Genomic DNA, 57,671 nt, shown 5'->3' with positions numbered 1-57,671 from the left:
CCTGGTGGCGCAGCAGGCGGCGAAGCGCATGGTCCCCAACCAGCATGGCGCGATCCTGTTCACCGGTGCCTCGGCCAGCGTCAAGGGCTATGCGCAGTCCGCCCCGTTCGCGATGGGCAAGTTCGCGCTGCGCGGGCTGGCGCAAAGCATGGCGCGCGAATTGTCACCGCAAGGCATCCACGTCGCGCATTTCGTCATCGACGGTGGCATCCGCAGCGCTTCGCGGACGGAAGCGCCCGACAAGCCGGATTCGATGCTCGATCCCGACGCGATCGCAGAGAGCTATTGGAACGTGCTTCAACAGCCGCGCAGCGCCTGGAGCTGGGAGCTCGAGCTGCGGCCCTGGGTGGAGAAGTTTTGAGCCAGTAGTTTGAGGCAATAACGTCACAACAACCGTCATTGCGAGCGAAGCGAAGCAATCCAGGAATCTTTCGGCAGAACCAGTCTGGATTGCTTCGTCGCTTCGCTCCTCGCAATGACGAAGGAGAGGGAGACCGCATGACCACCGAAACCATCATCGATACCGGCACCAACGAGCTCCTCTGCGTCATCCGCGACCGCGTCGCTGTCATCACGCTGAACCGGCCGGAGGCGCGCAATTCACTGTCGGACGCGCTGACGCCGGCGCTGCGCACGATGATCCGCAGCTGCGGCGAGAGTCCCGATGTCGGCGCACTCCTGATCACCGGCGCCGGCGAAGCGTTCTGCGCCGGCGGCAACGTCAAGGGCATGGGCGCGCATCGCGACCCCAAGAAGCTGGAGATGTCGCTGGAGGACCGCATCGCCGATCTGCAGGAGCGGCAGCGGCTGCTCACCGGCGCGCTGGTCTCGGTACGCAAGCCGACCATCGCGGCGCTCCCAGGACCTGCGGTCGGCGCCGGGCTCGCCATCGCGATGGCTTGCGACGTCCGCATCGCCGCGCAATCGGCCTTCGTCGCCACCGGTTATGCCCGCATCGCACTGTCGGGCGATTACGGCATCGCTTGGCTGCTGACACGCCTGGTCGGCACCGCACGCGCCCGCGAACTGATGTTCACCGGCGATCGCGTCGATGCCGCGCGCGCGGAAGCCATTGGACTCGTCAATCGCGTCGTTCCCGACGACAAATTGCAGACCGAGGCCTTCGCGCTCGCCAGGTCTCTCGCCAAAGGCCCGCGGCTGGCGCTGCGCTACATGAAGGACAATCTCGACGAGGCCCTGCTGTTCGATTTCGAGACCGCCAGGGATCACGAAGCCGAGCGGCTGGTGCGCCTCACCACGACCGCCGACCACAAGGAGGCCGTGCAGGCCTTCATCGAGAAGCGCAAGGCGGTGTTCACGGGGAAGTAGCCGGTCATCCGTAGCCCGGATGGAGCGCAGCGTAATCCGGGACCGCCGGCGCTTGCCGTGCGAATCCCGGATTACGCTGCGCTCCATCCGGGCTACGGCGCATAAAAAAATGCCCGGCTGCAAGCCGGGCATCGAGTCATGTCAGGCCGAGGCTGAGGGGCTATCGGCCTGACGGGAAAGGGCGGCGAGACGCCAGCTCGCGCAGGGAATGTCCTTTGGCGCGACGTGGATCTCCTTGTCGAAACGCACCAGCTTCCAATCATCGGGATGATTGACGAAGCCGAACCCGGATTTGCGCGCGAGCGAGATCATGGTTTGGTTGGAGCGCAGCGTGTCGCCGAATATGTGCTCGGCGCCGAGCGCCGCGGCGCGGCATTCGAGGTTCTTCATCAGTGCGGTGGCGATGCCTTGGCCCTGCCAGCGGTCATCAACCGACAGGCCGAATTCGAGCGTCGACGTCTCGGCATGCAGGGCATAGCGCGCCTCGGCGACGATGGTCTCGAAGCCGTCGACCATCCTGGTGACCACCACGGTGAAACGATCGCGCTCGCCCACCTGAAGAAAATCGTTCAGCAGACCCTTGGGCAATTCACTGATCGCACCGAAGAAGCGGTTGTAGCGCGAGCGGGTCGAGAGCGAACGGAAATAGTGTTGAAGCTCCTCGGTGTCGCGAGGCTCGACGAAGCGAACGTTGATCGCCTCTCCGTCGCGGGTGCGCAACGTATCGGAATATTGCTTCAGGTCTTCCAGACGATAAGTGCTCATGATCCGTGCCCAGGAGACGAGGGACCGCCGGCGCCCCTGTGCTCAGGCGGCGCCGGCCTGGCGGCCAATCAGGCCCGCCAGAAGGGTTTGTCAGCCTCGTAGGCAACGTCGGACCAGGACAGGCCGACGTCATGCAGATCGCGGGCGGTCCAGTTGGTCAGTTCGCGCCTGTTGCGATAGCGCTCATGCCAGAGATGGAGCGTCTCACTGACCTGCTGGATCAGGCCTGCTGCATGATGATTTGTCATCGAATTATCGGTCAACGTAGACATTTTCAGCTCCTTGAGCTAACTTGACCGCCAATATCTGCCTGTGAGTGCGCTGCGACAAACGACAATTTGTACTCCTTCGCATGAATTAAGCTCATGCATCATGCTGCCAAATGACTGCCAGATTGCCTTCCCTGAACGGATTGCGGGCCTTTGAGGCCGCCGCGCGCCATCTCAGCTTCACGTTGGCCGCAAGCGAGCTGAACGTGACCCAGACCGCGATCAGCCATCAGATTCGGCGCCTCGAGGAGGAGCTCGGCATCCGCCTGTTCATCCGGCAGAATCGCGCGCTGGCGCTGACCCCCGAAGCGCGTGACTATCTCCCCGGTGTCCGCGCCGCCTTCAACGACCTCCGCCTTGCCACCGACCGGCTGCTGCGCAAGGACGACGACAGGGTGCTGACGGTCTCGACGATCGCTTCACTGGCCGCGAAATGGCTGCTGCCGCGTCTGACCGATTTCCAGGAGACCCATCCCGGCATCGACGTCCGCATCACCACCTCGACCAGCCTCGTCGACTTCCAGCGCGACAATGTCGATGCCGCGATCCGCTACGGCCGCGGCCAGTGGCCGGGCGTTCGCGCCGAGTGGCTGATGGCGGACGAGCTGTTTCCGGTGTGCAGTCCCTCCCTCCTTCGCAGCGACAAATCGCTGCGCACGCCGGAGGACCTGAAGGATCATGTGCTGCTGCATACCAACAACAGCGATGACTGGCGGCTCTGGCTGACGGCGGCAGGCCTGCCCGCCGGCATTTCACGGCAGCCCGGCATCACCTTCGACATGACCTTCATGACGGTGCAGGCGGCGATCGACGGCATGGGCGTGGCGATGGGCCGGACCTCCTACGTTCAGGATGACATCGCCAAGGGCCGGCTGGTGGTGCCCTTCAAGATCGCGCTGCCGGCGGACGCCGGCTTCTATCTGGTCTCGCCGGAGGGCCGCCGCGAGGCGCCGAAGCTCGCCGCCTTTCGCCAATGGATGGTCGCCGCAACCCAGAATAAAGCCTGAAAAATCATCAGCTTCTGCCGCGAAATGGGTTGACTCGCAACGTCCCGCGCGAGAGGGGTAGCCAGATTGCCGCAGCAGCAATTTGTCGCCTTGCCGTGAAATGAGTTCCGGTCCGGCCACGTCTCGAAAGGGAGTAAACGCTCATGGCTGGACCAGCCACCAATCCGCCTGCAATCAAGTCGCGCATCGGCGCGATCCTGCGCGCCACATCGGGCAATTTTCTCGAACAGTTCGATTTCTTCCTGTTCGGCTTCTACGCGCAGGATATCGCGAAGGCGTTCTTCCCGGCCGCAGACGACACCGCGGCCCTGCTCAATGCGTATGGCGTGTTCTGGCTCGGCGCGCTGATGCGCCCGGTGGGCGCGATCGTGCTTGGTGCCTATATCGACCGTATCGGCCGGCGCCAGGGGCTGATCTTCACACTCGCGCTCATGGCGCTCGGCACCGTAGTGATCGCGTTCTGCCCGTCTTATGCAGCGATCGGTGTTGCCGCCCCGGTCATCGTGCTGATCGGCCGCTTGATCCAGGGCTTCTCGGCCGGCGTGGAGCTCGGCGGCGTTTCCGTCTATCTCTCCGAGATCGCCACGCCCGGCAATCGCGGCTTCTACACCTCGTTCCAATCATCCAGTCAGCAGGTCGCCATCTTCGTCGCAGCGATCATCGGCTTCATCCTGAGGGAGCTCATTCCCGGCGACACCTTCCTGGATGTGATCGGGGGCGTTGCAAAGTGGCGTATCCCGTTCTTCGTCGGCTGCATCATCATCCCGGTCATTTTCTTCCTGCGGCGCTCGCTCGAGGAAACGCCGGCCTTCCTGGCCATGAAGAAGCACCCGACCGCGCGCGAAGTTTTCGCATCGGCGATCGCGAACTGGCGCATCGTCATTCTCGGCATGATGATCGCCGTGCTGACCACCACGACCTTCTACTTCATCACGGTGTACGCCCCGGGCTTCGGCAAGCAGCTCAATTTGTCGCCGACCGGAACGCTGCTGGTGACGCTTCTCGTTGCTGTCACCAACTTCATCTGGAATCCGGTCGGCGGCGCGCTATCCGACCGCATCGGCCGCAAGCCCGTGCTGGTGACGATCGCGGCCCTGTCATTCCTGACGGCCTACCCCGCCCTGTCCTGGCTCGCGGCAGCTCCCACACTCGGGAAGCTGCTGGCTGTTCAGATGATGTTCTCGTTCTACTTCGGCGTCTACAGCGGCACGATGCTGGGATGCCTGGTCGAGATCGTGCCGGCTCATGTCCGTACCACCTGCTTCTCGATCGCGTTCGCCTTGGCCGCGGGCATCTTCGGCACGTCGACGCCCGCCGTGGCGACCAAGCTGATCAGCATGACCAACGGCGACAAGGCCTCGCCGGCGTACTGGCTCATGTTCGGCGCGGCGCTCGGCATCATCGCCGCACTCGCCGTTTATCGCGGGGGCAAGCAGGCGGTGCCGAGCTATGACACGGCTACCGAGCCGGCGACGGGGCGTTGATCGTCATTCCGGGGCGCGACAAAGTCGCGAGCCCGGAATCCATTTTTCCCAGCATTGCTGACGCACGATGGATTCCGGGCTCGATGCTGCGCATCGCCCCGGAATGACGGAAGGGACTTACAGCTCCACCACCACGTAATCGCTCTCGACCGTCACTGGGATCGTCTCGGCCACATACGGGCTCTTCACCACACTGGCGCCAGGCTCGACATGGGCCGGATAGGCCTTCACGCGGAAGCGCCGGGGATCGCAGTAGGACTGGCCCGTGCGGATGTCGAACTCCCAGCCATGCCAGGGACAGCGGATGATCTCGCCGAGTTTTGTATATTCGATCTCGCCGGGATCGCTGGACTGCGCAAGTCCGATCAGCGGGCCTTCGCACAAGGCCGCCCCCTGGTGCGGACAGCGGTTCATCAGGCCGAAATACTCGCCCTTGATGTTGAAGACGGCGATCGGCCGTCCGTCGATCTCCAGAAACTTTCGCGTCCCCGGCGGAAGCTCATTGACCGGCGCAATCACATGACGCGCCATCAAGCTATTCCGTAGAGCTTCTTGGCATTGCCGAGATAGAACGCCTCGCGATTGGCTTCGCTGACGCCCGCCGGCAGCACGCGGGACGGCTCGTCATAATCCCAATGCGGATAGTCGGTCGCAAACAGCAGCCGATCCCAGCCGATCCAGCTGATGACGTCGAACAGGTCTTCGCGCTTTTCCGGGTCTTCCATCGGCTGGGTGGTCCACCACACCTGCTCGCGGATATATTCGGACGGCGGCCGCTTGACGTGCGGCACCTCGCTGCGCAGTCGCTGCCAGACCTTGTCGAGGCGCCAGGCCAGCGACGGCGCCCAGCCGAAGCCGGCCTCGATCATCACCATCTTCAGTTTGGGGAAACGCTCGAACACGCCTTCCAGCACGAGACTGGCCAGCGCCGATTGCTGGCACTGCGAATGGCCCACCATCTCCTCGATGTAATAGGACGGCCAGCCCGACGGCGTGATCGGATTGCCGCCGAAGCCGAAGGCGTGCACGCCGACCGGAAGACCCGCCTCTTCGGCAGCCTGGTAAATAGGCCAATAGCGGCGCTGGCCGAGCGGCTCGACATTGCGGCTCAGCAGCAGCACCTGCACGAAGTTCTTGTCGCCGGCGCGCTCGCGGATCTCGGCGGCCGCCGACAAGCCATCCTCATTGCCGACGACAATGGACGCCTTGAGCCGCTTGTCCTTGCTGGTCCATTTGTCGATCTGCCAGTCGTTGATCGCCGAGCACAGCGCCGCCGAGAGCTCGTGGTTGCGAATGCCCTGCCCGGTACCCAGCGGATTGAGCACGCCGAGCTGCACATTGTTGCGGTCGAGCAGCTGCTTCTGCATGAAGGAGAGCGACGAGCCCTGCGGCCCGCCTTCCGGCGGATAGGCATCGCGGCGCGAGGCGTTGGGTTGGGCCTTCGGATAGGGCGGGCCTTCCATCATGCCCTGATAGGCATGGACACCATAGACTTCGAGGTGATGTTGCCAGCGCTTGGCGAGGTAGGGATAAAGCTCGGTTCGGGTGGCACGTGCCGGATGGATGTCGCAGTCCGCAATCGCGGTCTTTGATGTCAGAGGGGAAACAGTTTCTTGGCTCTCGCGGAACTGGATATTCATCGCCTTGCCTCCTTTGGCAGCGGGCTCATTTCAGGCGGGGATAGGTCGCATGTGGATTGTCGATCATGATCTTGCGCACGAGATCGGGGGCGAGCCCCTCGGGCAGCGCATCCTGGCCGTCGAACTGCCAGTGCGGATAGTCCGTGGAGAATAGGACCAATTCGTCGGACTGCATATGCTCAAACAGGCGATTTAATGTCGCCTCGTGCGGCGGCGCATCAAATGGCTGTAATGAGAAGCGGATGTTGCTGCGCACAATCTCCAGCGGCGCGCGATCGACCCATGGCGTTTCCATCCGCACACCGCGCCAGAATTTGTGCAGCCGCCAGAGATACGGCGCGATCCAGGAGACGCCGGACTCCAGCATCACCATTTTCAGGTGCGGATATTTCGCGAACACGCCTTCCACGATCAGGCTGGTGAGCTGGGTCTGGAACGCCTGGGCCTGACCGACATAATCCTCGATGTGGTAGGAACCCCAGCCCACCGCGGTCGGTGGATTGTGATAGGCGGAACCGGCGTGGACACCCACCGGCAGATCGTGTCGTTGCGCGGCCTCGTAGATCGGCCACAGCGCGCGTTTGCCGAGGGGCGTGTCGCCCATGACCAGCATCAGCACCTGCACGAAGCGCCTGTCAGATGCGCAGCGCTCGATCTCGGCGACGGCTTTCTCGATGCTTTGCGTCGGGATGACGATCGAGCCGCGCAGCCGGGAATCGCGACCGAGCCATTCCTTTGCCAGCCATTCGTTGACCGCGCGGCAGAACGCGGCCTGCATGTCTTCGGAAAACACCATCTGCACGCCGTAAAGCGGATTGCAGATCGCAAACTCGAGCTGGAAGGGATCGAGCACGTGGCGCTGCATGTCCTGCAGGCTCTCGCCGGGCTTTCCCTTCTCGGGACGCCAGTCGGGCCGCGCGGCGATCGGCGAGTTCTGCGGATAGGATTGCGAGACGAGATCGACCATGCCGCGCGTCGTCACCTGATCGCGCCAATAGTCGTTCAGGTACGGCAGCAGGCTGGTCAGATGCGGCACGGCCGGATGTACATCGCAGTCCACCCCACCGGGGATCAGGGACGTCATGACGTCTGCCTTCTCACGTTTCCTCGCATGTCTCTTCTTGTATCCGTCATTCAAGCAGGCCTGCCCGTCGCCCGCAACTCGGCCAAGGCTTCCGTCATATGCTAGGAAGGCGGAGCTCGGATGCGAAGGAACAGGGGTACGGGATGAAAGAGCTCATCGGCATTGCGGAACAGGTGGCCGCCAAACTGATCGCGCGCAAAGAGACGGTCGCAGTTGCGGAATCCTCGGCCGGCGGGCTGATCGCGGCAAGCCTGCTCGCGGTGCCCGGCGCCTCCGCCTATTTCTTGGGGGGCGCGGTGGTCTACACCCGCGATGCCCGACGCGTGCTGATGGATATTTCGGATGAAGGAATGAAGGGCTTTCGCTCCTCATCGGAGCCGTACGCCAGACTGCTGGCCGAACAGATGCGCGGCCGCTTCAGCTCCGACTGGGGCCTGTCCGAGACCGGCGCCGCCGGCCCGACCGGCAACCGCTACGGCGATGCCGCCGGCCATAGCTGCATGGCGGTGGCGGGACCTGCGGCCGAGGTGATGACGCTGGAAACCGATAGCAACGACCGGTTCGCGAATATGCAGGTGTTCGCGGCGACGGCGCTGAAATTGTTGCTGAAGAAATTGGAGGGGCGGTGACAGCCGGCCTACTCACCGTCCCAGATGCCGTATGAAGATCCGCACCACATAGCCTTTGAACCGCGGCGCCTGGTCGTAGAGGTCCGAGGCGATCCGCTCGATGGTCTCGCGCAGCGACGTGAACTGCGCCTGCCGCGCGCTGCTCTCGGTGCCTTGCATGCCCGCGAGTTCATCCATCGCGGCATCGCTGATCTGGCACTGCACGACTTCATCCTCGCTCAGCATGGTGAAGCGAAAGGCCAGCCGTTCGAGATCATGGCCATGATCCTGTCGCGCGTCAGTGGCATAAGTCGTCCCAGTCGAGCCCCGGCCAGACAATGCTGAAAATCGCAGCGCTTGTCAGCACCAAAGAGCGGCTTCCCGCTACTGGAACGCCACTTCGGCAAAGCTGCGAAGCTTGCGCGAATGCAGCCGCTCCGATTCCTGCTGCTTGAGCCGCTCCAGCGCCTTGAGGCCGATCTCGAGATGCTGACCGACGCGGCGACGGTAGAACTCGCTGGCCATGCCGGCGAGCTTGATCTCGCCATGCAACGGCTTGTCGGAGACGCAGAGCAGCGTGCCGTAGGGCACGCGGAAGCGGTAGCCATTGGCGGCGATCGTGGCCGATTCCATGTCGAGCGCAACCGCGCGCGACTGGGACATACGGCGGATCACCTCGGGGCCGGAGATCTCCCAATTGCGGTTGTCGACGCTGGCGACGGTGCCCGTGCGCATCAGGCGCTTGAGCTCGAAACCTTCCAGGCCCGTGACGTCCTCGACCGCCTGTTCCAGCGCGACCTGCATCTCGGCCAGCGCCGGGATCGGCACCCACAGCGGCAGCTCGCGATCGAGCACATGATCCTCGCGCACATAGCCATGCGCCAGCACATAATCGCCGAGCCGCTGCGTGTTGCGCAGGCCGGCGCAATGCCCCAGCATCAGCCAGGCATGCGGCCGCAGCACCGCGACGTGATCGGTGACGTTGCGCGCGTTGGACGGACCGGTGCCGATATTGATCAGGGTGATGCCGCGATAGCCCGGCGCGACGAGATGAAAGGCCGGCATCTGCGGGCTACGCAAGGGCGCATCGCCGCTCGTCGCTCCGCCGCTGCGCGTGATCACATTGCCGGGCGCGACGAAGGCCTCGAGGCCGGCCTCGCCGGCCTGAAGCCGCTGCTGGCAGAGCTGCGCGAAGGCGTCGACGTAGAACTGGTAGTTGGTGAAGATCACGAAGTTCTGGAAATGCTCGGGATCGGTGCCGGTGTAGTGGTAGAGCCGGCGCAGCGAGTAGTCGACGCGGGCGGCGCGGAACAGCGACAGCGGCTCGGGTGCATCTGGCCGAAGCTCGAAAGTGCCGTCAGCGATGGCATCGTCCATGGTGGCGAGATCCGGCACGTCGAACGCATCGCGCAGCGATCGTGCGACGGACGAATTCTCGCTGGTGGTGATGGCCGCCTCGATGTTGATGTCGCGGCGATAGGCGAAGTGAATCGGGATCGGCTCATTGCACTCGCCGATTTCGACGGGAACGCCGTGGTTCTGGATCAGCAGGCCGATCTGCTCGGTCAAATAGCTGCGAAACAAATCCGGCCGCGTCACGCTGGTCTCGTGCACGCCGGGGCCTGCGACGAAACCGTAGGACAGACGCGAATCCAGCCGCGCATGCGTGGCGGTGGTGAGGCGCACGAAAGGATAATAGGCCCGCACCCGCGCCGCGATCGCCTCGCCTGAGACATAGGCCTCGAACCGGTCGCGCAGGAACTTGGTGTTGCGCTCGTAGATTTCTTCGAGGCGGGCAACGGCCGCGGAGGCATCGGAGAAGGATTCGGTGGCGATAGAGGGTGGAGATTGCATCGTTCGAGCGCCGGGTTGTTGGGGCTTCGAGTCGAACTATAGCAAAGAAAGAGGTCTCGTAGGGTGGGTTAGCGCAGCGTCACCCACCACTTCTGCTTCACGGCTGGAGAAGTGGTGGGTTACGGCTTCGCCTGACCTACCCTACGCAACCGAGATTGCCGCGCGTCACTTCTCGCGAAAGGCTCGCATGAACTGGTCGTGCAGCGGCTTCAAGAGATACGACAGCATGGTGCGGTCGCCGGTCTGGACGAAGGCCTCCACCGGCATGCCGGGAATCAGCTTGGAATCGCCGAGCCGGGCGACCTCCTCGGCGGACATCGACACGCGGATCGTATAGTAGCTCTGGCCGGTGCGCTGGTCGGTGGTGACGTCAGGAGAGACGCGGCTGACGACGCCGTTGAGTTCGGGCGTGGTGCGCTGGTTGAAGGCGGAGAGACGCAGCAGCGTCTTCTGGCCGATCTGCAGCTTGTCGATATCGACCGGGTTGACCTTGGCCTCGACCTGGAGATCGTCGCTCTGCGGCACGATCAACATCAGCGTATCGCCGGCGGTGACGACGCCGCCGACGGTGTGCACCGTCGATTGCAGCACCATGCCGTCCTGCGGAGCGCGAATGTCGACGCGGCGGAGCTGGTCCTCGGCGGCGACCTTGCGCTCGATCAGCTCGCCGATCTTGTCGTTGGTCTCGCGCAGATCCTTGGAGACCTCGCTGACCATGTCCTTGTCGACCTGGATGATCTGGAGCTCGGTCTCGGTGATCTTGCCCTTGGCCTGCGCCCGCGAGGCGATGTATTGCGCCCGCTCGCCGTTGAGGCGGGCGCTGTCGCGCTCCAGCGTGGTCAGGCGCGAAATCTGCACCAGATGCTTGTCGTAGAGATCGCGCACCCCGGTGAGCTCCTGCTGCACCAGGCTGATCTCCTTGTCCTTGGCTGTCTCCTGCGCCTGGAGACCCTCGATCTCCTCGTTGAGCTGCTGGATGCGTTCGCGGAGCTGCGCCTTCTGGCCGGCGCGGCCGTTGACGCGAACGTCGAACAGCTTGCTTTCGCTGTCGATCAGCGTCTTGACGTCGGGATCGCTGATGCGATCGCGCAGCGATTGCGGAAACTCGATCTTGTCGAGTCCGCGCTGCTCGGCCTGGAGCCGCGCCGCACGCGCCTGGGCGGCGTCGAGATTCTTGACCACGATGGCGAGGTTCGCCTTGGTGACGGTGTCGTCGAGCCGCACCACGATGTCGCCGGCCTTGACCACGTCGCCGTCGCGGGCGCGCACCTCGCCGACCACGCCGCCGGTCGGATGCTGCACCTTCTTGACGTTGGATTCGACCACGATCTGACCCGGCGCGATCAGCGCGCCTGAGATCAGCACGGTCGAAGCCCAGCCGCCGAGGCCGACGGCCAGCAGCAGCACAATCGAAATCCCGAGGATCAGGTGAAACCGGATCGACTCCCGGACAGTCTTGGGCGCGGCGGGCTTTGTGCCGCCAACCGTCACCGTGCTCATGCTTTGGCCACTCCGCCCTCGCTGACGACCTTGATCGGCGCCGGCGGCGCGACGCGGGGCTGGAGCACCTGGGCGAGCACCTGCTCCTTCGGTCCGAACGCCTGCATGCGGCCATCACGGAGCACCAGGATCTGATCGACTGCCTCGACCCCGATCGGGCGATGCGCCACGACGATGACGATCGCACCGCGTTCGCGCGCGTTGCGGATCGCGCGGGTCAACGCCTCGTCGCCTTCGGTGTCGAGATTGGAATTGGGCTCGTCCAGCACGATCAGGAACGGATTGCCGTAGAGCGCGCGCGCCAGCGCCACGCGCTGGGCCTGGCCTGCGGACAGCGAAGTGCCCTGCTCGCCGACCTGCGTATTGTAGCCCTCGCGCATCTTGATGATCATCTCGTGCACGCCGGCTTCCTTGGCCGCGGCGATGATGCCGTCGGAGGTCGCCTCGGGATCGAAGCGGCTGATGTTCTGCGCGATGCTGCCGCCGAACAGCTCGACGTCCTGCGGCAGATAACCGATATGGCTGCCGAGCACGTCGCTCGACCATTGGTCGAGCGCCGCACCGTCGAGCCGGACCTTGCCGCGCACCGGATGCCAGACGCCGACCAGCGCGCGGATCAGCGAGGATTTGCCGGAGCCGCTCGGCCCGATCACGCCGAGCCCGTTGCCGGCCTCGAGCGCAAACGTCACGTCCTGGACGATCAGTCGCTGGTCGCCCGGCGCCACCATGGCGACGCCTTCGACCGAGAGCCGCTTGGTGGGCGCCTGCAACTGGGTCGGCAACGCCTGCGCCGGCATCTGTTCCAACAGGCGGCTGAGACGGTGCCAGCTCTGGCGGGCCGCGACGAAGGATTTCCAGTGCGCGATCGCAAGATCGACCGGCGCCAGCGCGCGGGCCGAGAGGATCGAGCCCGCGATGATGATGCCGGCGGTCGCCTCCTGGTGGATGACGAGATAGGCACCGACCGCGAGCACCGCCGATTGCAGCATCATGCGCAGCACTTTTGCGATCGCACCGAGGCCGCCGGCGACGTCGCTCGCACGCTGATTGCCGGAGAGATATTTTTCATTGGCCTCGCTCCAGCGCTGGTTGAGCCGGCCGGCCATGCCCATCGCCACCAGCACCTCGGCATTGCGGCGGCTGGATTGGGCGAGGTCGTTGCGCCGGGCGGCAAGGCCCATCGCTTCCTTCGCAGGCTGGCGGGACAGGAACTCGGTGACCAGCGTCAGCCCGACCAGGATGACGGCGCCGACCAGGGCGGTCACGCCGATCATGACGTGGAAAGCGAAACAGATGGCGAGATAGAGCGGCAGCCAGGGCAGGTCGAAGAACGCGCTCGGGCCCATGCCGCCGAGGAAGGAGCGGACATTATCGAGGTCGCGCAGCGGCTGAAGCCCCTCGTTGCGGCTGCCGACCAGCAGCGGCAGGCGCACGATGGTATCGAACACCCGCTTGTTCAGCGCCTCGTCGAGCGCGGTGCCGACCCGTCCCAGGATGCGGCTGCGGATCATATCGAGCACGCCTTGCGCCGCGTAAAGACCGCCGGCGAGGACAATCAGCCCGACCAGCGTCGGAATGCTGCGGCTCGGCAGCACCCGGTCGTAGACCTCCAGCATGAAGATCGACCCGGTCAGATAGAGCAGGTTGATCATGCAGCTCATGAAGCCGACGCCGACGAACGCCGTGCGGCAGGCACGCAGCGCGTCACCGAGCTCTGAACGGCGAAGGCCGGGAACGGCTGCCATCAGTCTGATCTCTCTTTCGGGTGAGGGGCAAAGCCCCTGATTTCCTGGGTAAATCGAGGCTTACCTCGCCCGGATTAATATCGCGTTCTTCCCGCGGGCAACGCAATCGAATTAATCCGGCCTCGGCCACATCTACCCCGGATAGCCCGATGCGCAAGTCCGGTATTTCACAGGCTTTGCGGCTTTTTCCGGCAAGGACGGCGCCTCTCCCCAGGCCACGGAGAGGCGGAAGGTTGATTGAGCCGCTAACCCGCTAAAGCCGGCCGCCGCCGCGCACCAGCCGGACCACCAGCAGCAGGATGACGGCGCCGATCGCGGAATAGATGATCTCCGAGACCAACCCGAGGCCGAGATGGATGCCGAGCCTGGGGAACAGGAAGCTCGCGACGAACGCGCCGGCGATGCCGATCACGATGTCGCCGACGATGCCGAACCCGCTCCCCCGCACGACCTTGCCGGCGAGCCAGCCGGCGACCAGGCCGACGAACAGGATGATGATGAGGCTTTGGCCAGAAATGTACATAAGCTGAAGTCCCTCTCCGTGAACGAGGCCATGGAACCGGAACCGGGATGAATGGGGTCTGAATGCTGGTCTCCGAAGGGAACCACTCAAACATGAATCGCGAAAACAACCCCATGCACAGTAGACATCGCGCAAGCGGAGCGGACGCGGTGGATCGCGACAAGGGCATGTTGGCGCAGGGAATTTCGGCGTTCGGAGGCGCGCGGCCGGAGCGCGCCGATTACGTCGCAACCACCGGCCCGGCCAGCACGCATCGCGCCGCCCGCCCGGGCCCGATCTCGGTGCTTTCGGGCAGCTGCTCCAGGCAGCGCGGTTCGACGAGCTTGCAGCGGGGGGCGAAGGAGCAGCAGTTCGGCTTTTCGGCCAGCGACGGCGGGGTGCCGGGGATGGTCTCCAAGCGCTGGCCGCGCCTCGCGCCATGAATGGTCGAGGCAAGCAGGCCCTTGGCATAGGGGTGGACCGGCGAGCGGACGATCTCGCGAAGGCTCCCCTGCTCCACGACCTGGCCGGCATACATCACCGCGATGCGGTCGCAGATCTCGATGGCGACGCCGATGTCGTGGGTCACGAAGATGACGGACATGCCGAACTCGCGCTGCAACTCGCGAAGCAGGAGCAGGATCTGGATCTGCACGGTGGCATCGAGGGCGGTGGTCGGCTCGTCCGCCAGCAGGATTTTGGGCCGGCAAGCCAGCGCGAGCGCAATCATCGCGCGCTGGCGCATGCCGCCGGACATCTCGTGCGGATAGGCGTCCAGCCGGCGTCTTGCGGAGGGGATGCGCACGACATCGAGCATCTCAAGCGCCCGCGCCCTGCCCTCGGCATAGCTCCTGCCTTCGTGGCGCACGACGCTTTCGGCGATCTGCGCACCGATGGTGTAGACGGGATCGAGCGCCAGCGCGGGTTCCTGGAAGATCATCGACACCGTCTGGCCGCGGAACGACGACAATTCCTCATCGTTCATCGCGAGCACGTCTCGGCCCATCACCTTGACCGTGCCCGTGATCTGCGTGCGCTTCTTCGGCAACAGCCGCATCAATGCGCGCAGCGTCACGCTCTTGCCCGAACCGGACTCGCCGAGCAGGCCCAGCACCTCACTATCGCCGAGCGAGACACCGAGATCGTTCACGGCATGGACCGTGCGCTCGCCGGTGAAGCGGATGTTGAGGTCTGAGATCTCGACGAGCTTGGTCATGACGGCAGCTTGGGTACCCGGTCGTGATAGTCGGTGACGCGCTGGAACGCGGCGCCGATGGTGAGCAGCGTCGCTTCATCGAAGGACCGGCCGATCAGCTGCATGCCGACAGGCAGGCCGCTCCTGGTGAAGCCCGAGGGCACCGTGAGCGACGGCAGGCCCAGGAAGTTCACGGGACGCGTGAACAGCGTCAGCCGCTGCAGCAAAGCCGGCGCGTTGGGTCCGCCGCCGACATCGCTCTCCTCGATCGTCGGCGCCGGGATCGGCGAGGCCGGAGCGACGATCGCATCAACGCCTGCAGCTGCCGCATTGTGCGCGGCGAGTGCCGGGCCGCGCCAGCGCATCGCCTCGAGATAAGTAATGGCGGGAATGGCGAGCCCGTTCTGCAGCCGCATCAAGGTCTGCGCGCCATAATCCTGCGGCCGCTCGATCATCCAGCGCTTGTGGAAGGCGGCCGCTTCGGCGGCCAGCACGAGCTGGCTCGCCGACGACAATTGCCGCTGGTCGGGCAGCTCGACCTTGACGATATCGGCGCCCTCGCGCTTGAGCACGGCGATGGTTTCGTCCAGCACGCGCGCGACCTCGCTGTCGAGATCGTCGACATAGAAGGACGCGGGCACTCCTATCTTCAAACCTTTCAGCGAACTCTTGGTCGCCGCGACGTAGTCCGACAGCGGCTCATGGCTTGCGGTCGAGTCTTCAGGATCGGGGCCGGCGATCAGCGCCAGCAGCAGCGCGCAATCCTCCGCGGTGCGCGCGAGCGGGCCGACGGTGTCGAGCGATTGCGACAGCGGCATCGCGCCGGCGCGGCTGACACGACCAACGGTGGTCTTCAGCCCCGTGACGCCGCAGAAATGCGCGGGCATGCGGATCGAGCCGCCGGTGTCCGAGCCCAGCGCCGCATAGGTCAGGCGCGCGGCGACCGACGAGCCGGAGCCAGAGGACGAACCGCCCGTGATATGCGCGAGGTTCCAGGGATTGCGCACCGGGCCGTAATGGGCGTTGTGCCCGGTCGGGCCATAGGCGAATTCGGCCAAATGCAGCGTGCCGAGCCTGATCTGACCGGCGTCCTTCAGACGTTGCAAAGCCGTGGACGTCACCGTCGGCACGAAATCGCGGCGGATCAGCGAGCCACAGGTCGCGACGTGGCCGGCATCGTAATACATGTCCTTGTGGGCGAGCGGCACGCCGTGCAATGGGCCGCGCGCCTCGCCTTTGGCAAACTCCGCGTCGGCGACACCGGCCGCTTTGAGCGCGGCCTCCGATTCAATCGACATGAAGGCGTTGAGATGCGGCTGCCACTGCGCAATGCGGTGCAGCAGCGCGCGCGTCACCTCATGCGAAGACAGCTGCTTCATCGCGATCGCACGCGCGACCTCGGTGAGCGTCATCAAGGCGGGTTCGAGGCTCACTTCGACACCTTCTGGGTCTGCGCGAGAGGATAGTGCGCGGGCTCGAGGTCGAACGGCAGCGTGCCGGCGATGGCCGCAAAACCTTCGAAGGCCGGCCCGATGGAATTTGAGATGCGGGTCGCGATCTCGTCATCCACGGAGATGCCGGCAAGTTGCGCGATAGGCTTGATCTCTTTCGGTGTCGGTCTGGTCATGAATTCGTCTCCCTCGGCGCGAGGCTATGGCCCGATCCCGGAATGGCCATGTAGCACGCAGCCTCGTGGCCCATATTATCCAGCGCCGTAAGCTTTGGTGACGCATTTGCGCAGAGCGGCTCCGCAAACGGACAACGGGTATGGAAGCGGCAGCCCGCGGGCGGGTCGATTGGATTGGGCGGGTCGCCCGAGATCGGCGGCTTCTCGGTGCGCCTGTCAGGATCGGAGGACGGCATCGCCGCCAGCAAGGCACGCGTATAGGGATGCGCCGGGCTGTCCCAGACCTGATCGACCGGACCGAGCTCGACGACCTCGCCGAGATACATGACAAGCACGCGGTCGCTGATGTAGCGGACGACGTTGAGGTCATGGCTGATAAAGAGATAGGTCAGGCCGAATTCGCGCTTGAGGTCGGCGAGCAGGTTGAGCACCTGCGCCTCGACGGATTTGTCGAGCGCGGAGACGGCTTCGTCCAGGATCACCAGCCGCGGTGAGAGCGCCAGCGCACGTGCGATGTTGACGCGCTGGCGCTGGCCGCCGGAGATCTCGTGCGGATAGCGGCTCGCGAAATTTGCAGGTACCAGACCGACCTTGCCGAGCAGCTCGCGCGCCAACGCCCGCGCCGCACCATCGGCCATGCCGTGGACCTTCGGGCCGAAAGCGATGGATTCCTCGATCGTCAGGCGCGGATTGAGCGAAGCATAGGAATCCTGGAACACCATCTGCATGCCGCGGCGCAGCGCGCGCAAGCTCAGCGACGGGCCCACGGTCATGCCGTCATAGATGATGTCGCCGGTGTCGCGCGGCATCAAATGCATCAAGAGGCGCGCGGTGGTGGACTTGCCGCAGCCGGATTCGCCGACGATGCCGACGGTCTCGCCTTTGGCTACGGAGAAGGAGACGTTGTCGACGGCGCGCACGGTCCGCTTCGCGGCGAACAGCCCGCCGCGCACCGGGAAATGCTTGGTCAGCCCGTTGACCTGAAGCAACGGCTGCGCGACCCCGCCGACATCCTCGACGGGCTCCAGCATTTCAACGGAATTGTTGCTCTCGCTCATGGCCGCGGTCTCCCACCTCTCCCCGTCGGGGAGAGGTCGGCGCGCAGCGCCGGGTGAGGGGGCGCGGCAAACTCGGTGGAGCGTAACCCCTCACCCGGACCGCACCTTGCGATGCGATCCGACCTCTCCCTGTGGGAGAGGTGGGGCACCGCCGCTGTGGCAGTCTGTGTCGATCCCATCATCTCAGTTCCTGATATCCATGGCGCTGCGCAGGCCGTCCGAGAGCAGGTTGAAGCAGATCGAGACTGCAAAGATCATCGCACCCGGCAATGCCGCGACCCAGGGGTTGACGTAGATCGCGGTCCGCAAGGTGTTCAGCATCAGGCCCCATTCCGGCTCGGGCGGCTTGGTGCCGAGGCCGAGGAAGGAGAGACCGGCGGCCAGGATCATCGAGACCGAAATGAGGCTGGTGGCATAGACGAAGATCGCCCCCAACACGTTGCCGAGAATGTGCACGCGCATGATGGTGAACGGCCCGGCGCCGGAGGCGCGCGCGGCCTCGACGAAATCCATGTTGCGCACGCCTGTGGTGACGCTTTCGGCGACGCGGGTGATCTGCGGCACGAACACGATGGTCAGCGCCACGATGGAGTTGAGGATGCCGGCGCCCAGTGCGCCGGAGATCGCAATCGCGAGCAGCACGGAAGGGAAGGCGTAGAACACGTCGACCGTGCGCATGATCGCGGTATTGAGCCTGCCGCCGACATAGCCGGCAATGATGCCGACCGAGGTCCCGATGCCGAAAGCGAGGATGACAGGCAGAATGCCGATGACCAGCGACAACCGCCCGCCATAGATCAGCCGCGCCAGCATGTCGCGGCCGAGCTCGTCGGTGCCGAGCGGATAGCCTGGGGTCCCGATGTGGCGGAGGCGGCGGATCATCGAGCCCTTGTACGGATCTTCCAGTCCCAGCCATGGTGCCAGGATCGCGGAGACGAAGACCAGCAACAGCACGATCGCGCAGGCCATGCTGACCTTGTCGCGCAGGATACGGCGGCCCACGGTTGCCCAATAACCGCGCGCCTTGGTGGCAGGGGCGGCCTGCAGTGCGGCGTCGCTGGGGGCGGACAATGGAAGCTCGGTCATCGGGTCGCTTCCGAAAGTTGAGACGATCGACGCGAGCCAAGCAGGTGGTGTACCTCGCCCGCCTGCGGGAGAGGTCGCGCCGAAGGCGCGGGTAAGGGTTTTCTCCTCTTGGGGTTCCTCGCGCGTGGAGAGACCCCCACCCCGGCCCTTCCCCGCAAGCGGGAGAGGGGGCGGACCTTTTGCGCGGCTACAGCTCGGCTCATCCCACTAGCCCCGCTTGATGCGCGGATCGATCGCGGCCTGCGCGATGTCGACCAGGAGATTGAGAAAGACGAAGAACAGCGCCAGCACCAGGATCGTGCCCTGCAGCAGCGGCAGGTCGCGCTGGAAGATCGCGGAGTTGAGCAGGAAGCCCGAGCCCGGCCAGGAGAACACGGTCTCAATCAGGATCGAGCCGCCGAGCATGTAGCCGAGCTGAAGCCCCATCACGGCGAGCGCGGTCGGCGCGGCGTTCTTGACGACGTGACGGAATACGCCGCGCTCATGCAGGCCTTTTGCGCGCAGCGCCTCGACGAAATCCTGCGAGAGGATGTCGCCGGACAGCGCGCGGACCGTGCGGGTGACGATACCCATCGGGATCACCGAGGTCGTGATCGCCGGCAGCACCAGATATTTCAGGTGCGCCCAGTCCCAGGCCCAGGAATTGGAGCCGTTGGGTCCGGCGCCGACGGCCGGCAGCCAGTTCAGCTCGACCGAGAAGATGATGACGAGCAGCATGCCGAGCCAGTAATGCGGCACCGCAACGCCGGCGATGGCAAAGGAGGTCGCGACCTTGTCGATCCAGGTTTCGCGAAAATAGCCGGCGATCAGGCCGAGCAGAATGCCCATCGTGAAGCCGATGATCGCGGCAGCGATTGCGAGCGTGACCGTGTTGCCGACCGCGCGCATGACCTCGGCGAGCACGGGGCGGCCGGTGGCGATGGAATTGCCGAGATCGCCGTGCAGCGCGCGGAGCAGCCAGAGCCCGAACTGCACCGGCAGCGGCCGGTCGAAGCCATAGGCGGCGCGCAGCTGCGCGGCGAGCTCCTGCGAAGCGTCGGCCGGCAACACAGCGACCAGCGGATCGCCCGGCGTGATGTGCACGAGCAGAAAGCACACCAGCGCCACGCTGATCACGATCGGGATGACATAGACGATGCGTCTGGCGGTATAGGCGAGCACTGATTGACCTGACGTGGTATCGCAAGATTGCGTGGGCTTCAGTGAGGGACGCACAATGGGAGGGTTCCCTCCCCCCTTGTGGGGAGGGTTAGGGAGAGGGGTGGCCACAGAGAGACTGCGCGTGTGGGCCCCCTTCCCCAACCCCTCCCCACAAGGGGGAGGGGAGCCCTACCAGGGTGCTCACCTCACTGTATCGAGATCGGCGAGAAGTCGATGAACCAGCTCTTCGGCTGGATCACGCCTATCACCTTCGGGCTCATGGCGCGCGGGCCGACGTCGTGGGCGACGTAGAGGAAGGCAGCGTCGTCGACCGAAGCGGCGTGCAGCTCGGCGAGAGCGGCGTCGCGCGCGGCAGGATCAAAGGTCTGCCGGGCCTTCTTCACCAGCTCGTCGAACTTGGGATTGTTGATGAAACCCCAATTGTTCGAGACCGGCGGCGCCATGCCCGATTGCAGGAAGCGCACCAGCGCAAAGAACGGATCCATCGCCGCATAGGTGACATTGGTCGCGTTCGAGCCATTGGCGCTGGGGTCCTTGGCGCCGCGGCGCCAGTTGGTGAACAGCGTATTCCACTCGATGACGTCGAGCTGCACGTCGAAATAACATTCGGCGAGCGCCTGCTGCAGATATTCGTTCATCGGCAGCGGCTGCATCTGACCCGAACCTGAAGCAGACGTCTGGACCTTCACCGTCAGCTTCTTGTTCGGGCCGAAGCCGGCCTCCTGCATCAGCTTCTGCGCAGCCGGCTTGTCGTACTTGATCTCGAAGCTCGGTTTTCCCCGCCAGGGATGGCCGGGCTCGAAGGTGCCGGTGGCGGGCACCATCAGGCCCGCGAGCAATCCGTCCTTGAGACCTTCGCGATCGATGCAGAGATTGGCGGCCTTGCGCACGCGGATGTCGTTCCAGGGCGAGCCTTCGATGCGCGAGAACTGCCACGGCCAGACATGCGGCTGCTCGTTGGCGTAGAGTTTGAAGCCGCGCTGCTTGAGCTCGGGCAGCGCATCCGGCGCCGGCGCCTCGATCCAGTCGACCTGTCCGGAAAGCAGCGCTGCGGTGCGTGCATTGGCTTCCGGCATCGGCAAGAGCACCATCTTGTCGATCTTAGGCACGCGGGCCTTGTCCCAATAATCCGCGTTCTTGACCAGCTCGAGCCGCTCGCGCGGGGTGAAACTCGCCATCTTCCACGGGCCGGTGCCCGCCGCGTCCTTGGCAAACGCGGCCCAGGCGGCCTGCGACTTTGCCTTGGCGTCGGCGCCTTCAGCCTTGTCATAGAAATGCTGCCACTTCGCCGGGCTCGCCATGAAGAGGTTGGTGAGGTTGATCGGCAGGAAGCTGTCGGGCTCCTTGGTGGTGAGCTCGACCGTCATGTCGTCGATCTTCCTGGCAGAAGCCAGCGTCGGCATACGGGAGGCGGTGACGCCGACCTGGCTGGCATCGAACTGCGGCGCGTCCTGCTTCAGCACCTTCTCGACGTTCCACACCACGGCATCGGCGTTGAAAGGCGTGCCGTCATGGAAGGTCACGCCGGGGCGCAGCTTGAACATCCATTTGGTCTTGTCTGCGTCATCGACCTTCCACTCGGTCGCAAGGCCGGGGATGACGACGCTGGCCTTGTCGGCCGAGGACAGGTCCCAGCCGGTGAGCGCGTCATACATGGTGACGCCGGTAAAACGGTTGCCCTCAAAGCCTTGATCGGGCTGACCGAGGGTGCGCGGAATATCGGCAGCCGTCATGCCGATGCGCAACACGGTTTCCGCGCTGGCGACGCGCGGCCATGCCGCCGCAGTCGTCAGGGCCAGCGCCGCAATCAACGCGGCGCGTGTCGTTATCCTTATAAGCATGACGTCAGTCCTTCTTCGGCTTTCGCTGATTAATTTTGATGCAAACGTATGCAATGGCTATGCCAATGGGGAAACTTATTCTGCAAATTGGCCCTGCGACGACAAGTCCTTGTGATCGCGCGTGTGCATGGGCGCCGCGCTGCCTATTCTGGCATCAAGATTGCAAGTTTGGCTCCGAAACTTCTCTGGGAGCTTTGGGCCATGCGTATCCGATTATCGACCTGTCTCGCCGTGCTTGCGCTGGGCCTATCCGCAATCTCAGCGCGCGCTGAAACGGTGGTGCGCTACGGCATCTCGATGGCGGATATTCCGCTGACGACCGGCCAGCCCGATCGCGGCGCCGGCGCCTATCAGTTCACGGCCTACACGATCTACGATCCCCTGGTTGCCTGGGAGATGGACGTCGCAGATCGGCCCGGCAAGCTGGTGCCGGGGCTCGCCACCGAGTGGAAGGTCGATGACGCCGACAAGACCAAGTGGCGGTTTACTCTGCGCAAGGGCGTGAAGTTTCACGACGGCAGCGACTTCAACGCCGATGCGGTGGTCTGGAATCTCGACAAGGTGCTCAACGACAAGGCGCCGCAATTCGACAAGCGGCAGAGCGCGCAGGTGAAGACCCGCCTGCCCTCGGTCGCCGGCTACGCCAAGATCGACGATTTCACCGTCGAGATCACCACCAAGACGGTGGACTCCTTCTTCCCCTATCAGATGCTGTGGTTCCTGATCTCGAGCCCGGCGCAATATGAAAAGCTCGGCCGGGATTGGGACAAGTTCGCCAGCCAGCCCTCCGGCACCGGGCCGTTCAAGCTGACCAAGCTCGTGCCGCGCGAGCTTGCCGAGCTCAGCAAGAACCCGGACTACTGGAACGCCAAGCGCATTCCCAAGGTCGACAAGATCGTGCTGGTGCCGATGCCGGAGGCGCTGACGCGCACCAATGCGCTGCTCGCAGGACAGGTCGATCTGATCGAGACCCCGGCGCCCGATGCCGTGCCGCAGCTGAAGGCCGCCGGCATGAAGATCGTCGACAACGTCACGCCGCATGTCTGGAATTATCACCTCAGCGTGCTGCCGGGCTCGCCCTGGACCGACATCCGCCTGCGCAAGGCGCTCAACCTTGCGATCAACCGCGACGAGGTCGTCGGCCTGATGAACGGGCTCGCCAAACCGGCCAAGGGCCAGGTCGACCCGTCGAGCCCGTGGTTCGGCAAGCCGAGCTTCGAATTGAAGTACGATCTCGCGGCGGCGAAGAAACTGGTCGAGGAGGCCGGCTATTCAAAAGCAAAGCCGCTGAAGACCACCTTCATCATCGCGCAGGGCGGCACCGGCCAGATGCTGTCGCTGCCGATGAACGAGTTCCTGCAGCAGAGCTTCAAGGAGATCGGCATCGACATCGACTTCAAGGTGGTCGAGCTCGAGACGCTCTACACGCATTGGCGCAAGGGCGCCGCCGACGAGATCAACGCCGGCATCACCGCCAACAACATCGCCTACGTCACGTCCGACCCGCTCTACGCCATCGTCCGCTTCTTCGCCTCCGACCAGATCGCGCCTGTCGGCGTCAACTGGGGCGGCTACAAGAACCCGAAGGTCGATGCCCTGATCAACGAGGCCAAGCAGACCTTCGACACCGCCAAGCAGGACGAGCTGATCGCGCAGGCGCACGCATTGATCGTCGACGATGCCGTGCTGGTCTGGGTCGTCCACGACACCAACCCGCACGCGCTGTCGCCGAAGATCAGGCAGTTCGTGCAGGCGCAACACTGGTTCCAGGATCTGACGACGATCGGGGTGGAGTGAGGGGGCACGCCCAGCTGCCGTAGGGTGGGTTAGCCGAAGGCATAACCCACCATGCTGCAGCAAACGCCGACCGGCGTCCGTGGGTTACGCTCGACGGACTGCGCTCCGCATCCGCCGAGCTAACCCACCCTACAAGACCTACTTCGTCAGCAGCGCATACGCTCCGCTCCAATCCTGCGGCGGCGGATTGGCCTGATAATCCTTGATGCGCGCTTCATACAGCCTGAACAGCTTTTCCAGCGTGTCGGCGTCCTCGCTGCGGCGGCCGCGCTCGATGGCGTCGAGCGCGCCCTGCCAGTCGCGGCCGCGGTAGCAGCCGAGCATCTCGATGGTGATGTTGCGCAGGCGCTGGAACGCGGCCGAGTGCATCACATCCTCGCGGCCGGCGATGGCGTAGATCACCTCCGGCTCGCTCTTGCCCTTGACCATGATGAAGTCGAGCTCGAGGATGGCGAACCTGTCCTTGACCGCGAGCGCGGTCCGGGAGCCCACGATGATCGGGAAGCCGTATTCCTTGGTCTGGCCCTCCAAGCGCGAGGCCAGGTTCACACTGTCGCCGAGCACCGAATAGTTGAACTTCTTGTCGGACCCCATGTTGCCGACCACGCCGATGCCGGTGTTGAGACCGATGCCGACGTTGAGCGGGATGTAGGCATGGCCGCCGTCGGCGGCCTCGCGCTCGCGCTCCCGGTTGACCTCGTCGATCTTCTCGAGCATGCCGACCGCCGCCTCGCAGGCGTTGATCTCGTGCGCCTTGTCATCAAGCGGGGCGTTCCAGAATGCCATGATGGCATCGCCCATGTATTTGTCGATCGTGCCCCTGTGCTCTCGGATTACGTTGGTGAGCGGCGTCAGGAAGCGGTTCATCAAGGTGATCAGACCTTGCGGATCGTGCTTGTAGGTTTCCGAGATCGAGGTGAAGCCGCGCACGTCGGAGAACATGATCGTCATCTCGCGCTCCTCGCCGCCGAGCTTGAGCTTTTCCGGCGATTGCGCGAGTTGCTCGACCAGCTCCGGCGACATGTATTGCGCGAACATGCCGCGGATCTGCACGCGCTGTCGCTGCTCGCGCACGAAGCTCGCAAAGATGAAGGTCAGATAGATCGCGGTGGTCGACAGCAGGGGATAGGTGAAGTCGATAAGATACCGATACCGCGCGTAGAAGAACCAGGACGTGCCGATCAGGATGGCGGCGAACGTCGCGCCGGCGAGCACCAGCCGGACGGGGCCGAGATTCGGCGTGAAGATGATCACGAGGATGCCGATGATCATTGCAGCGAGCAATTCAACGCCGAGCGCGTAGTTCGGCTGCGAGATCACCGCGCCGCTCAGCACGCTTTCGAGCACCTGCGCGTGGATCTCGACCCCCGGCATGTTGGCCGAAACCGGCGTGGTCTTGAGGTCGTTCAGCCCGACCGCCGAAGTGCCGATCAGCACCAGCTTGCCCCTGATCTTGTCCGGCGGCACGTTGTTGTCGAGCACGTCGGCCGCCGAGACATAGATCGAGGGATCCTGCCGGGCATAGTGCACCCAGAGCTGGCCGTTCTTGTCGGTCGGAATCTCGATGCCCTTGAGGCGGATGGCGCGGATGCCGGTCTTGTCGGTGCGAACCAGCAGCGTCGGCGTCCCCGTGACGACCCGCAGGATCTCGAGGCTGAGCGAGGGCATGATGTTGCCCTGGGCGCGCATTATCATCGGCACGCGGCGGATCAGGCCGTCGCGCTCGGTCTTGATCGTGAACAGGCCACGGCCGGCCGCGACCTTCTCGATGACCGGCACGTTGCGCAGCAGGCCAGGGAATTCGAACAGGAAGTTTTCGGCATTCTCTTCGCCGACGGTCGCGACGCCAGTGAAGGGAAGTGTGTTGTCGAGCGCGGACCCGACCGCTGGCTGACCGGTCTCGCCCAGCACCACGCGCGAGCGCTTGATCGCGTCGGAGAGGATCTGGTCGTTGCTCGGCAATTCGCGCAGGCGGGCACGGGTGACGTCGTCGAGATAGCGCATCTGATCGGCCACCAGATCCGGATTGAGCCGGTCCGCTTCCGAAAACACGACGTCGAACCCGACCGCCACCGCGCCGAGATTGGTGAGATTGATGATCAAATCGGCGATCCGCGTGCGCGACCACGGCCACTGGCCGAGCCTGGCAAGGCTCTTGTCGTCGATATCGACGATGGTGACGGGCCGCACCGTCTTGTGACGCGGGTCGAGCAGCTGGAACATGTCGAAGGTACGCAGCCGCACCTCCTGGACCGGCGGCGGATCCCAGACGCGCAAGGCTGCAAATCCGATCAGCAACCCAAGGCACACCAGCCGCGCGAACCCGAACTTCTTCGTGAACCACCGGCGCCAGGTTTTGAGACGTTTCATCTCGCCCGAAATTCCCGCAATCCGCCTTCGTCAGATGTCCGGACCACAATACGCAATCGCCCGAGCGTTTGATACCGGAATCACTGCGATATCGGGTCACCGCGGCCCGCGTCATCGCAATGGAGCCGGGGGAGCGTCCGTCAGGCGTGGTTCGCCAGGATGAAGTCGCTGGCATGCATGCTGCTCGCCACGAGGTTCTTCAGCAGGATCGACTGATGGTCATCGAGCGTGACCAACGTGTCGCTTCCCTGCTGCGTAACGGCGATATCGCTGAAGGAATGGATGTTGGCAAACTGCTGCAGGTCGATCTTGTCCTGACCCGAGTCGAAATTAACGATGGTGCTCTGAACCGGAAGCGTCGAATTTGCAAACGTGAACTGGTCCTGCCCGACGGTCCCGACGAGAATGGGTCCTGTCGGTGGGTCGACGACCAGCGTGCCGCCGGCACCATCGCTCACGAAATTGAAGCTGTCGACGGTGTAGCTCCCCGAAAACTTGATGATCGCCGTGTCGGTCCGGTCGCTCAGCGTCAGCGTACCGCCCAGCTGATCGGCGTTCTGGGTATAAGTCACCCCGGTAAGGTGCGAGAAGTCGATGTCCTTGAGATCGAGCAGGTCCGAATTGGTGACGGTGCCGTCACCGGCAAAGCCGTTGATTACGCCGGTGTAATCGGCGGCGTGCTCGATCACGAGCGTGCCGGTGGTTCCGGATTCGTTGGTGAAGGTCACGTCCTGTGCGGAGGCCTCGTTGAGATCCAGCACCGTGCCGCTGCCGATCGTCATCGACGTGTCGGCGAGCGGATCAGACACCGTGGTGCCGCCATGGCCATCGCTCTGCAGATTCCAATTGATGTCTTTGCCGAGGAAGGACAGGGTAATCGTGGTCGCGCCGTTGTAGAAATCGACGGTCGTGATCTTCGTGTCCGAATTGTAGTGGGCCTGCGCCGACATCGTCGCCGTCCAGGCTAGGTCCTTCATGTCGATCTCGTTGCCGGACGACAGCGGAGCCCCGGCCGGAGACCCCGAGATGAAGCCTCGGAAATCCTTGGAATCGTCCAGGACCAGGGTTCCCAGGCCGTTGTCGTAATAGACGACGATCCCCGAAGCGGCGCCCTCGATCTCGACGACGGCCTTGTTGGAGATCTCGATGGCTCCGGTGCCGCTGACATTGCCCTTGATGTCGACAGTCGAGATGTTGTTGTTGGAGAAAGGGCCCGCCTCGATCAGGCCATTGTCGAGCAGGTCGCCGCTCACCGTGAACACGGTGCCGGGCTCGGTCAGCAACGTCACCCCCGAGATGACGGTGAGGTCGTGGATCGTGACGCTGGTCGTGCTGTCGATCATGTAGGTCCCGGCAGCATCGAGCTTGACGTCGTAGCTCGCACTGGGCACCCCCACGCTCCAGTTCGACGCAGTGTTCCAGCTGCCACCGGCCGTGTTGATCCAGTGGTCGACTGGGGCGAGTTCGACGATGGTGCCACCGGCGCCGTCGCTGCTCGTGAGGAAATGCACGTCGCTGTAGTCGCCGATGAGCGTGAGCGAGATGCTGTCACTGTGCGTATCGCTCACGACGAGCTTGCCAGTTTCGTCGTCGTAGACCGCCGTCGTTCCGCTGTCCCAGACGATAGTCGACAGATCGATCTTCTCATTGGCGGCAAAGCCGGCGATCGCACCGCCGAAGGTCGCGGTGTCGATCTCGAGCTCGGCGCCGGCGCCGCCGAAGGTGACGGTCTGCGACACCACGTCCTTGATATCGAGCGACGCGCCGGCGTCGATCGTAACCGAGCCGGAGCCGGACAGTGATCCGAACAGCGTCAGCGTCCCGGTGTGGACCTCGATGAGGTGGTTGTTGGTGATTGTGCCCGTGATCGACGCCGTGCCCCAGCTGCCGATCTCGCCCCCATTGGTGATGCCCGGCCCATTCACGACAGCCGATGCGCCATTGAGCAGATCGATTTCGCCGGCATTGACGATCGAGGACAACGTGCCGAACACGCTTGTTCCGGATACCGTCCAGATTCCGCCCGCCTCGTTGTTGAAGGTGGCGGTGGCGACCGAGATGTTGCCGTTGATGTGGCCGGTGTTGTTGATGGTGACGGCGCCGCCGGACTCGGCGATGGCATAGGTCGTCGACGTCACGCTGCCGGCATCTGCCGGCCCGATCGTGCCCGCATTGTCGATCAGCGCCGTGCCGGTCATGTTCTCCTGAACGAAGATCGCATAGTGGCCGCTCGCGCCCACGACCGAGCCGTTGTTGATGATATGGGTCGAGCCGGTGGCGACCGGGTTGCCGGTCTCGCCCGTGTCGTTCTGGGTGACGACGACACCGGCCGTTCCGGTGGCGGTGAGCGTGCCATCATTGAGAATGGTGACACTGTCTTGGCCAACCGCCACGACTCCCAGAGCGACCGAACCCGTGGCCGCCCCCTCGTTTGTGACGCTCACATCACCGCCGCCGTGGTCGAAAGCTCCGATCGCGATGCCAGCGGAGGTGATCGACGACGAGGCACCTGTCGTGACCGTGATCTTTCCGATGCCCCAGGTGAAAGCATCGATGCCGTAGCCGGCATCCGCGGTGATGGTCGCGTCGCTGATGACGGTGACGTCGCCGTTGACGGCATTCGAGAAGGTGGCGTTTCCGCCCGGCTTGTAGCCGGCGATGATGGCGCCGGGCGTGGCGCCGTCGTTGTTCAGCGCGGAGCCGGAGTGGATGATGCCATGGGCCTTGACGGAGATCGTGCTGCCGGCACCGTCCGCGATCGCGGCGGCGTAGTTGACGGCCACGATGCCGGAGCTCCCCGACGCGACGATATCGCCCGCCGCCAGGATGACGTCGATATCGCCCTGGTCGATGGTGTAGGCGAGAATGCCGTAGCTCGTCGCGCCCTTCACCGACGCGCCGGCCCCGAGCGTGACGGTAACGTCGCCGGTGCCACCGCTGAGCGCCTGGGCCCTGATGCCCTCCTCCGCGCCAACGATCGTGGTGCCGGCCGCGTCGTTCACGGTGACGTCGCCATTTCCGTAATTGTAGGCGTGGATGCCGTATCCCGCCGCGGCGGTGATGCTGGCATGGTTGTTGACCACGACCGAGCCGTTGACGTCAGCGTTGACGCTGCTGCCGTTCGTGGCGCCGGTGTAGCCGGCCTGGATGCCGGCCGGTGTATTGCCGCTGAGGTTGAGGCTGCTCCCGGAATTGATGGTGCCGTAGGCGTTGACAATGATCGTGCTATCCTCGGACGCGCCGATTGAGGTCGCCCGGTTGACTGCGACGATCCCGGAGCTGCCCGACGTTACGACACTGCCGGCCTCCGTGGTGACGACGACGTCCCCGCTGCCATAGCTGCGCGCGCGGACGCCGTAGACCGAACTGCCGGCGATATTTCCACCGGCGTCGATCGTCACGTTGCCATTGCCCCAGGTCGTCGCATCGATGCCAAAGGCACCGCCGGCCGCGCCGCCGAGCTGGGTGATCAAGATGTCGCCGGCATTGGCGGCGTTCAGGTTCTCGGCGAGAACGCCTGCCGAATTCGCGCCGGTGCCGGTCGCCATGCCGCTGAGGTCGTTGACGGTGATCCCGCCGCCGCCATCGGCGCCGAAACTCAGCCAGATGCCATGGCCGGTCGTTCCCTTGATGTCGCCGGTCGCTTTCAGCGACACGTTGCCCACGCCGTTCTGGGTGACCGCAACGCCATTCGCCGCTCCGGTCAGATTGCCGGTCAGCGTCAGTATGATCGCGGCGGGCTGGCCGCTGGCGCCACCGGTCGACGTGACATCCAGCGCGTCGCCGCTCGAGGTCGTGATGCCGGCATCGCCGGTAACGATGAAGGTGCCGGCCTGCGAGGCGAGCACCGTAATGGTCCCGGTGAAATTCTGGCCCGACACCTTGTCGAGCTGCAGCGTATCCACCCCACCGGCGAAGGTGACGGTCTGGGCGGTGGCGCCGCCAAGTTCAAGTGTTGCGCCGTCGTCGACGATCAGCGCACCGACACCGGTCAGACCGCCGGAGAGGTTCAAGGTCCCGCTCTGCACCTCGATGGCGCCGGTGTTGCTGACGCCACCCGTGACCGTGTTGAGGCCGGTGACGCCGTAGAGATTGCCGGCATTGCTGAGGCTGCCGCCATTGATCGAGGCTCCGGAAAGATAGAGCTCCGATTGGCTATCGACCGTCACCGCGCCGGTGACGCTATTGCTGATCGTCAGATTTGCGAGCTTCAGCGTGCCGTGGTTGACCGCCTTGAGATTGGCGGTGTTGGAGATGTCCTCACCGGAGATGTCGAGCTCGCCTCCGCTTGCCTGGATCAGATTGTGATTGACGATGGCGTGGAGCGTGGCCGGATCGATTGTCAGCGTGCCGCCGGTGACGGTGATCGTGCCCGTGTTGGTAATACTTGCGTCGTTGATGGCACTGGTATCGGTCGATACCAGCATGCCCGCGATCATCAGCGTTCCGCCGTCGATGGTTGCTCCGACGAGACCGAGCGTAGAGCCAGACGCGACCGAAACCGCACCTGCGGTGTTGGTCACCGTCGTCGAGATCAATTTCAGCGTGCCGCCGTTGATCGCAGCTAGCGTGCTGGTGTTGGTGACGGCCTCGTGGTCGATGTCGAGTTCGGCCCCGTTGGCCCGAAGTGTGCCGGCATTGGCGATGGTGGCCGAGGTCGTGGCGACAAGCGTCAGCAGGCCGCCGACCGCTTCGGTCAGGCCGTTGTTGGTGATGCACGCATCGGCGATCGTTGTCGCACCCGACGAATCCAGCGTACCCAGGACGGTGAGCTTGCCGCCAGTCAGATTCGCATCCGACAGCGTCAGCGTCCTGCTCGCATCGACCTTGACGATGCCGTGATTGGCGATCGCGGTCCCGGTCACGGCCGCGTCGCCGAGCGTCAGCGTCACGCCGCTCTCGACCGTGACGGCGCCGGTGCTCAGGCTGGCGTTGCCATCGATCTTGCCGGCTCCGGTGACGTCGATCGTGCCGCTGCCGTTGACGCTGCCGCCCGAGATCTCCGTGCCCGACAGCGTCAGCGTCTGTCCGCCGTCGACCGTCACCGTTCCGGTATTTGTCACAACGTCGTTGAGCAGCGTCGCGGCGCCGGCGATCTCCAGCGTGCCGGTGTTGGTGACCGCGCCACCCTGAACCCGCGCCCCGTCCTTGAGCTTGACGGTGTTGTCGAACGCGATGCCGCCATTGTCGGTGATGACCGTGCCTGACACGGTGGCGCCGTCGAGCGTCAGCTCGGCGCTCGCGATGACCGCGCGCGTGCTTAGCGTCGCACCGCCGTCGATCTTGCTGGTGCCGGTGACGTCGATGGTGCCACTACCGTCGATCGTGCCGCCCGAAATCTCCGTGCCGGACAGCGTCAGCGTCTGGCTGTCATTGACCGTTACCGCCCCATTGTTGGTCACGACGTCGTTGAGCAGCGTCGCGGCGCCGGCGACCTGCAGCGCGCCGGTATTGGTCACCGCGCCACCCTGGATCGTGGCATCGCCCTTGAGCTGAACCGTGTTGTCTAGCGTGATGCCGGAATGGTCGGTGATGACCGAACCGGACACGGTGATACCGTCGAGCGTCAGCGCGGCATCGGCGATGATCTCGCTCGTGCTCAGCGTCGCCCCACCGTTGATCCTGCTGGCGCCGGTGATGTCGATCGTGCCGCTGCCGTTGATAGTGCCGCCCGAAATCTCCGTGCCGGACAGCGTCAGCGTCTGGCTGCCATCGACGGTTACCGTGCCATTGTTGGTCACGATATCATTGAGGAGCGTCGCAGCGCCCGCGATCTCCAACGTGTCCTTATTCGTGACCGGACCGCCCTGGATCCTGGCTCCGCCCTTGAGCTGGACCGTGTCGTCGAGCTCGACGCCGGACTGAACGGTAATCACCGAACCGGACACGGTGACGCCATCCAGCGTCAGCTTGGCGTCGGCGATGACCGCGCTCGTGCTCAGCGTCGCGCCACCGTCGATCTTGCTGGCGCCGATGACATCGATCGTGCCGGTGCCGTTGACAATGCCGCCGGTGATCTCGGTGCCCGACAGCGTCAGCGTCTGACCGCCGTCGACCTTCACCGTGCCGGTATTGGTCACGACGTCGTTGAACAGCGTCGCGGCGCCGGTGATCTCCAGCGTGCCGGTATTGAGGACCGGGCCGCCCTGGATCCTGGCACCGCCCTTGAGCTGAACGGTGTTGTCGAGCTCGATGCTGGAATTGTCGGTGATGACCGAACCGGACACGGTGACACCGTCGAGCGTCAGCTTGGCATCGGCGCTGACCACGCTCGTGCTCAGGGTCGCGCCACCATCGATCTTGCTCGCGCGCGCGACGTCGATCGTGCCGGTGCCGTTGACGGCGCCGCCCGAGATCTCCGTGCTCGACAGCGTCAGCGTGTGGCTGCCCTCGACTTTCACCGTGCCGAGGGATGAATTGACGACGGTCTCGTGCAGGAGTTCAACCGCACCCTTGACGTCGACCATGCCGGAATTGTTCAGCGTGCCGTTCTCGATCAGGCTGGTGCCATCGAGCTCCAGCGTGCCCAAAATGGTGACGGTGCCGCCATCGACGGTGGCGCCGTCGACGATCAACGTCGCGCCGGCATCGGCCTTCAACATGCCGCCGGTATTGTGGATCTCGGCGAGCGTCTTCAGGGTGCCGCCGAGCAATTCGAGCGTACCTGAATTGGTGATCACGGCATCGACAGCAAAATCCCCGCCGACGGCCAGCTTTAGAGTGCCGGCATTGGTGAGCACGCTGGTGTCCAGGATCTCAGCCAGCCCGCCCACCGAGATCGTACCGGTCGCGGTGTTGGTGAGAATCGAATCGGCGCTCATGTCAAGCGAGCCCGATATCGTCAGCGAGCTCAAATTGAGCAGCTCCGGCGGCGGACCGCCGAAATCGTTCATCGTCACCGATCTGGCAAAGGCAGCCGCATCGATCGTCGCCGGAAAGGACGGCGTCAGGCCGTGCAGCTGGTCAGTGATGACGATGACGTCGTCGTCGATGGTCGGGACCGTACCGGTCGCCCAGTTCGTGGGGTTTTCCCAGAAACCGCCGGGAGGCACGTCGGGCTTCGCGGTCGCAATCCACACCACGGCGGGAGCGTCGGTACCGGTGATCTCGACCGTGATGGTCTGCTGCGCGGTGGCCCCTTGCGAGTCCGTGAGAGTCACGGTGTAGACCAGCGTCAGCACCTCGCCCTTCGGGATGAAGTCGGCGAGATAGACCGGCAGATCGGCCAGCGACCAGTTGATGGTGCCGGTGCCGTCGCCGGTGCTATCGGCGGCGATCGCGACCGACAGCGCGCTCTGGAACGCCGCGAGAGGACCCGGCGGAACGGTGCCATGATCAGGCAGGGTCGCGCTGGTCAGCGCCACCGAAATCGTGTGCTTGTCCGTGAGGTCAACGTCGGTGAAGTCCAGCGTACCCGATGTCGGCACATCACTGGTAAGCGGACCGCCCGGAACGCTGGTGCCGCCCGAGAACGTGATGACGGGAGCGCTGCTGGTGATCACAGGCTTGTCGTTGGTGCCCGTGATCGTAATCGTGATCGGGATGAACGTGGTTTCAGGCTGGACTGCGAAATTGTCGTCGACGCGGACCATGTAGGTCAGCGTCAGCGTTTCACCGGCCGCCAGGAAGTCGAAGACGTGGTCGGGGATCGTGTAGGTCCAGACGGCCGAACCGTTATTGGTGTTGCCGCCGTCAGGAACGACGCTGAGCTGGATCTGCGTCGCGGCGATGTCCTGCTTCTGCAGAGCGGTGAGCGAGCCGGTGACATCGTGCTGGCCGGCGTCCTTGTAGACATAGTTCGGCGCAGCAGCGAGATCCACCGCCACCGTCGGCCGGTCGCCCAGGTTTTGATCGACGAACGTGATCCGGCCGGACACGGTATCGGGCCCGATGGTGTCGCCGGTCGCATCCGAGTGATCGGCGGTCGCCTTCGTGTGCTCGGTGAGCTTGAACGACGATGTCACGTTGCCGTTGGCATCAAGGCTGCGCGCCTGCGGCGGGCCGGGAAAACGCTCGGCTGCCTTGTCCGCGCCACCTTGTCCCGAACCACCACCAGTGTTCACGGCATTGTTGAAAGTCGCGGTCGCGGTGGCACCGGTGTCCGTCTTGATGAAGACAATGTTGCCGTTCTGCGTGATCGTATCGGTGAAATTCGTGGTGAGCTTGGTGTTGGTGTTGTTGTCCGTGAACTTCAGCGTGAACACGTCCGTGATCAGCTTCTGAACATCGGGCGACAGCAGCGCATTGGTAACCGAGACGTTGCCACCACTGATCTGGATCATCTGGCCGGCCTGGTTGACCGTCGCGATCGGCAGCAGCGTCAGCTTGTCGAACAGGATGTAGGAGCCGGTGGTGCCGTTCGGCTCGACCAGCACCTGGAAATTCGCCTGCGGCTGCGGATCGCCGCCGCCTGCGGGGACGACGAAGTTAATCTCGGTCAGCACCGCCGTGCCGCGGATGCCCATGGTGGCGACCGGCGTGTCGATCTTCATGTCGCCATGCTTGGCGGTCTCGCCGGCGACGAAGGTGATGGTGCCCGCAACCAGGCTGAGCAGCGAGGAGTTGTTCGACCCGTTGGGGTCGTAGACCATCTCGTTCAGCACCATCCGCGCGTTGGAGGACAGGCCGAACACGGTGCCGTCGACGAAGGTGATGCCGAGCGTCGATTCCGAGCCGGTCGAGACGACGTCGCCCTTCTCGACGTTATCGCCGTTGTTCAGGACGACCGAGACGCCGTTGCGGATCGCGGTTGCGCTTCCGGTCAGCTTGGTGACGTGACCGATGACCTGCGCCGCGGCGGCACCGGGCGCGGCCTGCGCGACCTGAACGTAGCCGGTAAGCGCGCTGACGATGTCGCCGGTGAGATGGGCGCCGTCGGGCGAGGCAATCGCCGCGCGCTTGTCGCCCCTGAAATAATCGTGAACGACGAGGTCGTGGCCGTCGTGGGACAGCACGAGATCGAGACCGGTGCGCTTGAACTCGCCGTGGAAGATGAGGTTGGGGTCGGCAATGACGACCGCGCCATCGGGCACATGACCGTGGGCCTTGGCGGTAAACGAATCGACATGGCTGGAGGCGGGCGAGAGGGAACCCTGGCCATCCAAAGAAAGCGCGGCGTCAAATTTGCCAGCGTAATTCAACCGGGCACCAAAAAGAGGTTAATATTTATGTAAGTATCGATTGCCTAAGCTTGCATATCATTACCAAGTCCTTAGCGAAACCATCCATTGCTTGTGTGATTTCGCGTGACTTGGCAGGGAGCGACTATGCTTACGGCGACATCGGTGGAGAGCCTGAAGTAATCGCCCGACCTATTGGAAGTATAGCTTGGCTTATCCGGGCACATTTTCCGAACCCCCGAGTATTCTGATGTATAAATTCGACAACGGATACCTAGCTCGTCTTTTGCCCGTAGTCCCCCGCGGCATACTGGGACAAATACGGAGCTAAATCTGTGAGCCAACTAACAGAAACCGTGAAATAGCGGGTCGTTAGCCATAAGGCCCGGAATCGACCGCCCCACAACTTGTACCTGCAACTGGTCCCGTTTCGCGGCAGCGGGCCCCTTTCCTAGCCCCCGATTCGTAAAGTTTTACGCAATTCGTGCAGACCGGCTTCAGCCTGCTCCGCAGTTTTGGCACCCCGTCCGCCGCGCGTTAAACCGAACAATACGGCCCGTCTCGCACTATCTCCGCGAAAGCAACAAGCCGGCACGTCGAGGTCGAGGGACCAAAGCGAAGCCGGAAGGGGATGTCAGATGGAGACCGCCGCTCACCGGCGCGCCTGGCGCGTCATCATTGCTGTCTGCGGATTGATGCTGCTGGGCTCAGCCGCCGACCTTCGTGCCGGCACATTGCTCTCGCCGGGCGCAGGCATGCTCGTGCGCAAATCCGCCGAGCCGTTCGGCGTGTTCGCCTTCGCCATCTCCGACGGCAGCCTGCGGCAGAAATGGTTCGCGCTGAAGCAGAAGTTCGACGACGACATGGTGCAGCTTGCGCTGTGCGACGGCGATCGCGACCATTGCGCCTCGCCCGCAGCGCTGAAGCTGCTCGCCATCGTCGACCAGGCTAGGGCCCGCGACGGTCGCGCCCGGCTCGGCGAGACCAATCGCGCCATCAATCTCGCCATCCGCGCCGCCAATGACGGCACTGACGACGTCTGGAGCTCGCCGCTCGCGACCTTCGCGCGCGGCGCCGGCGACTGCGAGGACTATGCCATCGCCAAGCTCGCCGCACTGCGGCTTGCCGGCGTCGCGGTGGAAGACCTCCGCATCGTCGTGGTACGCGACGTCAGGGCCGGCGAAGCGCATGCGGTCGCCGCCGCAAGGCTCGACGGCAGCTGGCTGATGCTGGACAACCGCCGCATGGCCATGGTCGAGGACGAGAACGCGCGGACCTACCAGCCGCTGTTCGTGCTCTACCAGGCGGCGGTGCTGAAATATGTCGGCGAGCCCGTGCAGTTGTCCGACGCCCGCTAATCTCGCTTGTAGCCCATCACAAACCCGTTTCGCGGCTCGATCCAGGACGCTAGCATGGCGTCCTTGATGCGGGGGCGGCTGGAATGCGGTTGATCGTTGCGATTGTGCTCGCATTGCTGGCCTGGCCGGCGGCGTCTGGCTTCGCGCAATCCGCTCCCTCCATCGCGGACAAGCTGCCGCTGTTTTCCAGGAATAACTGTCAGCAGATCCGTGACCCCGGCAATCAATTGTTCTGCGGTGACGCGGAGCTGTCCGCGGCCGCCGAGAAGCTGGGCACGGCGATCGAGGCGCGGCTCGCCCGCCTGCCCGATCGCCTGCCCGCGATCGAGGAGAATGCGGTCTGGAATCGCCAGCGCAATCTCGGCTGCGGCATCGTCGGCCAGACCGCGGTTCGCACCGAGGATTTCGAGCGGGTGAAGGCGTGCCTGCTCAAGGTAACCGAGGATCGCGCGACGATCGTGCGCGATCCAGATTTCGACTGTCTTGCCGCCAACACCGCGGCCGGCGCGCTGATCTGCGCGGACCCGGCGCTGGCGCTGACCGAGACCGAGCTCAACAGCCAGGTGCTCGGCCTGATCGGGAAGCTGGACCCGACTGCGGCACGCTTCGCCTTCGCCGAATACGGCCGCTGGACGCGCGAGCGTGATCGCAAGTGCAATCTGGTCGGCAAGGAGAACGTGCCGCTCGAGGAGCTCGGCTCCGCGGAAGATTGTCTCGCCGATTCCCTCAAGCGCAAGGCCGACGAGATCGCGGCCGCCAAAGGCGATCCGAAGAAGGTGTTCGGCCGGCAGGTCGCGGCCCGGGAGCCCGACACCGACGCGGTCGATTTCTGCGCGGCGCGCATCCACGCCGCCAATTCGTGCGGCAATTTCCTCCGCATCAATCGCGTCTACGCCCTCGACAGCCAGGTCACTGATCAGGAGGCGCAGGTCACCGGCGAGATCGAGATGGTGGTGCTGGCGCCGTTCACCACCTGCAGCAAGGTCGCCTCGGCCTGCACCGGCACCTGCTGGGACGCGGCTACCGGCCGTCCGCAACCGGGCGCCGCCAATAAGGAGCGCGCCGCAGCCGCCTTCAACGTCACGCGCCGCCTGCGGATACAGCGGACCTTTGCCTTCGTCAAAGCTGGCGACGGTTGGCGTTGCCGCGAAGACGAACTGGCGCCGGTCAATTCGGGGACGGCGAGCGGGGGATCGTAGTTCTTTCTTCCTTCTCGCCTTGTGGGAGAAGGTGGCGCGAAGCGCCGGATGAGGGGTTCTTTCCGCTCGCCCCACTGCTCGTAAGGATGGAGACCCCTCACCCGGCTTCGCTTTCAGCGAAGCCACCCTCTCCCGCAAGGGGAGAGGGTGCACGGCTTGTGCGGCGACAACGCCGCATCAAAACATCAGATTGTCCTTCACCAGAACCCAGCGGCCGGCCTTGACCTGCTGCACCTGGGTGATGGTGTTGGCGAGGTGGTCGGTCTTGGAGAACTTGGTCGGCGGCGAGTTGAAAATGTCGAGGAACTTTTCGCCCGACTCCAGTGAATCGAGCATCTTCTGCCCGGTCAGATCCTTGCCCGCCTTGTCCGCGTAGAACGCGAACGTCATCACCGCGTTGTAGCCGATGATCGCCTGCGTGTTGGCATCGGTGCCGAACATCTTCTTGTAGTTGATCAGCCAGTCGTGGACCTTGCCCTTGGCAGTGTCCTCATAGGGAATCTCGAAACCGCTCGCCGCGTAGAGCCCTTCGACCGCATCCTTGCCCAGCGTCGGCACCTCCAGCACGTTGGTCGGCGTCGCGCCGAGGAAGGTGACGTCCCAGCCGAGCTTCTTCGCCTCGGTCATCGCGCCGATGGTCTCGCGGATCACGGTGCCGAGCACGACGAGATCGCAGCCGTCGGACTTCATCTTGGCGACCTGCGCGCTGAAATCGGAGGCGCCGCGCTTGTAGCTCGTCACCGAAGCCGCCGGGATCTTCATCGCGGTCAGCTGCTGATTGAAGCCGTCGAGCACGTTCTTTCCGTACTCGTCGTCCTGATGCATGATGCAGGGCTTTTTGAAGTTCTTCCACTCCATCATGTATTTCAAGGCCGCCCGCGTGCTCTCGACATAGGGCAGCAGATTGTTGAACTTCAGCCGCTCCTGCGGCTTGGCCGGATCGAACTTGAAGGTGAACTCGGCGGCCGTCAGCGGAAACAGCTGAAGCACGCCGGCATCGAACAGGATGTCCTGCGCGGCGAGCACCGTGGGCGAGCCCATCGGGCCGATCATCGCGAAGATCTTGTCGCGCTCGACCATCTTCTGCGAGGCCAGCACCGCCTTCTTCGGATCGTAGCCATTGTCCTCCAGGATCATCTTGAGCTTGCGGCCCTGGATGCCGCCGGCCGCGTTGATCTCCTCGACCGCCATCTTCATGCCGTTGGACACAGGCACGCCCCAGACCTTGATCGGGCCCGAGAGATCCTGATGGGTGCCGATGACGATCTCGTTCGCCGAGATGCCTTCATTGGTGACCTTGGTTTGCGCCGCAGCCGGCAGACAGGTGAGCGCCACCGCACCCACAGCAAGGCCGAACGCTTTCAACGATTTCGACATTGACGTCTCCTCTCCTTGGGGCCCGTTCGATGCGAAGGGCGGGGCCATCACCGCTTCGCTGTTTCGTTCCTGCGCGTGCACGCTTACGCCACTGCGCGCTGGCGATACATCGCGTCGATTTCGGCGGCATAGCGCTTGTTCACGAAATTGCGCTTCAACTTCATGGTCGGCGTCAGCTCTTCGTCCTCCGGCGTGAGCTGGCGTTCGATCAGGTAGAATTTCTTGACGGTCTCGACGCGGGCGAAGTTCGCGTTGACGGCTTCGATTTCGCGCCAGATCAGATCCTGGATCTCGCTGGCCCGGCACAGGCTGGCATAATTGGTGAAGGGGATGTCGTGGTCCTGGGCGAACTTCTCGACATTCTCCTGGTCGATCATGACGAGGCAGGTGAGATACGGCCGCTTGTCGCCGATCACCACGGCGTCCGAGATGTAGGGCGAGAATTTGAGCTGGTTCTCGATTTCCGATGGCGTGATGTTTTTGCCGCCCGAGGTGATGATGATGTCCTTCATCCGGTCGGTGACGCGGACAAACCCCTCGTTGTCGATGAGGCCGACATCGCCGGTATGCAGCCAACCCCTGGCATCGATGGTCTCCGCCGTCTTCTCCGGCTGGTTCAAATAGCCCATGAACAGGAAGTCGCCCTTGATCAGGATCTCGCCGTCGGGCGAGAGCGCGACCTCGCCCCAGGGCACCGCGGTGCCGACCGAGCCGAGCTTGATGCGCTCGCCCGGCATCATGGTCGCGACCCCGCAATTCTCGGTCTGGCCGTAGACCTCGTGCATGTCGATGCCGAGCGCGAGGTACCAGCGGATCAGGTCCGGCGCGATCGGCGCCGCACCCGTGAAGGCAATGCGGCAACGATCGAGCCCGATCATGCGGCGGATATTGCGGAACGCGACCCGGTAGGCGATGGCGTTGGCGATACGCAGGCCTAGCGGCGGTGTCCTGCCCTCGAGGCGGCAATCGACCATGCGATAACCGATTTTGATGGCCCGGCGGTAGACCCATTGCTGCAGCGGCGTCGCATCCTTCAGCGCAATGGTGATCGCGGAGTAGAATTTCTCCCAGATCCGCGGCACCGCGAGGAACACCGTCGGCTGCACCTCGCGCAGATTGTCCGGCACGGTCTCCGGGCTCTCGGCAAAGTTCATCACCGAGCCGAGCGCGACCGAGATGTAATAGCCGCCGACCCGCTCGGCGACGTGACAGAGCGGCAGGAAGATCAGCCGGTCCTCGTCCTCCCGCGCGGGGATGAAATCGTTGGCGTGGCGCATCTGGTGCGTGACGCTGCGGTTGGCGTGCATCGCGCCCTTGGGCGGGCCCGTCGTACCTGACGTGTAGACGAGCACGGCGAGATCATCAGCACCGCGGCTGTCGATCATCTCCTGCCACAGCGCCTCGCGGCCGACCATATGGTTGCGGCCAAGCGCGCGAAACTCCTCGAACGACATCACCATGTCGTCGGAGAAGCCGCTGAGGCCCTCCATGTCGAATACCACGATCCGTTGCAGGCTGGGACAGCGGATACGGCAGGCAAGGATCTTGTCGAGCTGCTCCTCATCCTCGGCGAAGATCACCCGCGTGGTGGAATCATTGACGAGGTATTCGACCTGCGCCGATGAATCCGTCGGATAGATGCCCGAGGAGACACCGCCGGCGCAGAGGATGCCCATGTCGGCGTAGATCCATTCGGGGACGGCGTTGGCGATGATGGAGGCGACGTCGCCGGGCATAAAGCCGATGGCGCGAAGTCCGTAGGCGATTTCCTTCGAGATCTGCAGCCATTCGCGCCAGCTCGTCGGCTGCCAGATGCCGAATTTCTTCTCGCGGATCGCGGGCCGGTCGCCGCGCACCTCTGCCGCGCGCAGAAAGCTCCTTGCGATCGTATCAGCGACCGTCAGCACCGCCGGTCGGGCCATGCACGTCTCCTCTTGCCGCCGTTAAGCTTTCATCGCCGAGTCTTCACCGTAGAACCTTCATCTCCAGGTCTTCTTCTTTTTCCATCGCCGCTCACCTCGCGCGCCGGCTTCCTTGGCGCCAAGGTAGAACTCCTGAATGTCCTGCGAATGCATCAAGCGGTCGCAGCTGTCGTTCATCACGACGCGACCGATCTCCAGCACATAGCCGTAATGCGCCGTCTCCAGCGCCACGCGCGCGTTCTGCTCGACCAGCAGGATCGACATGCCCTGCTCCTCGTTGACGCGGCGGATGATGGTGAAGATCTCCTTCACCAGGATCGGCGACAGGCCGAGCGAGGGCTCATCCAGCAGCAGCAGCGTCGGCCGGTTCATCAGCGCGCGTCCGATCGCCAGCATCTGCTGCTCGCCGCCGGAGAGCTGGCCGGCCGGCTGGTTGACGCGCTCCTTCAGGCGCGGGAAATAGCCGTAGACCCGCTCCAGATCCTCCGACACGCCGTCCCGGTCCTTGCGCGGATAGGCGCCCATCATCAGGTTCTCGCGCACCGAGAGAAACGGAAACACTTCGCGTCCTTCTGGCACATGACTGAGGCCGAGGCGGACGATGCGGTCCGCCTCCATGCGCTGGATCGGCTTGCCCATGAACTCGATCGATCCTTTCTGCGGATCGAGAATGCCCGAGATGGTCTTCAGCACCGTGGTCTTGCCGGCGCCGTTGGCGCCCAGCAGCGTCACAATGCGGCCGCGCGGCACTTCCAGCGAGATGCCGCGGATCGCCATGATCGGCCCGTAATAGCTCTCGATGTTGGAGAGCCTCAAGATGATGTCCGGGGTCACGGTCGCATCCATCGCGTCAGGCTCCCAGATAGGCGGCGACGACGTCCGGGTGCTGCTGCACCTCGGACGGCGAGCCCATCGCCAGCACGCGGCCGTAATTCAGTGCGATCACGCGGTCCGAGACGCGGTTGACCAGCGACATGTCGTGCTCGACCATCAGCACGGTGACCCCGAGCTCGCTCTTCATGTCGCGGATCCAGAACGACATGTCATCGGTCTCCTCGACATTGAGACCGGACGATGGCTCGTCGAGCAGGATCAGTTTCGGCTCGGAGCAAAGCGCGCGCGCGAGCTCGATCACCTTGCGCACGCCGTAGGGAAGGCCCGAGATCAGCTTGTCACGATAGGGCTCGAGGTCGAGGAATTCGATCACCTGCTCGACCCGGCGGCGATGCAGCTTCTCGTTGGCGCGCACGCTCGGCAGGAACAGCAGCTCCTGCCAGAGCTGCGTGGTGGAGTGCCGGTGGCGCCCGACCAGCAGATTCGACAGCACCGTGGCGTTCTCGAATAGCTCGATGTTCTGGAACGTGCGGGCGATGCCGAGCCTGGCGATGTCATAAGGCGGCTGTTCGGTGATGTCCTGGTCCTCGAAGAAGATGCGGCCCGAGGTCGGCCGGTAGATCCGCGAGATCAGATTGAAGATCGAGCTCTTGCCCGCGCCGTTCGGCCCGATGATCGACAGGATCTCGCCCCTCTCGACCGCGAACGACACCGCATCGACGGCCTTGAGGCCCCCGAAATGCAGCGACAGGTTCTCGGCGCGGAAATAGCTCATCGGTTCCGCTCCGACTTCACGTAGATCTTCTGTCGCTTGAAGGTGGCGCGCTTGTAGAGCGGGAATAGCTGGAAGAAGAGCTTGATCTTGAGCCAGCGGCCGTAGAGGCCGAGCGGCTCGAACAGCACGAACAGCATGATGATGACGCCGTAGATCGCGCCCTTGAGACCGTTGAGCGAGGCGAACGCCGCGACCTTCGACTGGATGTTGCCTGCGGTCGCCGTGCCTGCGCCAAAGGCCGCGGCGATGCCGCCGATGATTCCGGGCATGTCGTCCTTGAGGTAAGTCAGAAACGGATCGATCATCACGATGAAGATCGCGCCCAGCACCGCGCCGTGCAGGCTGAAGGTGCCGCCGATCAGGATCACGATGATGAATTCGATCGAGAGCTGGAGCGTGAACATCTCCGGCGAGATGAAGGAGAGCTTGTGCGCGAACAGCACGCCGGCAAAGCCGGTGATCGCCGCCGAGATCGCGAAGGACTTGACCTTGTACAGCGCGACGTTGACGCCCATGCTGCGCGCCGCGGTCTCGCTGTCGCGGATCGCGACAAAGGCGCGCCCGGTCGGCGAGCGCAACAGGTTGAGCGTGCCGACGATGGTCAGCACCAGCACCGCAAGGCAGAGGAAATAGAAGGTCGGACTGTCGCGCGAGACTGTCACACCGAGCAGCGACAGTGCCTTGACCCGCAGCCCCTCATTGCCGTTGGTGACGCTTTCCCAGCGCGCCAGGATCTCCTCGACGATGAAGGCGAAGGAGATGGTGGCGATGACGAGATAGATACCCTGAAGCCGCAGCGCGGGAAAGCCGACCAGCGCGCCGATGCAGCCGGTCAGGACGCCCGCGGCGAGGAAATAGACCGGGAACGGCACATTGTATTTTTGCAGGTAAGCGGCCGTGTAGGCGCCGATCGCCAGGAACGCAGCGTGCCCGAGCGAGGCCTGGCCGGTAAAGCCGGTCAGGATCAGCAGCGCCACGCCGACAGTGGCGTAGATGCAGACGAAGACGAGCTGGCTCATCAGATAGCTGGAGAGCACGTAAGGCGCGATCAGCAGCACCGCGAACAGCAGGCTGTAGGAAACGACGTAGCCCGAATGCGGGAACAACCTGATGTCGTCTTCATAATCGGTCTTGAACAGGAAGCGCATGCGTTCAGACCTTCTTGCGGGCGTGAAGGCCGAACAGGCCTTCGGGCTTGAGCAGCAGCACGGCGAGCAGCACGATATAGGGCGCGACGTCCTTCCAGCCCTCCGGCAGATAGAACCCGGCCATGCTCTCGATCACACCGATCAGCACGCCGCCGACGACCGCGCCGGGGATCGAGCCGAAGCCGCCGAGCACCGCGGCCGGAAACGCCTTCAGCCCGAGCACGAGACCGACATTGGAATGAATGAAGGTGATCGGCGCCAGCAGCACGCCGGCGCAGGTCGCGACCGCCGCGCTGATCGCCCAGACGATCGACACCACGCGCTTGACCGGGATGCCCATGTAATATGCCGCGAGCATGTTCTCGGAGCTGGCACGCATCGCGGTGCCGAGCGTGGTCTTGTTGAAGAACAGCCAGAGCAGCGTGCACAGGATCATCGTCGCCGCGATCACCGACAGCTTGTCATAGGCTAGCACCAGAGAGCCGATCCGCAAGACGCCCTGGCTGAACGGCGTGTCGATCTTGAAATCGTCGGTGCCCCAGATCATGCCGGCGACCGAACGGAGGAAATAGCCGAGGCCAATGGTGGCCATGATGATGGAGAATTGCGGATAGCCGAGAATCGGCCGCACCACGATCCGCTCCGCCAGCATGCCGAACAGCGCCATCGCCGCCACCGCACCGGCAAAGCCGACCCAGTAGTTCAGGCCCATCATGCCGATGAAGGTGAAGGCGAAGAAGCCGCCCAGCATCATCAGATCGCCCTGGGCGAAATTGACGACCTCGGTGGCCTTGTAGACGAGCACGAAGCCGAGTGCGATCAGGCCGTAAACACAGCCGAGCGCAACACCGCTGACCAGCTGCTGAACGAAATCCAGCATCGCCGCGTCCTCCCGATGCAACCTGCGGTTCTTGACGACCGCATCGCCGCATCTTGTGTCCAGCCGCTACGCAGTCGTCTCGCTGCGTGAGCGCTATTTGTCCCGGCGCCAATTCAGCCTGAACCGCAAAGCGCTGTCAACAAACGGTGACTTCTGGAGTGTCCTGCCTTTAGTCCAACATGGAGACCGGAATTTGCGGCCGCGCGATTCACGGGGTCGAAACATCTTCAGGTCATGGTCGCGACCGATGCAAAACCTGTTAGTGTGGCCGTCATGAAGCCGGACAGCTCGGCGCTCGAACTCCGAGGGTTAACGAAGCGTTTTGACCGTTTGGCGGTCGACAGCCTCGATCTCACCGTTCGTGCCGGCGAATTCTACGCGCTGGTCGGCCCCAACGGGGCCGGCAAGACCACCACTTTGCGCATGGTTGCCGGCCTGCTCAGGCCCGACGACGGCGCAGTCTCGATCTTCGGGATCGACGCGCTCGCCAATCCCGTCGCGGCCAAGCAGGTGATGGCGTGGGTCTCCGACGAACCCATGATCTATGACAAGCTCACCCCGCTCGAATATCTCGAATTCGTCGCCGGCCTCTGGGGCATCGCACCCTCGGTCTCGAAACCGGTCGCCGAGGAGCTCCTGAACTCGCTCGGGCTCGAACCGCACCGGCACGAGCGCTGCGAGGGCTTTTCCAAGGGCATGCGCCAGAAGGTCGCTCTCGCCGGCGCGCTGGTGCACGACCCCCGCCTCATCATCCTCGACGAACCGCTGACAGGGCTCGACGCCGTTTCGGCCCGCCATGTGAAGGGACTGCTCGGCGACCGCGTCCGCGCCGGCTGCACCGTCATCATGACGACGCATATCCTCGAGGTCGCCGAGCGGATGGCCGACCGCATCGGCGTGATCGCGGCGGGACGTCTCGTTGCCGAGGGCACACTCACGGAGCTGCGTCAGCAGAACGGCCATGCTGACACCAGCCTGGAAGATCTCTTCATCGCATTGGTGACGCTGCAGGACGCGGCATGAGCTCGGCGACCGCGCTCTCCTGGTTTGCCCGTCACGAACTCAGGCTCGCCTGGCGCGAATGGTTCGCCATGATGACGGGCGGCCGTCGCCGGCGTGCCCGCGCCGCGGTGGTCGGGCTGATATTCTTCGCCGCGCTGCTGCACCTGCCGGCCTGGGCCGTGATCGGCCGCTTCGCCGATCTGCAGCTGCCGCTCGACAAATCCTCGCTGGTCGTGATCTCGGCGACCATCCTGCTGGCCTGGACCTTGATGCTATCGCAGGCGATCGAATCGGTGACGCGGGTGTTTTACGCCCGCGCCGATCTCGACCTGATCATGTCTTCGCCGGCGACGCTGGCGAATCTGTTCTCGGTGCGCATCGCCGCGATCGCGCTCAGCGTCACGCTGATGGCACTGCTGTTCTCGACGCCCTTCATCGACGTGCTGGTGATCGGCGGCGGGCCGCGCTGGCTCAGCGCCTTCGGCGTCGTCATTGCGATGGGACTGTCGGCCGCGGCGGTCGCGATTGCCGTCACCATCCTGCTGTTTCGCCTGATCGGCCCGGCGCGGACGCGTTTCGTCGCCCAGATCCTGGCCGCGATCATCGGCGCCGGCTTCGTGATCGCGCTGCAGGTGGCGGCGATCATCTCCTATGGCACGCTGTCGCGCTTCACCATCCTCACCTCCGGCACCCTGGCCGCCCACGCGCCAGAGGTCGACAGCATCTGGTGGTGGCCGGCGCGGGCGACCATGGGCGACAGCGCGGCGCTGCTGCTTCTGCTGGCGCTCGGGCTGGTGCTGCTCGGATGCGTGATGGCGATCTTCTCGGGCCGCTTCGCCGACACCGCGATCGACGCAGCCGCCTATGGCACATCCAGCCGCAAGCGCGCGAGGGAGCGTGCGTTCCGCGGCGGTTCGCGGCAGCAGGCGCTGCGGCGCAAGGAATTCGTGCTGCTCTGGCGCGATCCCTGGCTGATCTCGCAAACCCTGATGCAGCTGCTCTATCTGGTCCCGCCCACGCTGCTGCTGTGGCGCAGCTTTGGCGACAGCTCCGTGGCGCTGACGCTGATCACACCTGTGATCGTGATGGCCGCGGGTCAGCTCGCCGGCGGGCTGGCCTGGTTGACGATCTCGGGCGAGGACGCACCCGATCTGGTCGCGACCGCGCCGCTGACATCGTCCAGCGTGACCCGCGCCAAGATCGAGGTGGTGCTGATCGCGATCGCCGCCATCTTTTGCCCACTGGTTGCGGCGCTGGTTTTCGCCTCGCTGTTCCAGGCTGTCATCACGGCCGCCATGATCATCGTCGGCGCGGCTTCCGCCACCGCGATCCAGCTCTGGTTCCGCGTCCAGGCCCGACGCAGCCAATTCCGCCGCCGCCAGACCTCGTCACGGCTCGCCACCTTCGCCGAAGCCTTCTCCTCGATTGGCTGGGCTGCCACCGCCGCACTGCTGCTCACGCTGCCGACTGCCGGCATCGTCAGCGGACTGATTACGGCGGGCCTGGTTGCGATGACGTGGAAGTTCAGCCCGAGGCGGGAGTAGCAAGAGTGCGACAGTGACGCGCTGTTGATCGCGTCCTGTTGGCGGCACGCTGCTTAGCACGGTAGACTTTTCCTGAAGTCATTGGGGATGGATTCATGCGGCAATTCATTTCGGCGGCATTTGCACTGTTGAGCGCATGTCTCTCACCAGCCTTCGCCCAGCAGCCGCCTCAGCGTAGCGAATGTCTGGCGATGGCGAACGCCGCGCCCCGCGTCATGCCGGTCGCCTTCCGGCAGGCGGCCGCAGCGGCCGAGGTCGAGATCACCTATGCCGGCCATTCCACCTATTTCATCGACACGCCCGGCGGGGTGCGCATCGCGACCGATTACAGCGGCGCCTATCAAGTCGGCCGGCTGCCTGACGTCGTGACCATGAACCGGGCCCACAGCACCCATTATTCTCTCAATCCCGACAAGCGCATTCCGCATGTGCTGCATGGCTGGGGCGAGGACGGCAAACCGGCTGTGGTGTCGGAGCGGGTCGGCGACACCTTCATCCGCAACGTCACAACCGACATCCGCCGCTATTTCGGTGACGATTCCGGCGCGGACATGATCCGCGACGGCAATTCAATCTTCATCTTCGAGGTCGCGGGTCTCTGCATCGGCCATCTCGGCCATTTGCACCACAAGCTCGACGACAGCCACTTCGCCCAGATCGGTCGGCTCGACATCGTGATGGTGCCAATCGACGGCACCTACACCATGTCGCTCGACGGCATCTCGGAGATCACCAAGCGCCTACGCGCCTCCGTGGTGCTGCCGATGCACCGCTTCGCCACCCCGCTCGACGAGTTCATGCACCGTATCGGCCAGCAATTCGAGATCGACCGCCGTACCGAGCGCTCCTTGCGGATGTCGCGGGATACGCTGCCGACGACGCCGACCGTGATCATCCTCGATGGGGTCTGACGCAATTTTCTCCAAGTCGGTCGTCGGCCGACTGTGCTGATCTCCGTGGCAACGGGAGATCGACATGACCGAATTTGCAAGATGGCTACACGCGAACGGACCCCATCCCGAGCACGCGGCGGCGCTTCGGCTTTACGGCCGCTTCGTCGGCGATTGGGATGCCGAGATCACCGCCCACGGCGCTGATGGAACGAAGCACATCGCGCCGGGCGAAATCCATTTCGGCTGGGTGCTGGAGGGCCGCGCCGTCCAGGACGTCTGGATCATTCCGCGCCCTGCGGGCAGCCCCGCCTTTCCCATCGCCGGCAATTGGTACGGCACGACACTGCGCGTCTACGATCCCTCCATCTCGGCGTGGCGGATTTCATGGTTCGATCCGGGACGCTGCGTATTCCGCCAGCAGATCGGTCGCCCGCACGGCGAGGACATCGTACAGGAGGGCACGACCGACGGAGGTGATCTCACGCGCTGGAGCTTTACGGAAATCGCCGACGATGCCTTTCACTGGTTCGGCGAGGTCAAGCCTGCCACGGCAAGCGATTGGCGGCTGGCGGTGGATGTGAGGGCGATGCGGCGCACAAGCTGACGAGATCGCCAGGAAGCGACCGCCAGGCACAATGTGAAAGAGGGGCCGGGATGTTGATCCCGCCCCCTCTTCCGTCGTGGCCGCTGGGAAGCGTCCTTGAATGGAGTTAGCCGGCACCCATGAGAGTCGCGGGACGGCGCTCGCCGGGCGAGACGAACATCCGCTTCAACTTGTTGACGACGCGGACCATGAAGCCGATCACGGCCGGATTGGTCTTGCGGCAGAAGGCGATCTTCTTGACGTGGCCTTCGACATGCCATTTGGCGTGCGCGCCGTCGCGGAAGAAGACGACGTCGCCGACGCCATAGCGCTTCGGGGGCAACCCGTCGCTTTCGAGCACGATCGATCCTTCCAGGATCATGATCGTCTCGTCGAAATCATAATACCAGTTGAAGCGGCCCTCGGTGCAGGACCAGATGATGGTCGAGGCGGTGCCGTCGGAGCTGGTCGAAAGGATGTGCGAACGCGAGACCGGATTGCCCTCGATGATCCAGGCCGGCTCGATCGGCCGCAGCTCCAGATCCACGTTGCAACTACCAATTTCAATCAACGAGCGCGACATCTGCTTCCCCAGGGGATATAATATATATGGCCGGGTCTCGCCCCGGATTGTTTCGAAAGATGTCGGAACGCTAGTAGCCGGCTTTTAATTCTTTCTTACGCAGGCCCCAACAATCAGCCGCAAGTTGCAGATGTGAAGCGGTTAACGTGGAGATTTTCCCTGCAAATTCGCGCACATGAACCCTTCTTTTCCCGGGTGCGACAAAGTGCGCGAAAGCGACCATAAGGAGCCTGATCGATGCCCCTGACCCCAGAGCTGCTGACAGCCGACAGCAAGGTCGTAGCCTGGCTCGGCCGCCTCGAGGTCTCGTTCGCGCCGGACGAGGAGCCCTGGTTCACGATCGATGGCGTCGAAAGTCCCCGGCAAATCGGCATCGACGGCTCGGGCGGCGCCTTCGTGCTGCTGCCGTCGCAAAAAGTGCTGTACGTCTCGTCGGAGGGGCGCAGGCATTATGGCCGAAAGTTTCGAGGCGTTTGTCCAACTCGTCGTCGCCCGCCCCTATTGGCTCGACATCCTCAAATTCTCCGCCGGCGGCGACCTCGCGGAGATGCGGCGGGCGGCAGATGCGCTTGAGGCGACACGCGAGGACGAGGACGACGTCAACGCGGCGCGAGAGGGAATCCGCGAACGCCTCGGCCTCCCCGAGGCAGACGACCCGATCGGTGGGCTCTACGAGGCGGTCGCGGCTTCCGACGCCATCGTGCGCGCCACCGACGGCAGCCCTTTCACCACATTGTTCAACCGCTTCAGCATCGACAACAACCCGATGCTGCGCAACGCGGCCGCGTGAGATGTGACCTCTCCCCACCGGGGAGAGGTGAAGGACGCTACTTCGCCCACTCGCCCTTGCGGAACACCGGCACCTTGCTGCCGTCGGCCAGGATGCCGTCGATGTCGGTCTCGGCCGAGCCGATCATCCAGTCGATATGGATCAGGCTCTGGTTGCCGCCTTGCGCGGCGATCTGCTGCGGCGTGAGCTGCGCGCCGTTGACGAAGCACTTCGAGTAGCACTGGCCGAGCGCGATGTGCGAGGCTGCGTTCTCGTCGAACAGCGTGTTGTAGAACAACAGCCCGCTCTGCGAGATCGGCGAGGAATGCGGCACCAGCGCCACCTCGCCGAGCCGGCGCGCGCCCTCGTCGGTGTCGAGCACCTTGTTCAGCACCTCGGCGCCGCGCGAGGCCTTGGCGTCGACGATCCTGCCGTCCTCGAAGCGCACCGCGATGTTGTCGATCAGCGTGCCCTGATAAGACAGCGGCTTCGAGCTCACGACATGGCCGTAGACCCGCCGGCAATGCGGCGTGGTGAAGACCTCTTCGGTGGGGATGTTGGCGTTGCAGCTGATGCCGTTCTTGGCGGACGAGGCGCCACCTTCCCATTCATGACCGTCGGCAAGCCCGATGGTGAGGTCGGTGCCGGGACCCGAATATTGCAGCGCGCGGAAGCGCTGGCCGTTGAGCCAGTTGGTGCGCTCGCGCAGCACGGCATTGTGGCTCGCCCAATTCGAAATCGCATCCTCGCGGTCGACGCGGGACGCCGCGAAGATTGCATCCGCCAGCTTGCCGATGGCGACATCTTCCGAATCGTTCGGGAAGACCTGCTTTGCCCAGGACGGGCTCGGATAGGCGATGATGTTCCAGTTGGTGTCGAAATTGACGATCTTCTCCAGCGCAGGCTGGTAGGCCATGGAATTGGCCTTGCTGGCGCGCGCCACCTTGGACGGATCCTCGCCCGAGAGCAGCATCGGATTGTCGCCGACGATGGCAAGACGCGCCGTGTTGTCCGAGAACGCCTTCGCCATGCCCTCGTAAAGCCAGTTGGCGGCGCGATCGAAGCTGTTGTCCTGGCCGTAGCGGTAGCGCGCCAGCGTCATCTCCTCGTCGGAGAGGATCGGCGTGACGATGCCCGCGCCGGCCTTGTAGGCGTGCACGGCGATCCGGCGCACCAGCGGCAATGCGATCGCGGGCGCCGTCAGGAGAAGGTCCTGTCCCGGCCGCAAGCCCAGCCCCACCTTCACCGCCACCTCGGCCAGCCGGTCGAGCTTCACGGGATCGATGGACGTGTTGGAATTGCGTTGATCGGTCATGCGAGGCCCTCTGTCGAAATCTCTCATTCAATTTAAGTCTAGCATCACGGGACACAAGTGCGCGAGCGTCTTGCGAACCGTGAAAGATACGCAGTTTCACCCGGTTTGGTTTTCAACGCGTTGCCGATTCCGGTGTCCAGCCAGCGTTGGCGGGCCCGGGACCGAGGTCATTTTTCGGTGAGGACTGTCTTCACAAAGGGCGGTCGGATGGCTTCCGCGTTCGCTCCTCGAACGACGGCGTACAAGGCGCGCGCATGAGGCACCCACCATCCTGTCCAAATTCTAATTCAGTACACCGCTCCACTACATTATCACTCGTCAGGCGGCGCAAATGCCGCCGCATGACGAGGAGACCACAATGTTGAAATCGTTTCGCCTGGTCGCTGGAGCTTGCCTGCTGGCAGGCCTGTCGGCTGCGACATTGACTTCGGCGTCGGCTGCGCCGATCGGACAGCCGCTCGCGATGGCACAATCGGCGCCCGGCCGGTTCGAGCAGGTGCGCTGGTACGGACATCGCGGCTGGGGCTGGGGCGGCGGCGCCTTCGTCGGCGGACTTGCGGCCGGCGCGATCATCGGCGGCGCGGTTGCGGCGCCCTATTATTATGGCTCGCCTTATTATTATGAACCGGGCTATCCGCCGCCGCCCGCTGCCTACGGACCGCCGCCGGAAGGCGACATCCAATACTGCATGCAGCGCTACCGATCCTACAACCCGAATACGGGCCTGTACCTCGGCAAGGATGGCAGGCGCCATCCTTGCCCATAGCGAGACAAGCCATGCCGACGAACGGCGGCTTGAGCACGTGATCGAGTTCTCTTGAATCTGCATCCACCCTGCTCCCTCACGGGACAGGGTGGATTTGCGTTGGGGCGTCAGCCTCGCGCCCTCTACTCCTGCATCATCTCGCCGCTGCCGCCGAACTCGGCGGGGAAATCCTTCAGCTTGGGCAGGCCGTCCCGTATCGGCAGCACCGTCTCGCTATAATTGACGTGAACGCCGGGTGCGAATTTGAGCGTCGGAATCGTGGCGGTGAAGACGTCGATCATCCCGAGCGGCGGATGATTGGTCATGAGATGACCACCACACTTCTTGCAGAATTGACGCTGGCTGAGCGGTGTCTTGGCATAGGTCCCAATATGCTCCGCACCTTGGGTAACGCGCACCGCCTCGGGCTTCCACAGGCTGAACGCGTTCACGGGGCCGCCTGACCAGGAGCGGCAGGACCGGCAATGGCAATATCCCATCGCCTCGGGTTCCCCCGTGACCTCGAGCGCGACCGCGCCGCAGAAACAACTCCCGACATGTGTCATCGTGATCTCCGTTTATGAGTCTTTTTGAATTGGCCGTTTCCTCTGTGCCTCGGTGCCGCATCCTCCTTTCGACGGACGCGGCGGAGGCGCGCGAATGTTACACCGACTTTCGCCAGGGAATAAGCATCGACACCCGTTGTTTGTACTGCCGGTATTCGTCGCCAAAGAGAGCGACGAGATCGTGCTCCTCCAGCGCGATGCCCACGAAGATGTAGGCCGTGGTCACGGCCGCGAACAGCAGATGGCCTGCGGTCATGGTCGGCGCCGCCCAAAAAGCGATGATGAAGCCGAGATAGATCGGATGACGGACGAATTTATAGAGCAGCGGCGTCTTGAACCGCGGCGGCTCGGCCCGCTTGCCGGCAAGATGGTTGGCGACCTGATGCAATCCGAACAGTTCGAAATGATTGATGATGAAAGTCGAGGTGAACACCAGCAGCCAGCCCGCGAACGACAGCGTGATCAGCGTCACGGCAAGACCCGGATTGGCGACGTCCCATACGAGCGGCGGCAGCGGACGCCACTGCCAGAACAGGAGAAGCAATGACAGGCTCGCGAACAGCACATAGGTCGAACGCTCGATCGGCTTGGGGACGAACTGCGTCCACCACGCCTTGAAGCCCTGGCGCGCCATCACGCTATGTTGAACGGCGAATAGCGTCATCAACAGCAGATCGACGATCAAGGCTTCAGCCGCCGGTGTGTCGGTTCCCATGTCGATGGTCTTCGGCACCACCAGCCCCGTCACGAAGCCGATGGCGTAGAGAATGGTGACGAAAAACACGAGATAGGCGGCAATGCCGTAGAGGAACGCGATGATCTTGAAAGCTTTTGAGCCCGACGCGTCGGGACGCAGGGAATGAATCTGATGATCAATTTGAGTCATAGGCAGCTCCGTTGCGCCGAAGCGTCGGCACCTCATGGGTCGCTGCACCATGCCTGCGCGAATGGCTGAAGACTTTCGCGGACGGTTGATTTTCGCCTGACACGGCTATGATTTTTGCTTGAGACAGAAACGTGCGATTTCTTTTTGAGAACAATGTGCTCGACGGCGATCTGCGCGAGCTGACCTGCGCCGGGACGGCCGTGCCGCTGCAGCCGCAGGTATTCGACCTGCTGCTTTACCTCGTCGCGGAGCGCGGCCGCGTCGTCAGCAAGAATGACCTGATCAGCCAGATCTGGAGCGACCGCATCGTCTCGGATTCGGCGCTGAACAGCCGGATCAATGCCGCGCGCAAGGCGCTCGGCGACGACGGCACGACGCAGCGGCTGATCAGGACGATCCCGCGGAAAGGTTTTCGCTTCGTCGGCGAGGCCCGTGAAGAAGTCGCAAGAAGGCGTGCGCAGGCCGAAGCCGCGCCGAGCTCGGCGCGTGCCGCGACGGACCGTCCAGGCATTGCCGTGCTCGCCTTCGAGAACATGAGCGGCGATCCCGCCCAGGACTATTTCGGCGACGGGATCAGCGAGGACATCCTCACCGCGTTGTCGAAGCAGCGCTGGTTCATCGTGATCGCCCGCAATTCGTCCTTCACTTACAAGGGGCGCGCGGTCCACATCAAGCAGATCGCCGAAGAGCTCGGCGCGCGCTACATCGTCGAGGGCAGCGTGCGCAAGGTTGACAACCGCGTGCGCATCACCGCGCAGCTCAACGACGCCACCACCGGCGGCCACCTCTGGGCCGAGCGCTATGACCGCGAGCTCACCGACGTCTTCGCCGTGCAGGACGAGATCACCGCGCGGATCGTCGCGGCGATCGAGCCGCAGATCCATGCCGCCGAGAACAGGGACCTTGCGCAGCTCCGGGGCTCCGAGCAGGCGCTCGTCACCAGCGCCGCCATTACATCCGCTTCCGGCGCAGATGGATGATGACGTCGAGCCGCGCGATCTCGTGGCCGGGAAGCGCAACCGGCATCTTGCTGAAGGCAAGGCCGCCGGCGACGTCGACCAGCAGATCCTCGCCCTCCAGATAGAAGTGCGGATGGACTGACGTGTCGGTGTCGAAGAACGATTTGATTCCGTCGGCCGCGATCCGGCGCAGCAGGCCCGCCTCGGTGAACTGGTTCAGCGTGTTGTAGACGGTCGCTAGCGACAGATAGGCGTTTGCCGCCACCGCCTCGGCGTAGAGGCTCTCCGCCGTGACATGGCGATGGCCGCGCAGGAACAGCAGTTTGCCGAGCGCAAGACGCTGGCGGGTCGGGCGCAGGCCGGCATCGCTCAGCATTTGCAGGCAATGCTTGGCCCCATCGTCCGAGAGCAGGCCTGGCTCGACGGCATCCTCCCCGCCCGCAGGATTGTTGGTGGCCTGGATGTCCATCGGTCGTCTTGCCTCCCGCGAAAACGGACAGGGCGCGGCTTCCCCGTGCGCCAGTTGACATCGGATCGCAAAAGGGACGGCTTGGCTTTGATCCGGATCAAATCCGGGCCGGCCTCTGACCTATCGCAAGGCAGGTCGGTTTATTCCCAGCCAAGATGTTGTGGAATCGAAGAGGCCCCCATGACGAAGCCGGTTCCCGACAAGGCAGAAATCGCGCTCGAATATCCCGACAAATTCTATGTCGGCACCTTCGAGCATTCATCGCGATTCGAGGCACATCTCGACGGCAACGGCGTGGCACTCGTGCTCGAGCGTCCCGGGACCGAGGACGTGCGCAAGTCGGTGCACCTGCACATCAACTTCGGCCTGCTCGCCGGCATCTTGCGCGAGCTCGCAGGCAGCGTCGCTGCGATTCCAAAGGACGACATCGCCCATCGCGAGCTGCTCGCCAGCGCGCTGCGTGAATTGCAAGAGGCGCTGAAAACCTGCTGAGCCTTATTTGGCTTTGACCTGGGTCGGCTTCGGCGGCGGCACGTGCGCCCATTCCTTGTCGGCGCGGGGGCCGTTGAGATCGCCGGTGAGGCCGATCAGCTGGCCGGGCTGGACGTCGAGCGTCTGCTGCCAGGCCTGAGTCTGGCACAGGAACTTGATTAAGCACCCCCTGAGCTTGAGGCGATCGGCGGATTCGCGCCAGAGCGAGACTGCATAGGTCTTGCCGTCCTCGGCATTGTAGATCTCGCCGGCGAAGCGGCCGTCAGGCGTCGCCTGCAAGCCCATGATCAGCTGGTGGCCGAGCAGCGCGCGGGCGCGCTTGTCGGCATCGGGGTTTTCCTTGTCGCGATAGGGTTGTCCGCGCTTGTCGGCCGGCTCCTTCATCCAGACGATGAAGCCGCAGATGCGGTCGCGCGACGGACCGCAACGCTCGAGCCTGATGCGGGCGCGGCCGTCCTCGACCAGCCAGGTGCCGCTGGGGTCGACGGGCGTGGCGGCGCCGGCGCGGCCGTCAAAGGCCATCATCGCGATGGTGACGGCGACACGCAGCACGAAACGAAGGAGGATGTTCATCAGCAGCACCTTTTGTAGGATCGATCGCGACGTCAGTTCAGTTGCGCCATCAGCGCATCGGCGCCCTTGTCGATACCGGCATTGGCGGCCGCCAGCGCGCCGACGCTGGCCTTGATGTCGTAGGCGCCGGGATATTGCCTGGTGACGTAGGCGGAGAGCAGACGCGTGGTCGAAGCGTCGAAAATCTCGACGCTGTAGATCACCAAGCCGGTCAGCATGCCCTCGGCGTCGCGCGCGGCCTGCACCCCGTTGTAAACCGCGCCCGCCATGTCGAAGCGGGAAAGTGTGCCGAGCACCGGCGTGTTGGTGACCGCGCCGGTCAGCGTCAACGTGATCCGCAGGGTCTCCGGCCCCCGCTCGCGCACCTGCGCGAAGCGGCTGCGCAGCCGCTCGGCGAAGCGGGTCTGCATGGTGGCGGCAAGCGTCGCCTTGTCCTGGTCGGACATGTCGCCGAACTGGTGATCCTTGCCACGATACACGACGACCGGTTCGAGGATCACTTTACGATAGGAGCGCCAGTCGACCGACGTGGAGTAGCGGTAGGGTACGCGACCGGAGGCATCCGAACGATCATCCGCAAGGTAGGCCGATGAAGCCAACTCTGAATAACGTACGGGTGCGACCGAGGCGCAGCCGGCCAGGACCGTGCCAAGCACCAGCGTTCCCAGACCGCGCAGGGCGATCGAGCGATCCATTTTTAAACTCCTCTTTCAGCTTCTCGACAGGCGAGGCGCGACCGCAGCCGCGTGCGGGACCAGACGCGGCTGCGACGCTCACCTTTGCCGACCCAAGGCGTCGTCCGGGGCCATGTCGGACGCTCAGGGCCGTCTCAGTGACTTCACTTATAAACCGACCAGTTGGTTTGTAAATAAGGAAATGAACCGATGCCATTTGGTCGCAGGCGCGACTTTGGGCAGGGATCGGCAGGACTTCGTTAACGATTCAGGCGCGCTTGCGCCGGCTTGCAGCTCTCGCGGTCGATGCGGCGCCGGATTTGGCGGGACGCTTCGCCCGAGACTGTTCAAGACCGTGCCATTGCGCGTCGTCGGCCAGGCGCGCGAAAAGCCGCTGCTGCTCATCTCTGTTGAGCGGCGACATTCCGAACAATGAGCTCAACAGTAATCCGATTGCCCCAGCCCAGCGCAGCATCGCGAGATCAGGATCGGCGGCCTCTTCCCTGATCGCGGCCATCCTCTTCATCTCGCGCTCGCGCGGCAACGCCATCAGGCCGGGATTCTCGACTATGGCCGCAACCAGCGCCAGTGCAGCGGAATTCGGCGAAGTTGCCGCTTCCCGCACGGTCGCGAGCTGGGTTGCCAGATTTGGATTGGGCGAGGTCGCGCTCACCTTCGCCATATAGGCCGAGGAGAACTCCTCGAAATGCGCCATCTGCCGCTCGAGCAGCGCTTTCAGCACCGCCTCCTTGGTGCGGAACTGGTGCATCACGCCGCCCTTGCTCAGACCGCTCTCACGCGCAATCGCATCGAGCGTCAGCCGGCCGGGTCCATCGCGCGCGATGATCGCGATGGCTGCTTCGAGCGCAGCATTGCGGGATCGTTCGGAGCGTGTGGCGTTGTCCATGCGCCGACTTGTCTCCATGACGAGACAATGAATCAAGTGAAAACCGGACGCGCTGTACATTTTTTGTGCGGACACTGTCGAGACTTTCATCTTGCGGCGCGGAACGGGACCGTGTGAGCCTCGCGCCCGGATGGGGACTGGGATGGGCCGGCCGTCGCTTCGCGCGCGAGGACGTCG

General features: G+C 64.0%; 48 protein-coding genes and 1 pseudogene (1 of these 49 running past the window's edge). 16 read left to right on the top strand and 33 right to left on the bottom strand.

The annotated features are described in order from the left end of the window. Window positions 1-361 carry the 3' portion of an SDR family NAD(P)-dependent oxidoreductase gene (locus IF809_RS16755; protein WP_462838032.1) on the top strand. 341 nt of this gene lie to the left of the window's left edge, so the window shows 361 of its 702 coding nt (coding positions 342-702); its start codon lies off the left edge, out of view; it ends in the stop codon at window positions 359-361. A gap of 137 nt (window positions 362-498) precedes the next feature. Next, the gene (locus tag IF809_RS16750) at window positions 499-1,329 is read left to right on the top strand and encodes an enoyl-CoA hydratase (RefSeq protein ID WP_462838031.1); all 831 of its coding nucleotides are present in this window, start codon (window positions 499-501) and stop codon (window positions 1,327-1,329) included. A gap of 141 nt (window positions 1,330-1,470) precedes the next feature. Here the strand turns inward: IF809_RS16750 and IF809_RS16745 are convergent, their stop codons facing one another. After that, window positions 1,471-2,094 carry a GNAT family N-acetyltransferase gene (locus IF809_RS16745; RefSeq protein WP_453993654.1) on the bottom strand — a complete coding sequence of 208 codons (624 nt, stop codon included), beginning with the start codon at window positions 2,092-2,094 and terminating at the stop codon, window positions 1,471-1,473. A 68-nt stretch (window positions 2,095-2,162) separates the two neighbouring features. After that, window positions 2,163-2,366: a DUF1127 domain-containing protein gene (locus tag IF809_RS16740; RefSeq protein ID WP_128968702.1), complete on the bottom strand. Its 204-nt coding sequence runs from the start codon at window positions 2,364-2,366 to the stop codon at window positions 2,163-2,165. A gap of 110 nt (window positions 2,367-2,476) precedes the next feature. On the opposite strand from IF809_RS16740, the gene IF809_RS16735 reads away from it, so the two are divergent. Both IF809_RS16735 and tcuC read left to right on the top strand, forming a co-directional pair. Further along, window positions 2,477-3,370 (top strand): transcriptional regulator GcvA, encoded by an 894-nt coding sequence (locus IF809_RS16735; RefSeq protein ID WP_128968703.1) that lies wholly within the window; start codon window positions 2,477-2,479, stop codon window positions 3,368-3,370. Between the two features lie 143 nt (window positions 3,371-3,513). Continuing rightward, entirely contained in the window at window positions 3,514-4,854 is a 1,341-nt protein-coding gene (tcuC, locus tag IF809_RS16730) for a tricarballylate/proton symporter TcuC (protein ID WP_462838030.1), read from the top strand. A gap of 117 nt (window positions 4,855-4,971) precedes the next feature. Here tcuC and IF809_RS16725 read toward each other — a convergent pair whose 3' ends face one another. From IF809_RS16725 to IF809_RS16715, 3 genes are read right to left on the bottom strand one after another with little or no spacing between them, the layout of a single operon-like run. After that, entirely contained in the window at window positions 4,972-5,385 is a 414-nt protein-coding gene (locus IF809_RS16725) for a Rieske (2Fe-2S) protein (protein ID WP_462838029.1), read from the bottom strand. Further along, window positions 5,385-6,494, bottom strand: coding sequence for an amidohydrolase family protein (locus IF809_RS16720; protein WP_462838028.1), 1,110 nt, complete (start codon window positions 6,492-6,494; stop codon window positions 5,385-5,387). The genes IF809_RS16725 and IF809_RS16720 overlap by 1 nt, the downstream gene beginning before the upstream one ends. 25 nt (window positions 6,495-6,519) lie before the next feature. Next, window positions 6,520-7,578, bottom strand: a complete 1,059-nt coding sequence (locus IF809_RS16715; RefSeq protein ID WP_462838027.1) for an amidohydrolase family protein — start codon at window positions 7,576-7,578, stop codon at window positions 6,520-6,522. A 143-nt stretch (window positions 7,579-7,721) separates the two neighbouring features. Here IF809_RS16715 and IF809_RS16710 point away from each other — a divergent pair, with 143 nt between their 5' ends. Then, window positions 7,722-8,207 carry a CinA family protein gene (locus IF809_RS16710; RefSeq protein ID WP_462838026.1) on the top strand — a complete coding sequence of 162 codons (486 nt, stop codon included), beginning with the start codon at window positions 7,722-7,724 and terminating at the stop codon, window positions 8,205-8,207. A 12-nt stretch (window positions 8,208-8,219) separates the two neighbouring features. Here IF809_RS16710 and IF809_RS16705 read toward each other — a convergent pair whose 3' ends face one another. The 12 genes from IF809_RS16705 to IF809_RS16650 all read right to left on the bottom strand — a co-directional run bounded on the left by IF809_RS16705 (window position 8,220) and on the right by IF809_RS16650 (window position 21,755). After that, entirely contained in the window at window positions 8,220-8,525 is a 306-nt protein-coding gene (locus IF809_RS16705; protein ID WP_462838025.1) for a DUF1488 family protein, read from the bottom strand. Between the two features lie 45 nt (window positions 8,526-8,570). Then, window positions 8,571-10,040, bottom strand: a complete 1,470-nt coding sequence (locus IF809_RS16700) for an AMP nucleosidase (RefSeq protein ID WP_453980846.1) — start codon at window positions 10,038-10,040, stop codon at window positions 8,571-8,573. A 165-nt stretch (window positions 10,041-10,205) separates the two neighbouring features. Beyond that, a complete protein-coding gene (locus IF809_RS16695) occupies window positions 10,206-11,540 on the bottom strand; it encodes an HlyD family type I secretion periplasmic adaptor subunit (protein ID WP_453980847.1) in 1,335 nt (444 codons plus the stop codon). Continuing rightward, the gene (locus IF809_RS16690; protein WP_462838024.1) at window positions 11,537-13,285 is read right to left on the bottom strand and encodes a type I secretion system permease/ATPase; all 1,749 of its coding nucleotides are present in this window, start codon (window positions 13,283-13,285) and stop codon (window positions 11,537-11,539) included. Before IF809_RS16690 ends, IF809_RS16695 begins: the two co-directional genes overlap by 4 nt. Before the next feature lie 253 nt (window positions 13,286-13,538). Then, window positions 13,539-13,808: a GlsB/YeaQ/YmgE family stress response membrane protein gene (locus tag IF809_RS16685; protein WP_188103698.1), complete on the bottom strand. Its 270-nt coding sequence runs from the start codon at window positions 13,806-13,808 to the stop codon at window positions 13,539-13,541. Window positions 13,809-14,028: 220 nt separating this feature from the next. Continuing rightward, window positions 14,029-15,003 carry an ABC transporter ATP-binding protein gene (locus IF809_RS16680; protein WP_128968713.1) on the bottom strand — a complete coding sequence of 325 codons (975 nt, stop codon included), beginning with the start codon at window positions 15,001-15,003 and terminating at the stop codon, window positions 14,029-14,031. Beyond that, window positions 15,000-16,415 carry an amidase gene (locus IF809_RS16675; RefSeq protein WP_128968714.1) on the bottom strand — a complete coding sequence of 472 codons (1,416 nt, stop codon included), beginning with the start codon at window positions 16,413-16,415 and terminating at the stop codon, window positions 15,000-15,002. The genes IF809_RS16680 and IF809_RS16675 overlap by 4 nt, the downstream gene beginning before the upstream one ends. Continuing rightward, the gene (locus tag IF809_RS16670) at window positions 16,412-16,609 is read right to left on the bottom strand and encodes a hypothetical protein (RefSeq protein WP_128968715.1); all 198 of its coding nucleotides are present in this window, start codon (window positions 16,607-16,609) and stop codon (window positions 16,412-16,414) included. The genes IF809_RS16675 and IF809_RS16670 overlap by 4 nt, the downstream gene beginning before the upstream one ends. Further along, complete coding sequence (locus tag IF809_RS16665) at window positions 16,606-17,667, bottom strand: ABC transporter ATP-binding protein (protein ID WP_164938918.1); 1,062 nt, start codon at window positions 17,665-17,667, stop codon at window positions 16,606-16,608. The genes IF809_RS16670 and IF809_RS16665 overlap by 4 nt, the downstream gene beginning before the upstream one ends. 183 nt (window positions 17,668-17,850) lie before the next feature. Next, window positions 17,851-18,753, bottom strand: coding sequence for an ABC transporter permease (locus IF809_RS16660; RefSeq protein ID WP_128968717.1), 903 nt, complete (start codon window positions 18,751-18,753; stop codon window positions 17,851-17,853). A 207-nt stretch (window positions 18,754-18,960) separates the two neighbouring features. After that, window positions 18,961-19,914, bottom strand: coding sequence for an ABC transporter permease (locus IF809_RS16655; RefSeq protein ID WP_128968718.1), 954 nt, complete (start codon window positions 19,912-19,914; stop codon window positions 18,961-18,963). A 185-nt stretch (window positions 19,915-20,099) separates the two neighbouring features. Further along, on the bottom strand, window positions 20,100-21,755 hold the full coding sequence (locus IF809_RS16650; RefSeq protein ID WP_462838023.1) for an ABC transporter substrate-binding protein: 1,656 nt from the start codon (window positions 21,753-21,755) through the stop codon (window positions 20,100-20,102). A 201-nt stretch (window positions 21,756-21,956) separates the two neighbouring features. Here IF809_RS16650 and IF809_RS16645 point away from each other — a divergent pair, with 201 nt between their 5' ends. Continuing rightward, window positions 21,957-23,552: an ABC transporter substrate-binding protein gene (locus IF809_RS16645; protein WP_462838022.1), complete on the top strand. Its 1,596-nt coding sequence runs from the start codon at window positions 21,957-21,959 to the stop codon at window positions 23,550-23,552. Window positions 23,553-23,690: 138 nt separating this feature from the next. Here IF809_RS16645 and IF809_RS16640 read toward each other — a convergent pair whose 3' ends face one another. After that, window positions 23,691-25,922 (bottom strand): CHASE2 domain-containing protein, encoded by a 2,232-nt coding sequence (locus IF809_RS16640; RefSeq protein ID WP_128968721.1) that lies wholly within the window; start codon window positions 25,920-25,922, stop codon window positions 23,691-23,693. Between the two features lie 140 nt (window positions 25,923-26,062). Next, the gene (locus IF809_RS16635) at window positions 26,063-35,062 is read right to left on the bottom strand and encodes a hypothetical protein (protein WP_462838021.1); all 9,000 of its coding nucleotides are present in this window, start codon (window positions 35,060-35,062) and stop codon (window positions 26,063-26,065) included. Between the two features lie 617 nt (window positions 35,063-35,679). Here IF809_RS16635 and IF809_RS16630 point away from each other — a divergent pair. Both IF809_RS16630 and IF809_RS16625 read left to right on the top strand, forming a co-directional pair. Continuing rightward, window positions 35,680-36,399 (top strand): transglutaminase-like cysteine peptidase, encoded by a 720-nt coding sequence (locus tag IF809_RS16630; protein WP_128968723.1) that lies wholly within the window; start codon window positions 35,680-35,682, stop codon window positions 36,397-36,399. 83 nt (window positions 36,400-36,482) lie between these two features. Beyond that, window positions 36,483-37,598 (top strand): lysozyme inhibitor LprI family protein, encoded by a 1,116-nt coding sequence (locus IF809_RS16625; protein WP_462838020.1) that lies wholly within the window; start codon window positions 36,483-36,485, stop codon window positions 37,596-37,598. 177 nt (window positions 37,599-37,775) lie between these two features. On the opposite strand, the gene IF809_RS16620 is transcribed toward IF809_RS16625, so the two are convergent. From IF809_RS16620 to IF809_RS16595, 6 genes are all read right to left on the bottom strand, one after another. Then, complete coding sequence (locus IF809_RS16620; RefSeq protein ID WP_164938919.1) at window positions 37,776-38,975, bottom strand: ABC transporter substrate-binding protein; 1,200 nt, start codon at window positions 38,973-38,975, stop codon at window positions 37,776-37,778. 83 nt (window positions 38,976-39,058) lie between these two features. After that, a complete protein-coding gene (locus IF809_RS16615) occupies window positions 39,059-40,897 on the bottom strand; it encodes an AMP-dependent synthetase/ligase (protein WP_128968726.1) in 1,839 nt (612 codons plus the stop codon). 57 nt (window positions 40,898-40,954) lie between these two features. Continuing rightward, on the bottom strand, window positions 40,955-41,743 hold the full coding sequence (locus IF809_RS16610; protein ID WP_128968727.1) for an ABC transporter ATP-binding protein: 789 nt from the start codon (window positions 41,741-41,743) through the stop codon (window positions 40,955-40,957). Between the two features lie 4 nt (window positions 41,744-41,747). Beyond that, window positions 41,748-42,506, bottom strand: a complete 759-nt coding sequence (locus IF809_RS16605; protein WP_128968728.1) for an ABC transporter ATP-binding protein — start codon at window positions 42,504-42,506, stop codon at window positions 41,748-41,750. After that, window positions 42,503-43,654 carry a branched-chain amino acid ABC transporter permease gene (locus IF809_RS16600; RefSeq protein ID WP_462838019.1) on the bottom strand — a complete coding sequence of 384 codons (1,152 nt, stop codon included), beginning with the start codon at window positions 43,652-43,654 and terminating at the stop codon, window positions 42,503-42,505. The genes IF809_RS16605 and IF809_RS16600 overlap by 4 nt, the downstream gene beginning before the upstream one ends. A 4-nt stretch (window positions 43,655-43,658) precedes the next feature. Beyond that, window positions 43,659-44,534 carry a branched-chain amino acid ABC transporter permease gene (locus tag IF809_RS16595; RefSeq protein WP_128968730.1) on the bottom strand — a complete coding sequence of 292 codons (876 nt, stop codon included), beginning with the start codon at window positions 44,532-44,534 and terminating at the stop codon, window positions 43,659-43,661. 273 nt (window positions 44,535-44,807) lie between these two features. Between IF809_RS16595 and IF809_RS16590 the strand changes: the two genes are divergently transcribed. The 4 genes from IF809_RS16590 to IF809_RS16575 all read left to right on the top strand — a co-directional run bounded on the left by IF809_RS16590 (window position 44,808) and on the right by IF809_RS16575 (window position 48,577). Next, a complete protein-coding gene (locus IF809_RS16590; protein ID WP_462838055.1) occupies window positions 44,808-45,557 on the top strand; it encodes an ABC transporter ATP-binding protein in 750 nt (249 codons plus the stop codon). Next, window positions 45,554-47,080: a permease gene (locus tag IF809_RS16585; protein WP_462838018.1), complete on the top strand. Its 1,527-nt coding sequence runs from the start codon at window positions 45,554-45,556 to the stop codon at window positions 47,078-47,080. The genes IF809_RS16590 and IF809_RS16585 overlap by 4 nt, the downstream gene beginning before the upstream one ends. 95 nt (window positions 47,081-47,175) lie before the next feature. Beyond that, window positions 47,176-47,991: an MBL fold metallo-hydrolase gene (locus tag IF809_RS16580; RefSeq protein ID WP_462838017.1), complete on the top strand. Its 816-nt coding sequence runs from the start codon at window positions 47,176-47,178 to the stop codon at window positions 47,989-47,991. 64 nt (window positions 47,992-48,055) lie between these two features. After that, the gene (locus IF809_RS16575; protein WP_462838016.1) at window positions 48,056-48,577 is read left to right on the top strand and encodes a hypothetical protein; all 522 of its coding nucleotides are present in this window, start codon (window positions 48,056-48,058) and stop codon (window positions 48,575-48,577) included. A gap of 106 nt (window positions 48,578-48,683) precedes the next feature. Here IF809_RS16575 and IF809_RS16570 read toward each other — a convergent pair whose 3' ends face one another. After that, complete coding sequence (locus IF809_RS16570; protein WP_128968735.1) at window positions 48,684-49,139, bottom strand: cupin domain-containing protein; 456 nt, start codon at window positions 49,137-49,139, stop codon at window positions 48,684-48,686. 451 nt (window positions 49,140-49,590) lie between these two features. Here IF809_RS16570 and IF809_RS16565 point away from each other — a divergent pair, with 451 nt between their 5' ends. Then, on the top strand, window positions 49,591-49,929 hold the full coding sequence (locus IF809_RS16565; protein ID WP_462838015.1) for a hypothetical protein: 339 nt from the start codon (window positions 49,591-49,593) through the stop codon (window positions 49,927-49,929). Window positions 49,930-49,966: 37 nt separating this feature from the next. Here the strand turns inward: IF809_RS16565 and IF809_RS16560 are convergent, their stop codons facing one another. Then, the gene (locus tag IF809_RS16560; protein WP_128968737.1) at window positions 49,967-51,223 is read right to left on the bottom strand and encodes an aminopeptidase; all 1,257 of its coding nucleotides are present in this window, start codon (window positions 51,221-51,223) and stop codon (window positions 49,967-49,969) included. A 358-nt stretch (window positions 51,224-51,581) separates the two neighbouring features. On the opposite strand from IF809_RS16560, the gene IF809_RS16555 reads away from it, so the two are divergent. Beyond that, window positions 51,582-51,989: a BA14K family protein gene (locus IF809_RS16555; RefSeq protein ID WP_128968738.1), complete on the top strand. Its 408-nt coding sequence runs from the start codon at window positions 51,582-51,584 to the stop codon at window positions 51,987-51,989. 122 nt (window positions 51,990-52,111) lie between these two features. Here IF809_RS16555 and IF809_RS16550 read toward each other — a convergent pair whose 3' ends face one another. Next, the gene (locus tag IF809_RS16550) at window positions 52,112-52,534 is read right to left on the bottom strand and encodes a GFA family protein (protein ID WP_128968739.1); all 423 of its coding nucleotides are present in this window, start codon (window positions 52,532-52,534) and stop codon (window positions 52,112-52,114) included. 97 nt (window positions 52,535-52,631) lie between these two features. Further along, window positions 52,632-53,420: a methanethiol S-methyltransferase gene (gene mddA / locus IF809_RS16545; RefSeq protein WP_128968740.1), complete on the bottom strand. Its 789-nt coding sequence runs from the start codon at window positions 53,418-53,420 to the stop codon at window positions 52,632-52,634. A gap of 131 nt (window positions 53,421-53,551) precedes the next feature. Between mddA and IF809_RS16540 the strand changes: the two are divergent. Then, window positions 53,552-54,316 (top strand): annotated as a pseudogene (locus IF809_RS16540) (winged helix-turn-helix domain-containing protein); the annotation flags it as partial. Between the two features lie 55 nt (window positions 54,317-54,371). On the opposite strand, the gene irr reads toward IF809_RS16540, so the two are convergent. Continuing rightward, window positions 54,372-54,848, bottom strand: a complete 477-nt coding sequence (gene irr / locus IF809_RS16535; RefSeq protein ID WP_128968741.1) for a Fur family transcriptional regulator Irr — start codon at window positions 54,846-54,848, stop codon at window positions 54,372-54,374. Between the two features lie 180 nt (window positions 54,849-55,028). Between irr and IF809_RS16530 the strand changes: the two genes are divergently transcribed. Next, window positions 55,029-55,340 carry a hypothetical protein gene (locus tag IF809_RS16530; RefSeq protein ID WP_128968742.1) on the top strand — a complete coding sequence of 104 codons (312 nt, stop codon included), beginning with the start codon at window positions 55,029-55,031 and terminating at the stop codon, window positions 55,338-55,340. A gap of 3 nt (window positions 55,341-55,343) precedes the next feature. Here IF809_RS16530 and IF809_RS16525 read toward each other — a convergent pair whose 3' ends face one another. The 3 genes from IF809_RS16525 to IF809_RS16515 all read right to left on the bottom strand — a co-directional run bounded on the left by IF809_RS16525 (window position 55,344) and on the right by IF809_RS16515 (window position 57,494). Next, complete coding sequence (locus tag IF809_RS16525; RefSeq protein WP_462838014.1) at window positions 55,344-55,913, bottom strand: DUF2147 domain-containing protein; 570 nt, start codon at window positions 55,911-55,913, stop codon at window positions 55,344-55,346. Window positions 55,914-55,945: 32 nt separating this feature from the next. After that, window positions 55,946-56,608, bottom strand: a complete 663-nt coding sequence (locus tag IF809_RS16520; RefSeq protein ID WP_462838013.1) for a DUF3313 domain-containing protein — start codon at window positions 56,606-56,608, stop codon at window positions 55,946-55,948. Window positions 56,609-56,855: 247 nt separating this feature from the next. Continuing rightward, the gene (locus tag IF809_RS16515; RefSeq protein ID WP_128968745.1) at window positions 56,856-57,494 is read right to left on the bottom strand and encodes a TetR/AcrR family transcriptional regulator; all 639 of its coding nucleotides are present in this window, start codon (window positions 57,492-57,494) and stop codon (window positions 56,856-56,858) included. Window positions 57,495-57,671: the final 177 nt, after the last annotated feature.

Source organism: Bradyrhizobium sp. UFLA06-24 (assembly GCF_054967145.1).
Note: the sequence above shows the minus strand (reverse complement) of the source record. Positions and strands in the feature narration are given on the sequence as shown.

Excerpts from the sequence above, each read along its gene's own strand:
- IF809_RS16750 (WP_462838031.1), top strand. The coding sequence starts at position 499 with ATGACCACCGAAACCATCATCGATACCGGCACCAACGAGCTCCTCTGC.
- IF809_RS16745 (WP_453993654.1), bottom strand. The coding sequence starts at position 2,094 with ATGAGCACTTATCGTCTGGAAGACCTGAAGCAATATTCCGATACGTTG.
- IF809_RS16740 (WP_128968702.1), bottom strand. The coding sequence starts at position 2,366 with ATGTCTACGTTGACCGATAATTCGATGACAAATCATCATGCAGCAGGC.
- IF809_RS16735 (WP_128968703.1), top strand. The coding sequence starts at position 2,477 with ATGACTGCCAGATTGCCTTCCCTGAACGGATTGCGGGCCTTTGAGGCC.
- tcuC (WP_462838030.1), top strand. The coding sequence starts at position 3,514 with ATGGCTGGACCAGCCACCAATCCGCCTGCAATCAAGTCGCGCATCGGC.
- IF809_RS16725 (WP_462838029.1), bottom strand. The coding sequence starts at position 5,385 with ATGGCGCGTCATGTGATTGCGCCGGTCAATGAGCTTCCGCCGGGGACG.
- IF809_RS16720 (WP_462838028.1), bottom strand. The coding sequence starts at position 6,494 with ATGAATATCCAGTTCCGCGAGAGCCAAGAAACTGTTTCCCCTCTGACA.
- IF809_RS16715 (WP_462838027.1), bottom strand. The coding sequence starts at position 7,578 with ATGACGTCCCTGATCCCCGGTGGGGTGGACTGCGATGTACATCCGGCC.
- IF809_RS16710 (WP_462838026.1), top strand. The coding sequence starts at position 7,722 with ATGAAAGAGCTCATCGGCATTGCGGAACAGGTGGCCGCCAAACTGATC.
- IF809_RS16700 (WP_453980846.1), bottom strand. The coding sequence starts at position 10,040 with ATGCAATCTCCACCCTCTATCGCCACCGAATCCTTCTCCGATGCCTCC.
- IF809_RS16695 (WP_453980847.1), bottom strand. The coding sequence starts at position 11,540 with ATGAGCACGGTGACGGTTGGCGGCACAAAGCCCGCCGCGCCCAAGACT.
- IF809_RS16690 (WP_462838024.1), bottom strand. The coding sequence starts at position 13,285 with ATGGCAGCCGTTCCCGGCCTTCGCCGTTCAGAGCTCGGTGACGCGCTG.
- IF809_RS16685 (WP_188103698.1), bottom strand. The coding sequence starts at position 13,808 with ATGTACATTTCTGGCCAAAGCCTCATCATCATCCTGTTCGTCGGCCTG.
- IF809_RS16680 (WP_128968713.1), bottom strand. The coding sequence starts at position 15,003 with ATGACCAAGCTCGTCGAGATCTCAGACCTCAACATCCGCTTCACCGGC.
- IF809_RS16670 (WP_128968715.1), bottom strand. The coding sequence starts at position 16,609 with ATGACCAGACCGACACCGAAAGAGATCAAGCCTATCGCGCAACTTGCC.
- IF809_RS16665 (WP_164938918.1), bottom strand. The coding sequence starts at position 17,667 with ATGAGCGAGAGCAACAATTCCGTTGAAATGCTGGAGCCCGTCGAGGAT.
- IF809_RS16660 (WP_128968717.1), bottom strand. The coding sequence starts at position 18,753 with ATGACCGAGCTTCCATTGTCCGCCCCCAGCGACGCCGCACTGCAGGCC.
- IF809_RS16650 (WP_462838023.1), bottom strand. The coding sequence starts at position 21,755 with ATGCTTATAAGGATAACGACACGCGCCGCGTTGATTGCGGCGCTGGCC.
- IF809_RS16645 (WP_462838022.1), top strand. The coding sequence starts at position 21,957 with ATGCGTATCCGATTATCGACCTGTCTCGCCGTGCTTGCGCTGGGCCTA.
- IF809_RS16640 (WP_128968721.1), bottom strand. The coding sequence starts at position 25,922 with ATGAAACGTCTCAAAACCTGGCGCCGGTGGTTCACGAAGAAGTTCGGG.
- IF809_RS16630 (WP_128968723.1), top strand. The coding sequence starts at position 35,680 with ATGGAGACCGCCGCTCACCGGCGCGCCTGGCGCGTCATCATTGCTGTC.
- IF809_RS16625 (WP_462838020.1), top strand. The coding sequence starts at position 36,483 with ATGCGGTTGATCGTTGCGATTGTGCTCGCATTGCTGGCCTGGCCGGCG.
- IF809_RS16620 (WP_164938919.1), bottom strand. The coding sequence starts at position 38,975 with ATGTCGAAATCGTTGAAAGCGTTCGGCCTTGCTGTGGGTGCGGTGGCG.
- IF809_RS16615 (WP_128968726.1), bottom strand. The coding sequence starts at position 40,897 with ATGGCCCGACCGGCGGTGCTGACGGTCGCTGATACGATCGCAAGGAGC.
- IF809_RS16610 (WP_128968727.1), bottom strand. The coding sequence starts at position 41,743 with ATGGATGCGACCGTGACCCCGGACATCATCTTGAGGCTCTCCAACATC.
- IF809_RS16605 (WP_128968728.1), bottom strand. The coding sequence starts at position 42,506 with ATGAGCTATTTCCGCGCCGAGAACCTGTCGCTGCATTTCGGGGGCCTC.
- IF809_RS16600 (WP_462838019.1), bottom strand. The coding sequence starts at position 43,654 with ATGCGCTTCCTGTTCAAGACCGATTATGAAGACGACATCAGGTTGTTC.
- IF809_RS16595 (WP_128968730.1), bottom strand. The coding sequence starts at position 44,534 with ATGCTGGATTTCGTTCAGCAGCTGGTCAGCGGTGTTGCGCTCGGCTGT.
- IF809_RS16590 (WP_462838055.1), top strand. The coding sequence starts at position 44,808 with ATGAAGCCGGACAGCTCGGCGCTCGAACTCCGAGGGTTAACGAAGCGT.
- IF809_RS16585 (WP_462838018.1), top strand. The coding sequence starts at position 45,554 with ATGAGCTCGGCGACCGCGCTCTCCTGGTTTGCCCGTCACGAACTCAGG.
- IF809_RS16580 (WP_462838017.1), top strand. The coding sequence starts at position 47,176 with ATGCGGCAATTCATTTCGGCGGCATTTGCACTGTTGAGCGCATGTCTC.
- IF809_RS16575 (WP_462838016.1), top strand. The coding sequence starts at position 48,056 with ATGACCGAATTTGCAAGATGGCTACACGCGAACGGACCCCATCCCGAG.
- IF809_RS16570 (WP_128968735.1), bottom strand. The coding sequence starts at position 49,139 with ATGTCGCGCTCGTTGATTGAAATTGGTAGTTGCAACGTGGATCTGGAG.
- IF809_RS16565 (WP_462838015.1), top strand. The coding sequence starts at position 49,591 with ATGGCCGAAAGTTTCGAGGCGTTTGTCCAACTCGTCGTCGCCCGCCCC.
- IF809_RS16560 (WP_128968737.1), bottom strand. The coding sequence starts at position 51,223 with ATGACCGATCAACGCAATTCCAACACGTCCATCGATCCCGTGAAGCTC.
- IF809_RS16555 (WP_128968738.1), top strand. The coding sequence starts at position 51,582 with ATGTTGAAATCGTTTCGCCTGGTCGCTGGAGCTTGCCTGCTGGCAGGC.
- IF809_RS16550 (WP_128968739.1), bottom strand. The coding sequence starts at position 52,534 with ATGACACATGTCGGGAGTTGTTTCTGCGGCGCGGTCGCGCTCGAGGTC.
- mddA (WP_128968740.1), bottom strand. The coding sequence starts at position 53,420 with ATGACTCAAATTGATCATCAGATTCATTCCCTGCGTCCCGACGCGTCG.
- irr (WP_128968741.1), bottom strand. The coding sequence starts at position 54,848 with ATGGACATCCAGGCCACCAACAATCCTGCGGGCGGGGAGGATGCCGTC.
- IF809_RS16530 (WP_128968742.1), top strand. The coding sequence starts at position 55,029 with ATGACGAAGCCGGTTCCCGACAAGGCAGAAATCGCGCTCGAATATCCC.
- IF809_RS16525 (WP_462838014.1), bottom strand. The coding sequence starts at position 55,913 with ATGAACATCCTCCTTCGTTTCGTGCTGCGTGTCGCCGTCACCATCGCG.
- IF809_RS16520 (WP_462838013.1), bottom strand. The coding sequence starts at position 56,608 with ATGGATCGCTCGATCGCCCTGCGCGGTCTGGGAACGCTGGTGCTTGGC.
- IF809_RS16515 (WP_128968745.1), bottom strand. The coding sequence starts at position 57,494 with ATGGACAACGCCACACGCTCCGAACGATCCCGCAATGCTGCGCTCGAA.